This is a genomic window from Asaia lannensis NBRC 102526, assembly GCF_024054035.1.
GTDB lineage: Bacteria > Pseudomonadota > Alphaproteobacteria > Acetobacterales > Acetobacteraceae > Asaia > Asaia lannensis.
Genome location: NZ_JAMXQU010000014.1, coordinates 1 through 57281 on the forward strand (window position 1 = coordinate 1; position 57281 = coordinate 57281).

Below are 57281 nucleotides of genomic sequence, written 5' to 3' on the forward strand. Positions count from 1 at the left end.
CTTGCGGGCAATCCCGGCCATTCGGGCCCTCTGCTCTGGTGTCCACATCCAGAGCTTGAATCACATCCGCTCCAACTTTCCAAACAGGCTCCAAGGCGTATGGGATTGGACTGAGAACCATCCAGAGAATGGTGTACAAGACTGGAACATTCGACGGCGTCTAGCCTAGTCTATTGCCACGTTATATTGTTGGTCCGAATGATCCAAATATCATTAAAGCGACTCATTTGATTTTATGTAAGAATATATTCTTTTCATTGCCTCATCGAACACACAAGACTTGTAATCAATAAATATCTTATAAGTTTGATATAATCCAAGGCCCATCTCCCCATGGAGTATACAATTGTGTATTATATCCAGCTCATCTCGATTGAACGGGTCAACATACTCGTTCTTTCCGAACTCTATACGTGAATGTATCTTCTTAGCCATATCCAATATATCGTTGGCGTCGAAATACCCAATGGTTTCCATTTCTATAGCGTCAAAAAACTCGAAGACGGTCGCTATCAGAAAGCTCCGCAACGAAGCCATCTCATCATAAGAGAGTATCAACGCCTCCATTGTTGGTTCCCTTATCTCCACGGTTTCACGGTGAGGTTCCCTAACCTATCACCCAACATTCAGCCCGAGGACCCGGCCTCGCCGAGATATGTTCATTACGATGCACGAGTATAGAAGTTCTGACCAGCAAAGATAACAACCTTCCCCACCCACGTTGTCGGAAAACATTTGGGCACCTCATACACAAGCATTGTTGCATACGGAGCTTCTGAGCTTGCCTTCGTGAATGATGTGCCCCGACACGTAAACATACGTCCTTCTTAATCTTGAGAATGTAGCAAATTATACTACACTATCGTGCAACATCGCTTGAGAAGCATAGATGTTTTTCAGTGCTTTATTGGGAGAGGATACGCTTCGAACCCGTAAGAGTCCGAGTCCTGCAGATACAGTGTGACAGAGGCGTGATGTGACAGAGGGCACAGGAGCGGCCAGTTTTTCCCGATGATGGACACGCTCGTATTTCGCCTCAAATTCAGGCAGCTCCTGTTGCTGCGTCAGATCAGTCTTGAGCCGTCACTGAACCGCGCGGCACGGTCGCTCAACCTGTCGCAGCCTACGGCGTCGAAGCTGCTCCAGGATATGGAGACAGATCTGGGGGTGCAGCTTTTCGAGCGTCATGCGCATGGGTTGACCCCGACACAGGCGGGACTGGTGGCGATACGCCATGCTGGTCAGATCCTGGCCGATCTCGGCCGGCTTCGGCATGATCTGCAGGCGGTCAGCAGAGGATTGTCGGGCACGGTGAGCATCGGTGCCATAGGGGCAGCCTTGCATGACATTGTGACACCCGTTCTCGCCACGCTTGTCAGATCGCATCCCGATATCAGCGTGACACTGCAGGTCACCACAAGCGACGATCTGATGGAGATGCTCCAGTCGGGCCGGATCGATCTGGCTCTTGGCCGCCCGATGGACGGTATTGCCAGTGGTCTGCTGGATATCGAGGAGTTGTCGTCCGAGCCGCTTCTTGTCGTCGCGGGTGCGCGAAACGCGCTACACGACTCACCGGGACTGACGCTTGAGCAGCTCAGCCGGGAGCGCTGGATCGTACAGACAAGACCGAGCCCCATGCGGGTTGCACTTGAGCGCATATTCACATTGGCGCGACTTCCCGTGCCTGCTCACCCGATTGAACTGTCTTCCATTCTCGCGACGATCGACCTGCTGACCCAGTCAGACATGCTCTCCGCCCTGCCGCGCTCGATCTATCGTCTTTTCGAACCGGCAGGAATCATCAGGGAATTGCCGGTTTCTTTGCCCGATCTGATTGGTCCCTATCATCTGATGCGCATGCACGAGAGGGCGATGACCCCTGCCATCGCGTATCTTGCGAATGCGCTCAAACAGCAGGCTATCGGGTTATCCGATAACCCCATTCAGCAAGTCTGATCGACAAGCGCCCCAACGGATCCTTTTCTTGTCTGACCAACAGGTAATGAGCAGGGTGACGCGTTATCATGCATGTTCTCGTTCTAGGCGCGGCAGGGATGCTGGGCCGTAAACTGGCTGAGAGTTTTATGGGCGGACATGATGGATCGTTTCCATCCATAGCCCGCCTTACCCTTGCCGATATCGTGGCGCCCCAGGTGCCACCCGGCGCCGATGGAGCGGTCTCAGGCGTTTCGGTCGATCTTGCCATGGCCGGCGAGGCTGAACGGCTGATTGCGGAACGACCGGATATTATTTTCCATCTGGCAGCGATCGTCTCCGGGGCAGCAGAAAAGGATATGGCGCTCGGCTATCGCGTCAATCTCGATGCGACACGTGCATTGTTCGATGCCATCGCAAAAGCGCACGAGCAGGATGGCTACAAGCCAAGATTGGTGTTTGCTTCCTCTATCGGCGTCTTCGGTCGCCCGCTGCCTGACCTTATTCCCGACAGCCAGATCCCCACGCCCGAAAGCAGCTATGGCGTGCAGAAGGCGATGGTGGAGCTCCTGCTGACCGATTACGCGCGTCGGGGCATTTTCGATGGCGTGGCGCCGCGACTGCCCACGCTTTGCGTGCGTCCGGGTCGACCGAACGCAGCGGCATCCGGCTTCTTTTCCGGCATCATACGCGAACCGCTCAACGGTATGGAGGCCGTTCTGCCGGTGCCACGCAGCACGCGACACTGGCTGGCAAGCCCGCGTGCGGCGGTGCATGCCCTTCGTCATGCCGCAGTGCTCGATTACGAGAAGCTGCGCGGGCGTCCTGTTTTCACGCTGCCTGGCCTGAGTGTGACGGTTGAAGAGCAGATTGAGGCGTTGCGTGTCATTGCGGGCGATGGCGCCGTCTCCCTGATACGCGAGGAGCCCGATCCGTTCATCCAGCATTTTATTTCGAGCTGGCCCAAGGCATTCGATACGCACTGGGCCCTTTCTCTGGGTTTCGTCGCCGATCCCTCGTTCGCCGCCATGATCGAGGCCTATATCGAAGACGATCTGGATGGCCGACTGCCAGCGCATGAGGAGAGCAGGCCCGCACATGCGCAAAGCCAGCATGCGGTATTGCCGCAGACAGTCTCCCGACAGAGCCCGCCGAGATACAACGCCAGGACCTGGCCGATTGCCGCTGCCATGATCCAGTATCCGGCCATCTTGCCAGATGGACGCTCGGTGCAGGATCAACCTGCCGAGGAATGGGCCGCAACCCTGCGCGACGTCACAAGGGCCGGATTCACCGAGCTGGATCCGACAGATAGCTGGCTGCGCGTTGCCGATCTGAGCCCGGGGCGCCGTCGTGAATTCCTGTCCGTTTGCCGGGAAGCCGGACTGACGATACCAGCGATCTCGACATCACGCCGCTCGGTGATCGATCCGGACCCTGAAAAAGCCGATGCTTATCTCGCTTACATTCACCGTGTGATCGATACGGCGCCTGAATGCGGTGCCACCGAGATTGCCGTCGGTTTTGCCACGGCCCTCAATGACGCGCAGAAAAAGGCGCTCTGGTTCTGGACGGCGCAGGGCCATCGCGACCCTGATGACGCGAGCATCTGGAAAAAGGCTGTCTCCCGCATCCGGGAGCTTGCCGACCATGCGCAAAGTGTGGGCGTCACGCTCTCACTTGAAATGTATGAAGATACCTATCTCGGCACGGCTGAATCGAGCGTACGCTTCATAACGGATGTCGATCATCCTTCCTGTGGCATCAACGCGGATATAGGCAATCTCGTGCGTCTGCATCGTCCGGTCGAGCACTGGCACGGCATGATGAGCCAGCTCGCACCATTCCTGCGCTACTGGCACGTCAAGAATTACCTGCGCACGGAGGACGCCACGACAGGGATGATCGTCACTGCGCCCGCCCCGATGGAACAAGGGGTGATCAGCTATCGCGCCGCGATCAACATGGCGCTTGCCCACGGATACAACAGTCCTTTCCTCGTCGAGCATTATGGCGGTGACGGTCTGAGTGTGGCGGCCAGGAACCGGGACTATATCCGTGGAATCCTGCCGCTATGAGTCCGCTGTCATCTCCCGGGGCTCCGCAGTCTGCAGTTACCCGCCTCACCCGTCTCGACACGAAACTCGCCAGAATGCGCGAGGGAAGAGACGAACCGACCGATTTCATACTGGCCGATGCCAAGGATGCAGATATGGCGGGCGGTCTTTCGGGGCTTGGTCGCAATCGTGAAACAGGGCGCCTCAACACGCTTGGCGAATTCGATAGCGCGATCCGCGCGATAATCCGTCAGGATGTTGTCGATATCGTTCTGACATCGGTGTCGACCTTGGGGCGACTTGCGCGGCAGGGCGTTTTCGATGCGGGGGCCATACGTCAGGCGGTCAGATTCAACGACACCAGCGATCTGTGGCGTATTCGTGGGGCAGATTACGGGCGGCAAAGCTCTGTTCCATTCGCTACGGCGCGTCTTGCGCTTTCCCCCACCGATCTCGGGCTTTATTCCATGACGTTCAGCGGAGAAGCCCGCGCAGATGCCGAAGCACTTGAGCGGTATCGTGTGTTCCGTGAAGCGGCGCAGTCGCATGGGATCAGCCATTTTCTCGAGGTCTTCAATCCCGTCTCTTTGCATCTCGATCCGAGCGATTACGGATCTTTTCTCAACGATATGGTGAGCCGCGCCCTTTCCGGCATGGAAACGGGAGAGCGCCCCGTTTTTCTGAAGCTGGCTTTCAACGGGTGCGATTCATTCGAGGAATTCTGTCGTTACGATCCATCTCTTGTCGTCGGGATCATGGGGGGCAGTAGCGGCACGACACGCGACTGTATGGAGCTGCTGCATCAGGCGCAGATGAGCGGCGCACGGGCTGCACTGTTCGGCCGCAAGATACTGGATGCAGAAGACCCCCCTACCATGGTCAGGGTCATGCGCGCTGTGACGGACAGACGTCTGACGCCGAAGGAGGCCGTCTCGTTTTATCATGATCTGCTCGACGACGCCGGCGTGACGCCGGACAGACCCAGACAGGACGATCAGCAGATCACACAGGAGATTCTGAGGCAGTGACGATGCTGCCTCCCTTCTGCTGGGACACTGCCAGTTGCGCCGGTCGCGTGCTGGGAGAACCTGGCCCGCGGATCTGGAAACGAGGCTCTCCGCTCCGCTTTCCAGCCGTCCACGATACGCACAACGCTGAAACGGAATAGATGATATGGTCGATATTTGCGGCAATGAAGACGATTTCGCGACACATGGTTTGCGTGCCTTCAACCATATTTTTCAGGATATCGTGCGCCCTGTGCGCAGTGGGGCTCTAAGAGCGGATCCGGGTCCTGAAGGCAAGGTGACCGTGCTGGTGGGCGGCGGCTCGGGCCATTATCCGACCTTCTGCGGATTTGTCGGACCGGGATTTGCCGATGCTGTCGTTATGGGCGGTATCTTTGCATCGCCCTCCATACAGGCGGTGGCCGAAATAGGTCGGCTCGCCCATCGGGGGGGCGGTATTGTCATGGGCTTCGGCAACTATGCCGGTGACAATCTGAATTTCGGCATTGCGGCAGAGCGTCTGCGTGCCGAGGGGATCGATACGCGCATCGTGGTGACCACAGATGATGTCGCGAGTGCGCCCCCCGAGGACCGCGCACGCCGCCGCGGCGTTGCGGGCGATATCATCGTATTCAAGATCATGGGGGCGGCGGCCGATGCCGGCTACGATATCGACGCTGTCGAAGCCGTTTCGCGTAAGGCCAACGACCATACACGCTCTTTCGGAATCGCGTTCGACGGCTGTGCGTTGCCCGGGGAGGCCGAAAAGATCTTCAGCGTGCCGGAGGGACGCATGGCGCTCGGTCTGGGAATACACGGTGAACCGGGGATAGAAGAGCGTGCCCTAGCCACGCCTGACGCGATTGCTGCGGAGTTGTACCAGCGCGTCATGGCCGAGTGCCCGTCCCAGGCGCGACGTCTGGCCGTGCTTCTGAACGGTGCAGGAGCGACGGCGACAGAAGAACTCTTCGTGTTGTGGAACGAACTTGAGAGCCTTTTCGAGCGCGATGGGATCACCTTGATCGCTCCGCTCGTGGGCTCCTATGCGACCAGTCTCGATATGTATGGATGTTCCCTGACGATCACATGGCTCGACGACGAGCTCGAACGTTTCTGGCGCGCGCCTGTGAATGCGCCTGTGCTGTGTCGTCATGCGGTCAAAGGCGACTGGGTCCCCGCGTCACGACAGGAAATTGCGGTTCGCCCGGTCGACTATGCCCCTGCCGGGACGCCTCTCGGCGCAAAATCCGGCAAATGCATTGCCCGCGCGATGGCGCGCCTGTCACATACGATGGCAGAGAACGAGGCAATGCTTGGCCGTATCGATGCGATTGCAGGCGATGGCGACCACGGACAGGGGATGGCGCGCGGGGCCCGCGCGGCTGCAAGAGCGGCAGATCTCGCCATGGCGGCTGGTGGCGGCGCGCGAACCGTTATGGAAGCGGCCGCAGATGCATGGGGCGATCGCGCCGGGGGGACGTCGGGCGCGCTATGGGGCGAGGCACTTTTTGCGTTTGCCCGTCATCTGGATAATCACTCGGCCATCGATGCGCGTCAGGTCGTTGACGGCATTGTCGCTGCGGCGCAGCGCATCCGCGACATCGGCAAGGCCGAGCCGGGCGACAAAACGCTGGTGGACGCCTTGGTGCCCTTTGTCGCCTGTCTGCAAGACCGCACCGAGGAAGATACGCCCGGCACGAAAACGTTTGGACCGGTATGGCGAAAGGCCGTGGCCGAAGCGCATCGCGGCGCCGAGGCAACCAAGGCATTCGCTGCCAGAAAAGGTCGCGCGAAAACCCATGGCGATCACAGCATGGGCTACCCCGATCCGGGTGCGCTCTCATTCGCGCTCGCGATGGACTCACTGACCGAACTCGTCGGTGGGCTCGATTAAAGCATGCGTCGTCACGTATCGGGCAAGTGGCGACGGAGATAACGGGGGAGCAAGGGAGAAATCATGCTTCTTGAAGGAAAGATTTTCGCGATTACCGGCGGGGCATCCGGCATAGGGAAGGCTGCAGCGCTTGAGGCCGCACGACAGGGGGCGGATGTGGCAATTACCGACCTCGTGTCAGCCGAGGCCGTGCAGCAACTCCTGCGGGAAATCGGGGATCTCGGTCGCCGATCGCTCTACTACCGCGGCGATGTTGCCTTGGCGGAGACCGCATTGGGTTTCATGGCTGCCATCGAAAGCCAACTGGGCGGGCTGGATGTTTTTGTCAGCAATGCCGGAATCTGCCCGTTTCACGCCTTTCTCGACCTGCCGGCTGAAACGCTGCGTCAGACGGTGGAGGTCAATCTGCTCGGGGCCTATTTCATGGTGCAGGAAGCCGCCAGATTTATGGTGAGGCAGGGGCGCGGCGGTGCGATTATTGCGGTCTCATCCATTTCGGCGCTCGTAGGCGGCGCCTATCAGACCCATTACACGCCCACCAAGGCCGGGGTTCATTCGCTCATGCAATCCACTGCAATCGCCCTTGGCCCTCACGGCATCAGGTGCAACTCGGTATTACCCGGCACCATACGCACCCCGATCAACGCCGACGATCTTGCCGATGAAACGAAGGCGCAGGGGTTGATCGATCGTATCCCGCTCGGCAGGCTGGGAGAGCCCGAAGATCTGGCTGGCCCGATCGTGTTTCTGGGCTCTTCCCTGGCCGGTTACGTGACTGGAGCCGCGTTGCTCGTCGATGGGGGTTGCTTCGTGAATCTTCAGTAGAGCACCGGTTTTTACGCACAGGCGAATGGCTTCGACGGGATTATCTCGACGGCACGTTGTGCAACGCAACTGCGTTCAGGCAGCGTGCTGCCGGTTTTCGAACGATACTTGCCCCGTATTGCCTCTTTCAGGATACATGACGGGCAAATTGGCGTTTTTCTCCTGACCGTGGCACATGATGCGCCATGTCCGAAGGCGTCCCATTTCAGTCGAGTTCACTCTATCATCTTCTATCCGTTGCCGGTGCCGCCTGGTGGTCGAAGGGGCTTGCCGTCATCATAGGAACGTTCATCCTCGAAGATGCCACGACCATGATTGCCGCGATGGCCGTCGACGAGGGGCGCATCAGCGCTGCGCTTGCTCTGGTCTCGCTCTATATCGGCGTTGCGGTGGGTGATCTCGGGTTGTACGGGCTTGGTGCCCTTGGGGCGAGCTGGCCCCCTGCCCGGCGCTGGCTGACCCTGCCGCGACATGATCGCGGGCGTTCGTGGTTTCATCGCAATGTGGTGCGTACGGTCGTGATCAGCCGCTTCATTCCCGGTGCCAGATTGCCGCTCTATACGGCGTGCGGGTTCTTCAGGGCGCCTTTCGGGGCTTTTGCTGCGAGTGCAGTTGTCGCTACACTGATCTGGACATCGATCCTCTTCACCGTTTCGCTCCATGTCGGGGGATGGCTGTCCGTTCATATGGCAGGCTGGCGCTGGTTCGGCATTGCCGGGTTTATTCTGACCATCCTTTTCGTCGGGCGTCTCGTCGCCCGGTTCCAGAGTTTCAGTGACTGATCGCCCCATGCTCCAGAAAACGCATATCCCGTCAGATCTTGAACCCGAGGCCGTTACCGATCCTGATCACGTCATGTTACGTGCTGCGCCCTCGTCTGGCCCATCGACTGCGCCCCTCCAGGCAGCAGGACAGGAGGACGCGGCAGAAAAAACCCCTCATCCTCTCTCGCTCTTCGAATTCTGGCCCGGTTCGGTGTTCTACACACCCATCGTACTTTACTGGATTGCACTTGGGCTGCGTTACGGCGATTTCAGTGTGCCCAGCGCAGCCAACCCGCTTATCGAAACGGGCGGCCTTTGCGGCGAGAGCAAAAGCGGTATTCTAGATCTGGCCGGCCCTGTGGCGCGCAAATGGATTGCGCCTTATGTCACGCATATGCTGCGCAAGGGTCAGCGCGAGAGCGACGCCTCGATCATGATCGAGGCGATGCGTAAAAACGGGATTGGCTTTCCTGTCGTGATCAAGCCCGATATCGGCTGCAACGGGACGGGCGTCAAACTGGTGCAGACACCGCAGGCTCTGGTACCGGTGCTGAAAACCTTCCCCTCCAATGTGCGCATACTCGCTCAGGCACTGGCGACAGGACCTGTCGAGGCGGGCCTGTTCTATATTCGCGAGCCTGGCGCGCGCTCGGGAAAAATCACATCGATCACCTACAAGGAGGCACCCGTCCTTACAGGCGACGGTGTTGCGACGATCAGAGAGCTCATCGCGCGCGATGAGAGAACCAACCTCCTGCCGGATATCTATCTGCCACGCCTACGTGAGAGGCTGGACACGGTTCCCGAGGCCGGTGAGGCCGTTCAGCTCGTTTTCACCGGCAATCACTGCAAGGGGTCGATTTTCCGCGATGGGTGCGCCGATGCGACCCCCGAATTGACGCGTCGTCTGGATGAAATTATTGGTGATATCACCGAATTTCATTTCGGGCGTATCGACGTGAAGGCGGCTTCGGTCGAAGCGCTGCGTCGGGGTGAGGATTTCGAGATCATCGAACTCAACGGCGTCGGTTCGGAGGCGACCCATATCTGGGACTCTCGCACCACCCTGTGGGAGGCCTATCGCGCGCAGTTCTATCACTACCGCATGGCGTTCAGGGTGGGGGCGATGAACCGTGCGCGTGGATGGAAGACCTGTGGCGCCTATACGATGCTGCGCTACTGGCGCAAGCAGCGCCGTCTGCTGGCGCTTTATCCGCTGAACGACTGAGCGATCGGGACCGGCTTTCGATCAAGGACGCAGAGTCGGTCGTGTCACGCGTCTTCGGGCTTACTGGATGCCCGAGCCGAAAATATAGTTGCTGACCTGCTGCTCCAGAGATGTAGGGGCTTCAGTGTTGGTGATGGTTCCGTCGGTCGGCAGACGCGCTCTGGATTTGCCTGGCTCGATCGCCAGTGCATTGTCAGAGGTCATGCTCGGTGCAGCGATGGTGAGAATGCTGTCAGCGGGAAGCGAGAGATGACGATCGATGGAAAAGTCGACCTGTGCCATCTGTGTGGCAGGGTCGAGCGCGATGTGTGAGACCGTGCCCACACGTACGCCAGCAAGCACCACGGCCGCACCTGCGTTCAGTCCATTGGCCGAGACAAAACGGGCATGCAGCTTCTGCGTGTCGCCGCTGGGGCCATGCCATTGGGCGATTGCGAAGATCGTAAATCCGGCGGCCAGAGCGAGCACCATCGTGCTGGCCAGAATCGCGCCGCCCCGGTTCGTTGCTGCCATGACCACATCTACCCGACTGTTATAGGAGCGGAACTCTTCGCCCGAGACGGGATGCCGGTCAAGCGACGATGGGTGAAGAGCGCAAGGACCAGGAGCGAACGGCGGTGGAGCTATGTCAAGGGCGGGCTTGCGAAGCGGGCCGCACTCAGGCAGGAGGTAGAAACATTTATTTCATACTGAGCTGACATGACGCTGCTGCAAGCACTGGTTCTGGCAATCGTCCAGGGACTGACCGAACTTTTTCCCGTGAGCAGTCTCGGACACGCGGTTCTGCTCCCTGCCCTGCTGCACTGGAATCTCGACGAGCGCAGCGAGCTGTTTCTGCCTTTCCTGACCATGCTGCATTTCGGCACGCTGGTCGCATTGTTCTGCTTTTTCTGGCGCGACTGGCTGGCCATCTTTACCGGAGCGTTCGGATTTTACGGGCCGGCGCGGCGCGAGGAAGCGATACGTATCCTCGTTCTGCTGGTTGTCGCGACCATTCCGCTGGTGATTTTCGGCGCGGCATTCGAGCACAAGCTCAAGATCATTTTCGGCACGCCTGCTGCGGTTGCGATCTTCCTGATCCTGAATGGCGTGATCCTGCTCGTGACCGAATGGATGCGCTCCTATAAGGGTCGCATGCCACAACGCGCCATTGCTGATATGTCGGCCAAGGATGCGCTTGTGATCGGCCTGTGGCAGTGTCTTGCCCTGTTTCCGGGTATTTCGCGCTCTGGCTCGACCATCAATGCAGGTCTCGTCTGCGGGCTCAACCATGAGACGGCGGCCAGATTTTCCCTTCTCATGGCCCAACCTGCAGTGCTTGCCGCAACGGTGCACGAGGCATGGCAGCTGCGACATATGAGCGTCAGCCCCGAAATGATCCGCATTTCGGTAATCGCTGCGATCGTGTCAGGCATCACGGCCCTGATCAGCACGGCTGTTCTGCTGCGTTATTTCCGTAACCATGAACGCTGGGCTCTGTCGCCCTTCGCTTTTTATTGCATGGGCGCCGGTGTGGTATCGCTGATCGCGCTCGTTCTCTTTTGATAACGAATTAAGTTCCACTTTGACCGCCGATCCGGCATGATCGGCTTTTGACCATGGGCGATTTTCACCATTCCTGACCTGGCCGCATCTTCCTCTTCTCCTCCGCCCATCGGCAGCCGTCGCAAGACGCTTGAGCAGGTGACTACCGATTATGAAACCAACGGCCTCAAGCGGTCGCTGACAGCGACCCAGCTTGTCATGCTCGGTGTGGGGTCCACGATCGGCGCAGGCATCTATGTCATGACAGGGACAGCCGCCGCAGAATATGCCGGGCCGTCCATTCTTGTCTCGTTCGTGATTGCGGCACTTGCCTGTCTGTTCACGGCCTTTTCTTACGGCGAGTTGTCTTCCAGCCTGCCGGTATCGGGCTCTGCCTATTCCTACGCCTATGTCTCGATGGGTGAGCGGGCCGCCTGGACTGTGGGTTGGCTGCTTCTTCTTGAATACGGGATATCCTGCGCAGCCGTCGCTTCGGGCCTGTCCGGCTACGCCACAAGCCTGCTGTCCAGCTTCGGGTTTCACGTGCCGGCGGCCCTGAGTCAGGCGACGTTCCAGACAGTGCCGGGCAGCGGTGGCATGGCCATTACCTCCGGCTGGCGCTTCGACCTTGTTGCGACCCTCGCCATTGCAATCGTGACGGCCTGCCTTGTGCGGGGTGTGCAGGAATCGGCCAGGGTGAATACGGTGATCGTGTTCATCAAGGTCGGGGTGCTGTTTCTCTTCGTGGCATGTGGCCTGTTCGCGCTCCATCCGGCCTACTGGCATCCCTTCATTCCGGAATATCGCGGCGGGTTCCAGTACGGTATTCCCGGCATGTTTCGTGCCGCCTCGATCATTTTCTTTGCCTATGTCGGGTTCGAGGCCGTATCGACCGCCTCTGCCGAGGCGCGTAATCCAAGGCGCGATGTCCCCATCGGGATTATCGGCAGTCTGGTTATCTGCACGTTCGTCTATGTCTGTGTGGCGTCCATTCTGATTGGCATCGTGCCATACCAGCAGCTCAACGTGGCCGATCCGCTCGCCATTGCGGTCAAGGCCATGAAGCAGCCCTGGCTTGCCCTGTTCGTCAATCTCGGCGCGACGATCGGTCTGTGCTCTGTACTGCTCGGCCTGCTTTACGGTCAGACGCGTATTTTCTTTGCCATGAGCCGCGACGGGCTTCTGCCTCCCGTGTTTTCATACGTGCACAAGCGCTATCACACGCCCTGGACCGGTACGATCCTGCTGGGGATTATCGTGGCGCTGGCCACGGCAACGCTGCCGATCGACGTGATCAGCGATCTCGTGAGCATCGGCACCGCTGCGGCCTTCGGTATCGTCTGTTTTACGGTCATCTGGCAGCGCAACATGCACCCCGATATGCCCAGAAGCTTCAGCGTGCCGCTGGGTGGTGTGCGTATCAGAGGATGGTGGATTGGTGTAACGCCCGTGCTGGGTATTCTGTTCTGCCTTGTCATGATCGCGCCGCTCTTCGCCGATATGGCGCGCGCCCTGATGCATGGAAATCCTGTGCCGGCCCTTCTGCTTCTCGCCTATGCAGGGCTCGGTTTCGTGACTTACTGGTTCTATTCGCGTCACAATTCACGTTTTGCCCGTCCTGATAAACCCTGAGCATTCAGGGTTTCAAAACAGACGACAGGTCGAGGTTCTGGGCGCAGGCGCCCTGACCGAAGCACCTGGCCTGTCGTGGGTTACCCACAGATTTCGTGGATGCGTTCGTGGGCAATCCTGTGGATAAGCTGCGCGGGACTATGGAAAAAGGGGAGCAAACGCTCCCCTCATTTTTTCGGTGCGCGATCCCGGCATGTGCGCATCGAGCGGTCTTCAGCGCCGATGCGAAAGTTATTTGACCGATAGCGCTGAGAGCTGTTCGCCCACCACACGCGCGCACAGAGCCATGGAAATGGCCCCTGCATCCGGATGCCCCTTGCTTCTCTCGCCATGCGTTCTGGCGCGCCCCAAACGTGGCAGAAGGTCTTTTGTCGCTTCTGCGGCAAGGGTCGCGTCCTGAGCGGCGTTCGTCCAGGCTTTTGCCACACTGTCTCCCCGTCTCAATCCGCTCTCGAAGCCTGCGACGAGCGGTGAAAGCGCGTCCATGAGTGTCTTGTCGCCGGGACGGGCCTTGCCGAGTGCCGTGATCTTGTCTTTCGCGCGCGTAAGACCGAGCAGAAGTCCCTGCGCGTCCGGCCTGGCTGAATCGTCGAAAGCAGTGCTGAACGCGAAGAGCCCCGCTCCCCAGAGTGCGCCGGATGTTCCGCCTGCACGGTCGGCCCAGGCATCGGCCGCAGCGGCAAGAACGCTTGCGGGGCCAGCCCCGGCTTCCACGGCGGCAAGCGCTGCACGTGCTGCGGCAGCGGCACCACGGGCCATGCCCTGTCCGTGATCGCCATCCCCGGCATGAGCGTCGATCTGACCGAGTTCGGGTTCGGCCTTCGTAAGGGCTTCAGAGAGCTTGACCATGACATTCGCAACGCAACGTCCGCCCTGTCGGCCTGCTTCGGTCAGCGATTTCATATAGACAGCCTGAGCCTCATCCGGCACGGACAGGCTGTGGTCGACCGGGGCGTTCATAGCCCCACGGGTTATGGCCGCCGTCTCGACGGGGGCACACCAGAAGCGCTCCAGCTCCTCGTCGAGCCAGGTCAGGGTGAGAGAGCACCCTGCCATATCGAGACTGGTGATATATTCGCCAGCCAGCGGTGCCACGACCGTGTATCCGGCATTTTCGAGACAGGGGATAATTGCTTCCCACAGAACGAAAAGCTCTTCGTATTTCGTGCAGCCCAGACCGTTCAGCAGCGCGGTGATACGCGACCCGCCATTGGCTGGCGCCTCTTTCAGCAGGCGCTCGCACAGTGTCGCGGCCAGTTCTTCGGGGCGCATGAGATCGCGCTCGTCGATGCCCTGTTCGCCATGTACGCCAAGACCGAGTGCGACGCGTTGATCGGGAACATGAAAAAGCTTTTCGTGTTCTCCGGGAAGGGTGCAGCCATCGAACGCAACACCGAAGGATCGTGTGCGGTCGTTTGCACGCCTTCCTATCGCTTCGACTTCATCGAGCGTGAGCCCGGCCTCGGCAGCCGCACCGATGATCTTGAATACCGGCAGATCGCCAGCCGTGCCGCGTCGCCTCGATGCCTCATCTGCAGGGGCACTTGCGATATCGTCCGTCGTGGCGATCATGCGCGTGTCGATCCCCTCCGCGCGCAGGCGCTCAGCTGCGATGCTGAAATTGAGGACGTCCCCGGCGTAGTTTCCGTAGCCCAGAATGACGCCACCCCCGAGATGCGCCTCGCGCGCAATGCGAAGGATGGCCTGCGTCGACGGCGAGGCGAAGACATCCCCTGCCACTGAAGCATCGGCAAAGCCGGAACCGACATAGCCGTTGAACGCGGGAAAATGACCCGAGCCACCGCCAACGACCAGTGTAACCTTGCCCTGCTTACCCGGTCGGCTGCGCAAGACGCCGCCTCTCACAGGCTGGACGATATGCCGGTACAGGCTTGCAAAACCACGCAGGGCTGAGGTTGCGAAATTCTCGGCATCGCCACAGATCTTGGTCATGGATAAGGGTCCTTGGTGGTTGCTGTCGGTCCGGAAAAAAGTCCCGGAAATGGGGAGTCCGTCAGGACTCCCGGTTGAAATAGCGTCGGGCGACTGAGTCGAATGAGATCGCTGCGACGACGATTGCGCCACTGACGATGGACTGCCAGTAGGGCGATATTCCAAAGAGCACGATGACGTTCTCGATAATGCCGATGATCACCGCACCTAGCACGGCGCCAAACGGGCTGCCGAGACCGCCTGTCGTGGCGACGCCGCCGATCACTGCAGCGGCGATAGGGGCGAGCACCCAGGTATCGCCGATTGAAGGCTGCGCCGTACCAAGACGTGCGACCATGACGATACCGGCGAGAGCAGAGAGAAAGCCCGCCGTCGCAAAAGCGCAGACGCGGATGGCATCGACCCGGATGCCGAGCATACGGGCCGCCGCATTATTGCTGCCTATTGCATAGACGTAGCGTCCGAGCGGCGTGCGAAGCATGACGAACGATACGACCGCAAGACAGGCCAGAAGGATAATGAAAGGCACCGGCAGGCCCATCACCATGCCGCGCCCGAGAAAGGAAATGTCGCTCGGTATGCCTGTAATGGCCACGCCCTTTGTCAGGACGAGATTGGCCCCTCCATAAACGCCCGCCATACCGATCGTGAGCACGAGCGAGTGCAGGCGCAGACGTGTAATGAGCAGACCATTGAGAAGACCGCACCCGGTGCCGAGAGCCAGGCACAGAATGAGGGAAAGCCATGGATTGAGCCCGACCTGTACCATCAGCAGGCCCCCGGCAACGCCTGCCAGACCGCCAATGGCGCCGACGGACAGATCGAGCTCGCCCAGGATCATCAGAATGGCCTGACCGATCGTTACCAGCCCGACGAAGGCCAGAGATCGCGCGATGATCTTCATGTTGAAGGCGGTGAGGAAGTGCGAGGAGAGCGAGCACGAGAGGATGAAGATCACTGCCAGTGCCACGATTACGCCGCATAGAGGATTGGCAGCGAGCGTTTTCAGGCGCTGTGCGACACCGGGCGCGGCCAGAGCGGCCGAACCGTCGGGTTGTACGGGAGGAAGCTGGTCATGCGACATGTCTGGTCTCCGGTGAGCCGATGATCGAGGCGACCAGCGTGCTGACATCCGTCTTGTCATGATCGAAGGAGCCGTTGATGCGGCCGGAATAAAGGGTCACGATACGCGTCGCGCAGCGCTGCAACTCGTTCATCTCGGAAGAGACGAGAATTATCCCGACCCCTTCCTCGGCCAGCTGCTGCATGATCCGGTAGATCTGGAATTTGGTGCCGATATCGATGCCCTTGGTGGGCTCGTCGAAAATGAGCAGACGCGGCTTTCTGGCCATGGCCCGACCGATGATCGCCTTCTGCTGGTTGCCGCCGGAGAGAAACATGATCTTTTTGGCGGCCGAGGACGTGCGTACATCGAACTGGCGTATGATGTTCTGCACGATCTCCCGCTCTCTGGCTGTGGAGATCATTCCCGCATGGCTTATGTCTTCCGTTACCGCCAGAGCGATATTCTCGCGCACGCTGAGCAGAGGGAAAATTCCGTGATGCTTGCGCTCCTCTGACAGATAGATCATTCCGGCTTTGACAGCCTTGTCCGGCCGGTTCGGCGGAATGATTTTGCCGTCCAGCGTGACGCGGCCTTCAACGGCTTTCCTGAACCCGAACATGGCCTGCATGATTTCAGACCGCCCTGCGCCGACAAGCCCTGCAAAGCCGAGAATTTCACCCCGTTTCAGCTCGAAGGAGATGTCGTTAAATCCGGCACCGGAGAGATGCTCGACGCTGAGGATCGTCTCGCCCGTGCGTGCTGACGCTGCTGGCTGGAACTGCTCATCGAGTTTGACCGTATTGCCCGACATGAGGCGTATCAGCTCGTTCTCCGTCATGTCCTGCATGGGGAAACTCCCCACGCTGCGTCCATTGCGCAACACGGTGACCGTATCGCCCAGCGAAAAGATTTCTTCCATCTTGTGCGAGACGAAAACGATGGCCACGCCCCTGTCGCGCAAATCATGCACGATACGAAAGAGCTGCTCGGTTTCCCGTGCAGTCAGGGAGGATGTGGGTTCATCGAGAATCATGACCCCGAAATCCTCCTGCGTTGCGGCACGCGCAATCTGCAGGAGTTGCTGGTCGGGAACGCTAATCTCGGCCACCTTCTGGTCAGGCCGGGCTTGAATGCCAAAGCGGGCGATATAATCGCGTGCTTTTTGCTCCATGGCCTTTTCGGAGACCGTGATCGTGCCGAACCCGGAGCGGGCGAAGGGCATGAACATGTTCTCTGCGACGGTCAGATAGGGAAAGAGGTTGAGTTCCTGAGGCACGTACGCGACGCGGCGGAACAGCCGTTGGTCGTTCAGGGCGTCGAGGTCATCGATGACCAGCGATCCCTCATCGGGTTTGACCAGACCGGACAGGGTCTTGATCAGGGTAGATTTCCCTGCCCCGTTCTCCCCGGCAAGGATATGCACCTTGCCGGGTTCGAGGGTCAGGTCGATATGGTCGAGCGCCACGACGCCTGGATAGGTCTTTCGTATGCCCGTCGCCTTGAGAAGGACCATCGCCCTGTTCCCATCGCTTATTTCGAAAGCGTTGCTTTCGTGATGATATCGATACCCGTGTCTATATTCTTGGGCGTCTGCTGCCCCAGGGCTTTTTGCCATGCAGCAATCACTGCCCAGTAGCCCTGCATCTCAGGGCGGCTGGATGCGGAGGAATCAACCACGCCATCCTTGATGAGCTGGAGCATGTCGCTGAGGTTGTCGAGCCCGACCTCCTGAACCTTGCCGACCTTGTCGCTTTCACGAATGGCCTGACCGATACCGACCGGGCCTGCGGCATCGCAGGCGACCCATCCACCCAGGTCGGGATGCGCCTGCATGATGGCCGAGGCCTGTTTCTGTGCCGTTTCGATGCTGTCGTTATCGATGCCGGTCGCCACGACCTTCATGTCGGGATATTTGGCAAAGACCTTGAGTTCGCATCGCGCGCGCAGAGCATGATTGGGGGCTGTCGGCACACCCATCATGATAGCGACCTCACCTTTGTGGTTGAGCAGTTTCGCGAGCCTTTCGGCGGCGATGGTGCCCTGCTCGCAAAAATCAGCCCCGACCGCCGTGATATTCATTCCCTCGGGCGGGAGTGAATCGAACACCGTCATGGGGATTTTCTCGTCGACGGCTTCCTGCATGGTCGAGCGATTGCCCTTCTCGTCGAGAAGGTCGAGAATCAGCCCGTCAGGGTGCGTGGCAATAGCCCGTTCGATGATATCGTTCTGGGTCGAGACGTCAGCCGTCTGGGGCGCGCGATACTCCACCGTGATGGAGCGGCCGGTTGCCTTGCTGAGAAGCTGGGCAGCAGCCTGTGCGCCATTATTGGCCTTGTCAAACCAGGGATGAACGGCTTTCGGGATCATGACAAACCGCATGGGCCCGTTATCCGCGGCCGCATGAGCGGTCATCGGAGCCAGGAACAGGGCGGCAGTTGCGAGCAGAGCTTTTTTCATGAAGTCAGACCTTTATGGTCGTGTTGATCCATTACTTGCAGGAATTGGGCGAGTATTTGCGGTCGAGGGCGTTGATGCCGTCAACGTTCTTCGCCGAGGCGCTGGCCGGATCGAATTTCTTGGCCAGGAACGCGTCCACAATTGTCTTTGCCAGCTCGGAACCGACAACACGTGCGCCCAGCGTGATGATATGGGCGTTATTGGACAGCGCCGCGCGCTCGGCCGAATAGACGTCATGGGCCTGGGCCGCGCGGATGCCCGGGATCTTGTTGGCTGAAATGGCAACGCCAATGCCCGTGCCGCAGCAGAGGATGCCACGCTCGTACTCACCCGATAGAATTGCGTGGCCGACGCGCTCGCTCAGTTCGGAATAGAGTTCGCTCTTGGCATCGACCGGGCGCGAAAGATCGACGGCATCGACACCTTTGGCCTTGAGGTGGGCCACGATCTGCTGGGCCAGACCTTCACCGGCGCTATCGCCACCAACTGCAATTTTCATGATCTCTTCCTTTATTTTGATCAGGGATAGGGGTCAGAAAGGCGCGCGTTGCGCGGGAGGTTGCACGGTATCCAGTGTGGCTATGTGCAAATTGATCCCGGCATCGAGCATCCGGTTCTTCTGGCTGTCGGACACACCTGAATCGGTGATCACGACATCGAAGTCAGAAAGGTTGGCCAGGCGATTGAGCGCCGTGACATCGAATTTCTGACTGTCGATCATCAGGATACGACGATCGACGATCTCCATGAGTGCCATCTTGCATTTGACGATCTCCTGCTCCTGATGAAAGGCGCCGAGATCGCGCACAGCCGAGACGGACATGAACAGGGTATTGGCACGCAGCGACTTGGTGCCCTGTTCGCAGAGGATACCCAGAAACGCATCGAAGCGCGGGTGGTATTTCCCGCCGAGGCAGATCAGGCTTATGTCGCGTGCTCCGGCAATCTGCGTGGCAATGCCCATGCTGTTTGTGAGCACGGTCAGTGGCATTCCCGAAGGCAGGTTTTCCGACAGCACGCGTGACGTCGTCGAGTCATCGAGCGCGATGATATCACCTGCCTTGATGAATTCCGCAGCAACACGCGCAATCGCCTGCTTCTCACGCGAGGCGCGTCTCATGCGATGCACGACGCTCGTTTCCATGACGCCGCTGGCGAGCATGGTCACGCCACCATGGACCTTGCGCACCAGTCCCTGCTCGGAGAGTGCGTGCAGGTCGCGATGGATCGTCATGCGGCTTGTCGAGAAGCGATCGACCAGTTCCTCGATCTGCGCGCCGCCATTTTCGAGCACATAATCGAGGATCTCGCGGCGACGTGCCGAGACCGCCTTGCTCTCGACTCCGGTCGCGCCGCTCATGATGCGACCGACCGGATGATGGCTTCCAGCCCTGCCGGATTCCATGCTGAACGACCGATAAACACGCCATCGACATCGCGCAGCGCGGTATAGGCGGCAGCGTTCGCCAGAGAAACGCTGCCGCCATAAAGCAGAGGCACACGCTTTGCTGCGTCTGTCCCGACCAGTTCGGCAAGGACCGCGCGCAGTCTCGTATGGGCGATATCGACAAATTCGGGTTCTGCTGCCGTACCGTTTGAACCGATCGCCCAGACGGGCTCGTAAGCGATAAGAACCGTTGCGATTTCGGCCTCGTTCAGACCGTAAAGAGCCATTTTGGTCTGGCGTGCGAGTGTTTCATGTGTGACGCCGAACGCATATTCGTCCGCGCTGTCACCGATGCAGATGAGCGGACGCAGGCCGTAGCGGATTGCGGCGCGGACCTTCAGATTGACTGTGATATCCGTCTCGCTGAAATGCTCACGTCGTTCGGAATGCCCCAGTTCGATCAGATCGGCACCGCATTCGCGTACCATCTGCGGTGAGATTTCTCCGGTCCAGGCGCCCTCGTCCTCCCAGTGCATGTTCTGGGCGCCGACATGCCAGCGTGAGCCCTGTAACCGCGCCGCGACACTTTCCAGCGACGTGAAAGGCGGAATGATAAACGGTGTGATCGAAGCCGGAACGTCCATATCTGCAATCTGTGTGGCAGCATCGCGCGAGGCGCCCGGCCCCTTGTTCATCTTCCAGCTTGTTCCGACCCAGAGAGATTTTGAGGACATCGCTTTGTCTTTCTTCGCACTACCGGCACGTTCATCATAACGTATGAATGTTACTATAGGCGGAGAGATAACATCGAGATAGATAAAATATCATATTGTCCGTTCACATTGATATGATTGATCGGGCTATGATATTCAGAAAACTACTATATCACTGATAAACAACGATAATGTTTTTGGTGCAAGTGTTACGTTTTGTGGCGTGATAATGTGATGTCATGTTTTCCGTCCCTACAGGCGGGAAATCCGGGTTAACCGGCTTTCACTGACATGCAGCAAGCGCATGGAGCATCATGGAACACCGATGACACCGGTGATCTCAACGCAGGTTTGTATGGGCCTTTTGTTGTTTCAGCGCCGATAAGCCGCCCCTGTTGCGCTCTGCTGGCCTGATAAGCCCGCAATGTCTGGGCCCGCGCAACAGGCCTCGCGCTGTTGCGGGTTGCTCATGTCGCGCTCGCCGGGTCCGGTGTCACAATCCTTCGGGATCCTTAACGCCGTGAGTTGTTTGGGCCCGTTGCCAGCAGCGATCTACCTGTTCGCTTCGTTTGGCATCCGACCAACCCAGCATTTCGGCCATGATGAGACTGATCTCAACGATCCTTGCGCGGGTCAGTAAACCGCGCAGGGCAATGGGCGTGCGTCGGTAGACAATGTCATCAACCGTGCGAACCAGTTCTTCGTCCACGATATAGCGTATTTCGTTACGCGTATATTCGGCCAGGGTCTCAAGCGGCCGGTCGGGTGTGGCGCTGCAGGTGGCTGCAACACGTTCTGCCGTTGTGCCGTAGCGTTCGAATAACGCTTCGGCACGCGCCATATCGATGGCATTCTTTCTTGCAATCGTTTCGAGATAGGCCTTGCGCCCGCGTGTGCCGGGATAGCGCGCGCCGCCGCCAATGGGCCGCGTACGAGATGATGCGATACGTTTCCTGTGCAGCATCGCCAGGGTTTTGTCTGCCACCTCTTCCGCCAGTCCGCGAAAAGTCGTCCATTTACCGCCGACCAGCGAGAGCACAGGCGTGGTTCCCGCATAATCCGTGTGAACAATATGATCGCGGCTGATCGCTCCGGGGTCGTCCGCATTGCTTGCAGGGAGCGGTCGCACGCCGCAATAGCGATAGAGCACATGCCGATCCGCGATCGCAAAGCCTGGGAAAAGCTCGCTCAGCATGTGCAGCATGTAATTCTGCTCCTCTTCGGAACAGGTGGCGGTGTCGGGATCCTTCACGGGAATATCGGTCGAGCCGACGAGAATATGCCCGAGGAAAGGATAGGCCAGACAGATACGCCCGTCCTTCGTGCCGAAATAGACCATCTGCCCATCGAGTTCGCGCAACAGGGCCTCGTGACGGAGGACGAGATGAGAGCCCTTCGTGCCGCCGATATAGCGGGTCTGAAGGCCGAGTTCCGCATTGATGCTGTCGATCCAGGCCCCACCGGCATTGATCACGAGATCGGTCTTCACATGGATGACCGTATCGGTCAGCGCATCGCGCAATGTGAGCACACCCTCATGAAAACCCTCGACGCGTGTATAGGTTTTGACCGCGCAACCGAGATTGAGACGCAGCGCATCCTCTACGCATTCGAAACCCAGCCTTTCCGGCTGTGAGATCGCTGCATCGTAATAGCGGCCCGTCGCGATTACCTTCCGGGTCATATGAGGCCACGCCCGTCGGACGGCCTTGCCAAGGCTGAGCCTGTGGCGCGGCATCACGCGTGCCCTCCGACCGAGAAAATCATAGATCTGCATGCCGATTTCGGTGATCAGCACGCCGCGATCGGCAAGCTTGCTCCTGAATCCCAGAAAACGTCTGATCGAGGGAATAATACCGCCAAACCATGAATGGATCGGTATGACTGTCGGAAGCGGCGTTACCAGATGCGGCGCATTTCTGAGGAGCAGGTTACGCTCAAGCGTGGATTGCGCGACAAGTCTGAATTCACCCGTTTCGAGATATTTGATTCCACCATGGATAAGACGTGACGGAGCCGCAGAGGCGCCTGCGCAGATATCCTCGCGCTCGATCAGGAGCACGTTGACGCCCTGAAGCGCGAGCTCCCTGAAAAGGCCGACGCCATTGATGCCGGCGCCGATGATCGTCACATCGAAATGGGTGGAATCGAGCTGTTCGGCGGAATGGGTCATGTCAGTCTCGTGCTCATGCGTGTCATCGGACAAAGCCGAAATGGATGATGGTCAAATACAGGCGACGGGGTTTCAGGCATTCGGAAGCGAGTCGGTGAGGTAATCGTCACCCTGATCACTATGCAGGGCGGGCCAGAATGGCTCCAGTGCCTGGGCGACAGACTGATAACGCGCGTAAATTGAGTCGTAATACCGTTTCATGACAGCATCAGGTCCGAACTGACGGGGCTGAACATCGAGAGAGTCGACAGCATTTTCGAGACTCGTGGCCATGCCGCACGCCACCCCCGCAGTGAGCGCAGCGCCAAGCGCCCCGGCTTCACGTACGGGTGAAGTCATGACCGTATGTCCAAGAATATCGGCAAAAAGCTGGCCGATTTCCGGTCGCCTGCTACCTCCTCCCGATACGCCGATACGGACGACGCTCCCGGTCCGAAGCAGGTCCTCGACATGGTGGCGGTGATTGAAGATCGTTCCTTCGATCATGGCACGAAAAAGGTCGGCGCGGTCATGCCAGGACTGCACCCCAAGAAAGGAGGCTGTTGCCGGTGTTTCGAACGGCGAGCCGAACAGATAGGGATGATAGAGCGGGATCTGACGGTTCATGCGGCCCTCGCTGAATTTGCCTATCGCGGCATCGATCAGCTTTGCAGCGGAATCCGGATCTTCAGGGTCGATATAGCGGGCCATCCATTCGAGATTGCTTGCCGAGGCGGGCGAGATCGCCATGCAGTTCCACAGACCTTTGCGATATCCGGCGCGACAGGCCCATTCATTGCCTGTCACCGGACGGTCGCGGAGAACCTCATTGATCGAGAACGTGCCTGCGGTCACTGTCATATCGCCTGGCCGGATCTGTCCGAGCCCGACCGCTGCAGCGATGACGTCATGCAGCCCTGCAGAAACGGGTGTGCCTGCCATGAGACCGGTCATACGGGCGGCCTCGGGAGTTACCCTGCCCGCGCAGTCGCAGGAATCGTGCATGGGTGGCAGTGCCGGTGCGACTTCGCGCAGATCGAGGCAGTCGAGGATATCCGTGCTGTAGCATTGCCTATGCAGATCGGTGAATGCCGTACTCGCCTCGGTGAGATCGGTCGCCACCTCTCCTGTGAGGCAGTAGCGCAGCCAGTCCTTGGCAAAGAATGCCACGCCGATTGCGCTGTAGCGCTCTGGCTGGTGGCGCTTGATCCACGCGAGCAATGTGGTTGCGGAATAAGGATAGGGGCGCTGCCCGGCGAGCGGCATCATCCTGTCCAGGATGCCATCACGCTTCCACTGGTCGTGAAGACCATAGGCACGGCTGTCGAGCGACATGATTCCGTGCCCGAGCGGTCTGTTGCCCCTGTCGAGCAGGAATAAACCATCGCCATGTGCTGTCACCCCGACACCGGCAATGTCGGCACCGGTCAATCCAGCATCGGCAAGCGCATCCCGTATCGTGCCGGCCACGACAGACCAGCTTTTCTCCAGATCACGTTCCACATGGCGCGGCGTGTCCGAGATCTGCGCGATGCGCGCATGCCCTACTCCTGCAATCCGGCCGTCTGTGGCGAAAATCACAGTTTTGGCGCTGGACGATCCGCAGTCGATCCCGATCAGATATGCCGCACCCATGACTTGGCTCCATAATGACTTGAGGCCTAACCGTTCTCCCGCTGTAATATGAGCGTAAATGTTATGAAAATCACAATAAAGTGCTATATATGATACGTTGGGTGAGGTAATTTATCGCACGCTCCGGTGATCGCCGGTATCGATCAAGTTCTGTCTCTCGCGGGACACGCACAGGTTTATTTCCGGTCAGGCGCTCACCCGCTCTTGAAGGGCATGACATGTTGTTTCCCTTAAGCAGATGTATGAGACTATCCCTTGCTGGCATGAGATATTTGTGATATTTTTGTTATCAATCAATCGGTCTGCTTGGTCCACCGGAACAAAGCGAATTCTGTCAAAGGCAGTTCTTGAATATGAGTGATGACATCAGGTCAGCACCTCCCCTGGACGGTTTCTCGGGCGTGAAACGTCAGAATCTGAAGTCGCGTCAGCAGCAGATTCTCGATCTGCTGTTCGAGCAGGGTAACGCCAGCATCGAATTTCTTGCCGAGCATTTCGACGTCAGTCGCATGACGATTCACCGTGATGCCCATGCGCTTGCCAGTCAGGGGCTGATTGACAAGATCCATGGTGGCATCACGCTCAAGAACCGGGCGCGTACCGAGAAAAATGTGGCCTATCGTCAACACCGGGCGGCCAATCTCAAAAAGGCGATCATTCAGCGCGCCGTATCGATGATCGAACCGGGTCAGGTCATCATCCTCGATGATTCGACGACGGTAGCCGAAATGCTGCCGCTCCTTCCGGCACGCGCACCGCTGACAGTGATTACCAATGCTGTCGGTGTCGTGCAGGCGCTTGCGCCCTTCCCCGGTATCAAGATCATCTGTCTCGGGGGCGATTACAGCAATTCGCGCAACGCATTTTTCGGGCTTGTCTGTGAGCAGGCGGCGCGGTCTTTGCGCGGCAACATCATGTTTATGTCAACCTCGGTCATTTCTGGCGATACGGCGTTCCAGAACGATCAGGATGTGGTGAAGGTAAAACGTGCGCTGATGGCAATTGCCGATCGGTGCGTTCTGCTTGTGGACAGCACCAAGTTTCGCCAAGGCGGTTTGCATCGCCTGACGTCGCTTCAGGAATTTGACCGTATTCTGACCGATGGGCAGATCAAGCCGGCAATCCTGTCCGATCTGGAAGCTTCAGGAATCCCCGTCGAAGTCTGCTAGGCGTTTTACACGGGAGGCGCCCTTAACGGGCGCCTCCCGGATACCGTGAGAACGGTATCAGGCTGCGTGATCGAGCGTGGCCATATCGATGACAAAACGGTATTTCACGTCCGATTTGAGCATGCGCGCATAAGCATGTTCGATCTCGTCCATGGCGATCATCTCGATATCGGCCGTGATGCCGTGTTCGCCGCAGAAATCGAGCATTTCCTGTGTCTCGGCGATGCCGCCGATCAGCGAGCCCGCAAAGTTACGGCGCTTCATGATGAGGCTGAACACCGCAACGGGTAGTGGTTGTTCGGGGGCACCGACCTGAACCAGTGTGCCATCGCGCTTGAGCAGATTGAGATACGTATTGATATCGTGCTCTGCCGCAACGGCATCGAGAATGAAATCGAACCGGCCGGCTTCACGGGCCATCGCGTCTGCATCTTTCGACAGCACGACCTCATGGGCGCCGAGACGAATACCGTCCGCAACCTTGTTCTGCGATGTGGTGAAGAGCACCACTTCCGCCCCGAAAGCGCGCGCGAATTTCACGGCCATATGGCCAAGTCCACCCAGGCCGACAACACCCACGCGCTGACCCGGCCCGACCTTCCAGTGCTTGAGCGGCGAATAGGTGGTGATGCCTGCGCACAGAAGCGGCGCTACCGCGGCGAGATCGAGGTTTTCAGGCACCTTGAGAACGAAAGCCTGATCGACGACAACGGCTTTCGAATAGCCACCGAAGGTTATACCACGTCCCTGTCGATCTTCGCCGTTATAGGTGCCGACAAAGCCCTCTTCGCAATACTGCTCGAGACCTTCCTTGCAGCTCGGGCATTCGCGACAGGAATCGACCATACAGCCCACACCGACGAGATCGCCCACCTTGAAGCGGGACACCGAGGCGCCTGTTTCGCTTACGCGCCCCACGATTTCATGTCCGGGAACGCAGGGGTAAATCGTGTTGTGCCACTCGTTGCGTGCCTGATGGATGTCTGAATGGCACACGCCGCAATAGAGAATGTCGATTTTGACATCGTCCGGACCGGTATCGCGTCGTTCGAACTGGAATGGGGAAAGTTTGTCTGAAGCGCTCTGCGCGCCATATCCGACACAGGATAGCATCGTGGATCTCCGTCTTGGCTTGCGGCGTTGAAACGGCAAATGCCGCAAGACCCTGTCGGTCATTGCGGCATTTATGTCGAAGCCTGTCAAATCAACGTCGTGATGCCGGGGTGGTTTCAGTCCTGCTGTGTCGCACCGACAGGACGCCGCGCTTTCTTCTCACGCCAAGCGGAGAGGCTGATATAGAGTGTGGGAAGTACGAGCAGCGTAAGCGCGGTGCACGAGATGAGCCCCCCGATAACGACTGTGGCCAGTGGTTTTTCGACTTCGGCGCCCTCGCTCATTGAAAATGCCATGGGAAAAAAGCCGAGACAGGCGACCGTCGCTGTGGCCATGACAGGGCGAAAGCGCTCGCGTGCCGAGGTAACGGCGGCTTTGATCGCATCGAGCCCGGCCAGGCGCTTGTCTCTGATATAGGCGATCAGAACGACGCCATTGAGCGTGGCTACGCCGAACAGGGCGATGAACCCGATCCCTGCCGAAATACTGAATGGCATGCCGCGCACCCAGAGGGCGATGATCCCACCGGTTGCGGCAAAAGGCAGATTGACGAAGACGAGTGCCGCCAGCCAGACATCGCCAAGGGCGAGGATCAGCAGACAGAAGATCAGCACCAGTGTGATTGGCACGACGACCTCAAGTCGGGCCACCGCCGTCTGGAGATTGCGGAACTGCCCGCTCCATTCAATGCGATAGCCGGGCGGCAGCTTGATCTGTGTCTTGACGGCTTGCTGGGCTTCCTGAACGAACGAGCTCAGGTCGCGCCCGCGCACATTGGCCTGGACCATCATGCGCCGCTCGCCCTGATTGCGCCGGATTGCCGCAGGACCATCGCGCAGGGTGATATCCGCGACCTGATCGAGACGTACCGTGTGATCGTCACGCGTGAGTACGGGAAGCAGTTTGATATCCGCCAGATCGTCCCGTGCCTCTGCCATGATGCGCACTTCGGTAGGGATGAGCGCGTCCTGCAACGAGACGGGCGGTCCGACATGGCCTCCAATGGACTCCACAACGTCCAGCACTTCAGACGTATCGACGTTCAGACGGGCGGCAGCCGTACGATCCACATCGATGTGAAGATAGGGGATCGTCCCGACATCCTGCGGCGCCACGTCTGCTGCACCGGGCACGCTATCGACCACACGTGCGGCATCTGCAGCAAGGCGCATGAGCGTGTCGATGTCCGGCCCGTAGATGCCAATCGCAATCTGCGAGCGCACGCCGGATTGCAGATCGTCCATACGCATCTGGATGGGCTGGCTCCACGAGTAGAGCGATCCGGGGTTGTTCTTGCGCAGTGCCGCGTCGAACGCCCTGATCAGCCCCTCCTGCGATGTAGCGGTTTTCCATTCCGAGCGCGGCTTGAGCAGAACATAGGTATCCGATTGCTCGCCGCCCTGGGGATCGGTGGGAATGGCTGACGTACCGCTGTTGCTGACCAGCATTCTGATATCGGGAAACTGCCTGAGTGTTTTCTCGATCTGCTGGATGGACCGTAGCGAGGCATCGAGCGAAATGCCCGGCAGACGGGTGGAGGTCACGATGAGATCGCCCTCCTGAAGCTGGGGAATGAATTCGCCACCGAGGTGCGTGGTCAGGCCCAGAGAAACGACAAGAATAACAAGGGCGATAGCGATCACCTTGCGCGTGTTGTCCATGCACCAGCGTGAAGCCGGAGCGAAGCCGCGCCTGAGAAACCTGATAAAGAACGTATCGTGTTCGGTGCCGGAAAGCGCGTTGTCCTGACCATGCTCGTCAGCACTCTGTTCTGCACCCTGCCCATCGATCTTATTGCCTGCTGCCTCGCGCGCCGGTCCGTGCGCAACATGAGGTTTGATCTTCATGATCAGTGCCGAGAACGCCGGTACTGCAACCAGCGCATAGATCAGCGATGCGACGAGAGCGAGAATGACCGTCTGCGCCATGGGCCTGAACATGCGCCCTTCAACGCCCTCAAGCGTCAGTACCGGCAGATAGACCATGATGATAATGAGAATGGCGAAAATGACCGGGCGCGCGACAGAGGCGACGGTATCGGCGATACGACGCGTCAGCGGCACATTGGCTGCTGCCTGACTGGACAGAACGCTTTCGACAATCACGAGGGCGCTATCGACCACCATGCCGAAATCGATTGCACCGAGGCTCAGCAGATTGGCTGAAATCCCGAGATGACGCATGCCAACCATGGCCGCAACCAGAGAAAACGGAATGACGGAGATAATGACCAGTGAGGCACGCCAGTCGCCTATTACGACCAGCAGAACGATCAAGACCAGCAGAGCGCCAAGAAGCAGGTTTTCCTTGACGGTGTGAATGGTGACATCGGTTAGTGTGGCGCGGCTGTAATAGGGTTCGAGGCTCACGCCTGCTGGCAGGGTCGAGACGATCTGAGGCAGGGCCTTCTCGATGCGCGCGAGCGTGGCTTTGGCATTGGCCCCCTGCTGAAGCAGGATCACGGCATTGACGATTTCGCCCTCGCCATCACGCGTGACGCCGCCCAGACGGGGCAGTCGTCCTTCGCGCACGGTGCCGACATCGCGCACATGCACGACACCGCCATTGGGCATGCTGCGCACCTGAACCTCGCCCAGCTCGTGCAGGCTGTCTATGAGCGAGCGGCCGACGATGATCTGCTGTTCGTCATTATGCTCGATCCATGCGCCACCCGCAGCCTCGTTGTCACGATCGACAGCGTTGAAGACATCCGAGACCGAGACCTGGAACTGCCTGAGCGCCATGGGGTTGAGGGCAACCTGATAGGTCTGCGACGCACCACCATTGATATTGACGTCGATCACCCCCGGAATGAGGCGCAGCTTCGGCACCACGTTCCATGTCATGATACGATTGAGCGACGCCAGAGACTGACCCTTGCCATGGATCTGGATCTGCATGATCTCGCCCATGCCGGTTGCCATGGGGCCCATGCTGATGGCAATATTGCGTACCGATACAGCCGCCCGCGCCTGATCGAGACGCTGCGCCACCAGCTCGCGTGCCCTGTAGATGTCTGTTCCGTCGTCGAACTGGAGATAAAGCACTGAAACGCCCGTGCGCGACACCGAGCGCATGGAATCGACACCCACTATACCGGACATGACGGTTTCGATGGGGAAGGTCACCAGTCGCTCGACCTCTTCGGTCGGCAGACCGGGAGCCCGGACGCTGATAAGCACCTGACGCGGCGATATATCCGGTACCGGTTCGACCGACAACGAGCGCAGGTCCGCAATCCCGGCGATCATGAGGAGCACGACCGCACCGAGTATGGCGGCGCGCCCCTTGAGAAGGGCGAGCATGAAACGCATGATTACTGGCCGCCCTCACCGTGATTGGGTTCGGGTGCGAGAAGTGCCTGGGATTTCAGCACGAAACTGCCATCTGTCACGACAGTCTCCCCGGGTTTGAGCCCTTTGGTGACGATGATGGTCCCGTCGAGTTCCGGGCCAGTCGAGACCTTTCTGGCCTCGTAATGCGTATCGTCGATACGAACGAAAACGCAGGGCTGGCTGCCGATTGTCTGGATTGCCGTCGCAGGCAGGCTCGTTCCGTGAACCAGTTCCGATGAAAAGAGCCTCGTCTTGACCAGCATGTCAGGCCTGAGCTGACGTTTTGCGTTCTCTACAAGGCTGCGCACCAGAACATGGCGCGTCATCGGGTCCACGCTGCCCTCGATCAGATCGATACGCGATGCGATCGGCTGGGCATCGGGCGCGGGCCATGTCAGCTGTCGGCCGCCCCGACTCAAATGGGTCGCCTGTTGCTCACCGACCTGCGAAACCACCCAGACATGGGAAAGATCGTCAATTTCAACGGCAGGGGCAGCACGTCCCGATACTTCCTCCCCCACGCCTACCGTTATCCTGTTTACGATCCCGTCGATGGGGGAAATAACGGAGGAATGAAGCCCCTCGGTTTTCTCTGACGATGAGGAAAAACGGGCGAGGCGCTCACGCTCGTTCTGGACAATCGCCTGGCTGCGTTTGACCGTGCCCTCGGCATCCTGCAATCGCGAACGCCGTCGCTGTGCTTCGCCCTGTGACACCGCGCCCCCCTGGAGGGAGCGCGCCCTGTCATAGGAGAGGCGTGCATCGTCACGCAGGGCCTTGGCCTGTTGCAGGGCGGCCTCGGCCGAGAGCAGGCGCTGATGCGCATCGCTGAGACTGAAATCGTCATAGGTGAACAACACCTGACCCTTGCTCACAACCTCACCCGGCGTGACCAGAACAGTCTGAACACGTCCCTGCCCTACCGGATGAATGCGTGCACTGCGTCTGTCATCCTGATCGATATAGGCTGGAACATCGACATGGGGTGGCAGTGCGCCAGCTTTGGTGATGGCCGTGTGGATATTCTCATGCGAGAGCGCCTCGCGCGAAATCACGATGGGCGCTTTCGGCCAGCTGCCGCCCATCTGGGCAAAAGCGGGACCAGGGAGAAAAACGCTTGAGGAGAGAACCGCACAGGCAAGCAGGGTTGCGATGTGTGCGGGCCGAGGCCTGAGGACAGAGCGATATATCATGGGTAGTTCCCGGCCATCAGGCTCATTCTTATCATTGCCGCGTGCCAAATGACGTCAGCTTCGGCGCTTCTCTGTCCGGCTTCGAGAGCCGCGCGCCGCGCACGCAGATATTCGATGACCGGTGTCTCGCCCACACTCCAGGCGTGTTCGAGGTCATGGGCGCGTGAATCGAGAGCGTGGCGGGCGGAGGACGCGCTACGGAGCATGGTCAGGGCGGAACTGAGACTGGCGCGTGTCTGACGATATTCGGTTTTGACCTTGCGCTGGGCGAGAATGGCGTCGCGCTCTGCGGCGCCCATGGCCTTGACCTCTTTCATGACGATAGGCGTGTTTCTGGCCTCGCTAGGGAGCGCCATGGAGAACTGCACACCGACCTGCGTGTCCCACGGACTGCCGTACTGCCCCTGTTTGACAACCTGCACACCGAGTTGGGGATTGGGCATGTAGGAATGGCGGGCGAGCGTATAGGCCGCCTTGGCACTGCGCGATACGGCAGCAGCCATTTCGATACGTGGATCGCGCGCCGGGTCGAGGCTCAGGTTCTGTGTTCGCAGCATGCGTCCGTCGAGTGAGAGGATATCCGGAATTTCATCCGTGCCCGTCAGGGCTTCCAGTTCGGCGCGGGCATTCTCGAGCGCCTGTTCGGACTGCGCGATCTGGGCATCGAAATCCGCTTTTTCGCCGACAACTGCATCGAAATCGGCTGCCGCGATTTCCCCGGCGCGCAGGCCCTGATGCGAGCTTTGAACAACGCGTTCGAGCAGATCGCTTGTCGCCCGCAGATTGCCGATTTTTTTTTGCAAAAGCGTGGCGCTGCTGGCCAGATCGAGCAGGCGTACGGCGCTGAGAAGGTGCTGGACCTTGATGCGGGCTTTTGCCACTTCCTCGTCAGCGAGGGCATTCTTTACCGTCGCGGTACCCTGTCCCGGCAGCCACAGGGGCAGACTGATGCTGCCCTGATAGGTCGTGTAGCCAAGATTGGTGCCGATGAAATGATCGTCGAGATACTGTCCGGCGATGATCGGGCCTTCGGGGAACCACGACTGGGCGGCCCGCGCATTTTTGTGTGAGGCCGTGGCATCGATGGAGTAGGATGTGTTGGCCGGATCGCGATCCCAGGCAAGCTGGATCGCCTCATGAAAACTCTCCGCGTGACCGGTCGGCATGAAACCGATTGTCGCGAGGAAGAGGAAAGCGCCTCGCCACAGGGGTATGGACCGGGTCGGACCATAAGGGGGCTTGCGGAGCGTTCGTGCCGCGATGGACCTGAGAATCTCTGACATGGTGCGCAATATTAGGCGCTTAACACGCGCAGTCCGCGACAAAACTTGGCTGGACAATAAATTAAATAATAAACCCGACATCGAACGGAAAGCCTGCATTCGAAGGCTTCCTGCTCCATGACGGGTTACTGGTCCGTTCAGTCGTCCAGCGGCTGAACGTGCGAGACCTTGCCGTAGCGATCGTAATAGATGATCGCATTGCCACGACGCTGTGCGTAGCCATCCGGCGTGCCGTCCGGGCGCTTGAACAGAATGCGGTTGGCATCCGGCTGTTCGGTTACCTTGTCGCCAGCAGGACGATATTTGAACATCGAGAAATCGGCTTCGGCCTTCGGCAGGGCCGATGAGCGGGCAAGCTGATGCATATCCGGCTTCTTCTTGCCGTCATCATCATCCTGCGCAGCTGCGAGTACCGGGGTCATGACGACCCCGATCCCGAGAGCGCAGAACATGGAGCGGTATAGTATGGACTGTCTCATCCGGTGGTTTCCTGTGTCAGCCTTTTCCTGGGGTTGAAGGCAGAGCTGCACTTGCGGCGACATCCGACGCGCTCCAGCCGCCTCCAAGGGCCCGATAGAGCGTTACCAGATTCTGGTAACGCGCCAATTGCACGACGATCAGGCTTTGTTGAGCGTCATAGAGGCTGCGCTGCTGGGTAAGCGTCGTGAGATAGGGATCGATACCCGTATTGTAGCGCATCATGGCAAGGTCATAGGCCTGCTTCGACGACTGCACCAGACCCTTCATATGTGCATCCTGCGCGAGATAGGTCTCACGCGCCGTCAGGGCATCCGACACTTCCTTGAACGCGGTCTGAACCGTTTTCTCATAAGTGGCGATTTGCGCCAGACGCCGTGCCTTGCTGACCTTGAGGTTCCCCTCATTCTGGCCCCAGGTGAAAATAGGCAGCTCGATATTGGGCGAAACCGACCATGTCTGCGCACCCGGCGTGAACAGATGCCTGAACTGGAGCGAGCTGACGCCTTCCTGCGCTGTGAGCGTTACCTTGGGGAAGAAAGCAGCGCGTGCGGCACCGATATTGGCATTGGCCCCCATCAGCTTATGCTCTTCGGTTTGGATATCCGGCCTTTGCGCAATCAGGTCCGACGGCAGACCAGCCGGCAGATCGCTCAGCAATGTCTGTGCGCCGAAGGGCTGCGGTGGAGGCAGGGTGTCGGGCAGAGGGACGCCGACCAGAAGCTGGAGCTGATGCTCGTCCTGCGCCATCTGGCGTTCGTACTGCGCCTTGTTGCTTGCTGCCTGTTCGACCTGGGTCTGGGTCTGGGCCAGCGTCAGGGCATCGGCCTCGCCGTGATCGTATTTCATCTGTGTCAGTCTGAGCGTATCGCTCTGCGACGTCAGGGTCTGATTGGTCACGCGAACGAGTTCACGGTCGGCCAGCCATTGCAGATAGGTATTGGCAACCTGCGAGACCGTACTGATCAGAACGGATTGCGCATTCATACGCGACCCAAGCAGTTCTTCGGCCTGCTGGCGGGACAGATTGCGAATGCGGCCGAAGAGATCGACCTCATACGACGAGAACCCGATCCCTAAGCCATAGTATCGCAGCATCGAGGTGCTTCGACCGAGACCCGGTGCGAAGGAGAAGCCGGCGGTTTCGGACGGAGCGAGAAACTGTCCCTGCCCCGATACGCCGATAGGCGGAAACAGCGAGGCATGCTGCACATCGTAGCTGCCCTGCGCTTCCATGATCGCTGCAGCCTGACTGCGCAGATCGCGGTTGTTCTTCAGTGCAAGCTCGATCAGCGCACGCAGACGCGCGTCGGTGAAGAAATGCTTCCACCCTATATCCGCCGCGGCCTGACCCTTGAGGGGCTGCGTACGACCTGAATCTGCCGGATAGCTGTTCTGCACCGGCTGGGTGGGGCGCTCGTATTTCGGTGCAAGATTGCACGAGGCGAGCATGGTGAACGCCATGAGGGCGCTCACCGATCTGGACTTGGTCATGAGGCTCATGCGCCCTCTCCCCGAGCGGCTTCATTGCGGTGTTCGTAGGGGTCAACGCGATCCTTCATGCGGGTTACCTTGAAGAGACGCAGGATCACAACAAAGAATACCGGGACGAAATACACGGCAAGCACGGTTGCCGAGAGCATGCCGCCAACCACGCAGGTACCGATCGCCACGCGTGCCGCCGATCCCGCGCCGGTCGCGATTGCCAGCGGGAACACGCCGCAGACGAAAGCGATGGACGTCATCAGGATCGGGCGCAGACGCTCACGACCTGCCTTGAGCACGGCGTCTTCGAGTGAATCGCCCTGTTCAAAGAACTCCTTGGCGAATTCCACGATCAGAATGGCGTTCTTGACCGACAGACCCACCGTGGTGAGCAGTCCGACCTGGAAATACACGTCGTTATCGAGCCCGCGCCATAGCGTGGCGCCGATTGCACCGAGCACGCCGAGCGGAAGGACCATCAGCACCGAGAACGGAATTGCCCAGCTTTCATACAGTGCCGCAAGGCAAAGCAGGATCACGATGGATGCGAGGGCGTAGAGAGGACCCGTCGAGCCGCTGGATGCGACCTGCTCATAGGAAATACCGGTCCATTCGTAACCGATCCCCTTGGGCAGATGGGACAGGATCTTCTCCATTTCCTGCATGGCCGCACCGGAGCTGGTGCCCGGAGCGCCCTGACCCTGAAGCTCGAAGGAGTTCAGACCGTTATAGTCTTCCACCTTCTGCGGTCCGACAATCCAGTTACCGGTGGCGAAGGCGTTGAATGGCACCATGTCTCCAGCGGTATTGCGGACGTACCATTTATTGAGGTCTTCGGGCGTCATGCGCGCCCAGGCCTCGCCTTCGATATAGACCTGCTTCACACGGTCGCTACGCATGAACTGGTTGACGTAGATCGAGCCGAACGCCCCCTGGATGGTGGTGTTGATTTCGGCATTTGTCACGCCCTGCGCATTGGCGCGCTCGCGATCAATATCGAGATGGAACTGCGGCTGATCTTCCAGACCCATGGGGCGAACCGCCATAAGACGTGGGTTTTTCGCGGCTTCGCCCAGAACCTGATTACGGGCGTTCAGCAGGGCCTGATGGCCCAGATGGCCGTTATCCTCAAGCTCAAGATCGAAACCGGCCGCATTGCCGAGTTCCATCACGGCTGGCGGGTTGATGGCGAAGATCATCGCTTCCGGATCCATCCAGAAATGCTTCATGATCGCGCCAGCAACGGACATGGTGGTATTCTTGTAGCCCGGACGCTCATCCCATGGCTTCAGACGGATGAAGAAGGCGCCTGCGCTCTGGCCCTGACCGGCGAAGTTGAAGCCGTTCATGGCAAAGACGGACTGCGCGATGTCACCGTACTGATGCATCACATAATCGGTGATCTTGCGATTGACCGCGGCTGTCTGGGCATTATTTGCGCCCGGACGCATGGTCACCTGACCGAAGATGATTCCCTGATCTTCCTCAGGCAGGAAGCCTCCTGGCACGCGCAGGAACAGGAAGACCGCGCCGATAGCGAACACGGCGAAGATGAGCATGCTGACAAGACGGCTGCGGATGAGGAGCTTGACGCCGCGCAGATAGCCATTGGTCATACGATCGAAATTGCGGTTGAACCACGCAATCGGGCCCGTCTTGTGCTCCTTGTGCGTCGGCTTGAGCATGGAGCCGCAGAGTGCGGGCGTCATGACCGTTGCGACGAGGACCGACAGCCACATGGCGGCGACAATCGTGATGGAGAACTGGCGATAGATCACACCGGTCGAGCCGCTGAACGCCGCCATAGGCAGGAACACGGCGGTCAGGACCAGCACGATGCCAACCAGAGCGCCCGTGATTTCATCCATGGACTGGCGGGACGCCTCTTTGGGAGAAAGCCCCTTCTCGCTCATCACGCGTTCGACGTTTTCCACCACGACGATGGCATCATCGACGAGCAGACCGACGGCAAGCACCATGGCCAGCATGGTAAGCGTGTTGATCGAGAAACCGAGGGCCGCAAGCACGCCGAACGTACCCAGAAGCACAACGGGAACGGCAATCGTCGGAATGAGCGTTGCACGGAAATTCTGCAGGAAGATGAGCATGACCACGAAGACGAGCGCGATAGCCTCGACCAGTGTGATCACCACTTCCTTGATCGACAGGGTAATGAAAGGCTCGGTATCCAGCGGATAAACCGTCTTCAGGCCCTGCGGATAGAACTTCTCCAGCTCGGCAATCTTTGCACGAACGGCCGTTTCGGTCGTCAGCTGGTTGGCGCCCGGCGCGAGCTTGAGCGCCATACCGACTGTCGGCAGATTGTTGTAGAACGACGTCAGATTGTAGTTCTGCGCACCGAGTTCGACGCGCGCCACATCGCTCAGATGAACCTGCGAGCCATCCTGCTGGACCTTGAGCACGATCTTCTTGAACTGCTCGGGCTCGCTCAGGCGGGTCGGGCCGATGATGGTGGCGTCGAAGCCGATTTCCTTGGTCGCCGGCAGACCGCCAAGCTCACCGGAAGACACCTGGATATTCTGCTGCTGGATGGCAGTTTGCACATCGCTCACATTGAGCGCGTATTTGTACAGTTTATTGGGGTCCATCCAGATACGCATGGCGTATTCGGAACCGAACAGCGTGTGATCGCCCACGCCGGACACGCGCGACAGCGGATCGGACACGTTCGATGCCACATAATCGGCGATATCCTGACCGGACATGCTGCTATCGGTCGAGATGAAGGCGATCACGAGCATGAAGTTCTTCACGGCCTTCGTCACGCTCAGACCCTGATTGACGACTTCCGTCGGCAGGCGGGGCTGGGCGAGCTGAAGTTTGTTCTGCACCTGAACCTGCGCAATGTCAGGGTTCGTGCCCTGTGCGAAGGTCAGGTCGATTTCCATATGGCCGCTGCCATAGGAAGACGCCGAAAGATATTCGAGATGATCGAGGCCGAACATCTGCTGCAGGATCGGGCGGACAGTCGTGTTATTGACCGTTTCAGCCGACGCACCGGGGTAGTCGACCGTGATCGCGATCTGCGGCGGTGCAATCGACGGGTATTGTGCAATCGGCATGCTGAAGATGGACACGCCACCCACAAGCATGATGATCAGCCCGATGACCCAGGCAAAGATCGGTCTGTCGATGAAAAAACGGGACATGAAGAGCTCTTATCCTGCGTGCGCGGGCTGGGCGTTATCTGACTTGCCGTCGGACGTTTTCTCGACAGGCTTCACGACGGCACCCGGGTGCGCTTTTTGCAGCCCTTCGACGATGATCCTGTCACCGTTGTTCAGGCCACCCATAACGACCCAGTCGCCATCGAGCGCGCGATCGAGCTGCACGAAGCGCATCGTAACCTTGTTGTCGCCATCGAGTGCGTAGACGAAAGGATCGCCCTTGGAATCGCGCTGCAAGGCAGGCTGCGGAATTGTGATGGCGTTGGGGTCGATCCCTTCAGCCACCTCGGCATGGACATACATGCCCGGCATGAGCAGACGGTCCGGATTGGGGAACTCGGCACGAACGACCATCGTCCCCGTGGCGGGGTCGACTGTGACTTCTGTCAGGCGAAGCTGACCGGATTTATCGTAATGGCTACCGTCTTCGAGTGTCAGCTCGACCGCAGCCGCGTTGCCAGAGACCTTTTCGAGCTTGCCGCTGGCAAACTCGCGACGCAGCCGCAACATGTCCGATGTGGCGAGATTAACGTCGACATAAATCGGGTCCATACGCGTCACGGTTGCAATCGCGTTGGTCTGACCGGCGGTCACGAGCGTACCGGGCGTGACGAGCATACGGCCGATGCGCCCGTCGATGGGCGAGCGAACCTGCGTCCAGTCCAGATTGACGGCAGCGCTGTCAACATTCGCCTTGGCCTGGGCAATGTCGGCTTCCGCCTGACGGGCGGATGAAAGCGTATTGTCGTAGTCCTGTTTGCTGACAGCATGAGCCGCAGCAAGCGGGCGATAACGCTCCAGCTGGGCGCGGATGCTCAACGCAGCGGCCTGGGCATGCAGAAGCTGCGCCTTTGCCTGGTCGTAGGTTGCCTTGAACGGCGCCGGGTTGATCACGTACAGCAGCTGACCCGCCTTGACGTCCGTTCCCTGCTCGAAGGTGCGTTTGAGGATGACGCCACCGACCTGCGGGCGGACCTGTGCCTGCTCGAATGCCTCGACACGACCGGGGAGCGATGTGCTCGTCTTCAGCGGGTGAGGATGGACCGTATAGATGCCCACGGTCTGCGGCGGAGGCGTAGGCGCGGCACCCTTGTGCTTACAGCCTGACAGGTCGAGTGTCAGGAGAGCCAAAGGGATAAGGCGCAGGGAAAGGCTCGTCGTTGCCTTGAGGCTCCAAGGCGAACGGAACGAGTAGAACGAAGATGCTCGCATGCTGGCGCTATCCAAAATTACCGATGTGCAAGAAGGGTAACCGGAAACCTTGCGCTCGCGCCAAAAAAGGTTTCGGAAACCCTTGAGTTTCTCATGCATAGGGAACTATACGGTTTCCGAACCCTGGTCAACGGACCTGAAGCAGCCCCGGAGCGGTTTTTCGCAACACGATGTCAACAACACCCCCACCCCTCAGATCGTCTGTTTCTGACCGTGAACCTGCTCTGATGCGCAAGCATTGCGGGCGTCCACCCGTGCTGTGCGAGACCGAACGACGAGAAAGAATTTTCGACGCAGCAGAAATTGTTCTGCAGCAATATGGTTATTCGGGCGCTTCGATGGACCGTATCGCGCAATGCTCGAACATGTCGAAGAAGACGCTCTACCACATGTTTGCATCGAAACAGGAAATGGTCGAGCTTCTGCTTCGTGACAGATTATTGCTGTCGGGGATGCGCGATCTCGAACTTCTGGGTGACACGGTCGAGGACCGTCTGGTTTACGGGCTCGAAGCCCTGTCGGTCGCCATGATGGCGGAAAAACGTCTGAGCCTCATACGGGTGGTGATTGCCGAGGTCTCGCGTAATCCCGAAGTCAGCCGCTTCGTACGCGAATTCTTTTCAAGTGCGGCCGGTCCGTTTCCCTTGCGCGTCTGGCTGGAACGCCTCGTTGAGGATGGCAGTCTTGTCATTGGCGATGTGGAGGAAGCATCGGACATGCTGTTTGGCAGCGCTCTGGCGACATCCGTGCTTTGCGAGCTGAGCCATTGCCGCACCAAGCAATACTGGGAAGGTCAGACGGAATATCTCCGCAAGGTCGTACGCATGTTTCTTGCGGGGCTGGAACGTGAAAACGGGGCCTGAGAGGCCCCGTTTTCCTATCAGGCGACCAGTCGCCCTTCTTTATCGACCAGCTCGATCGGGTAATCACCGGTAAAGCAGGCATCGCAATAGCGGCCCTGCGCACCTGTCCGGTCGTCGTGGCCAAGCGCACGGTACAGACCGTCGAACGAGATGAAAGCCAGGCTGTCCACGCCGATGGCTTCAGCCATTTCCTCGAGGCTGTGCGTTGCGGCAAGGAGCTGGCTCTCCTCGGGCGTGTCGATCCCGTAAAAACAGGGATGCTTCGTCGGTGGGCTGCTGATGCGCATATGCACCTCCGTCGCACCGGCTGCACGCACCATGTCGACGATCTTGCGCGAAGTTGTGCCGCGCACGATCGAGTCATCGACCAGAACGACGCGTTTGCCTTCCAGCACCGGTCTATTGGCCGAATGCTTCATACGTACGCCAAGATTGCGGATCTGGTCTGTCGGCTCGATGAATGTACGGCCGACATAATGATTGCGGATAATCCCCATTTCGAAAGGAATACCGCTCTCGACCGCAAAGCCCATTGCCGACGGCACGCCTGAATCGGGGACCGGCACGACCACGTCGGCTTCGACGCCGCTTTCGCGTGCGAGCTCGACACCGATCTGCTTGCGCGCTTCGTAGACGGAGTGATCCTCAAGGATCGAGTCAGGCCGGGCGAAGTAGATATACTCGAAAACGCAGAAGCGGGGCCTTGTCTGAGCGAAGGGACGCATGGAGCGTACGCCGTCATTATCGATGATGACCAGCTCGCCCGGCTCGACATTACGCACGAACTCTGCCCCGACGATATCGAGTGCACAGGTCTCGCTGGCGAGCATCCATCCGCCATCGGCCAGGCGGCCAAGAATGAGCGGCCTGACCCCCAGCGGGTCGCGCAATCCGACCAGAAAGTCCGGTGTCAGGGCCACAACCGAATAGGCGCCCTTCACCTGCTTGGCCGCATCGACCAGACGTTCGAGAACTGTGGCGTATAGCGAAATGGCGATGAGGTGAACGAAGACCTCTGTATCGGTGGTCGACTGGAAAAGACAGCCGCGCTTGACCAGAGCCTGTCTGAGTGTGGCGGCATTCGTGAGGTTGCCGTTATGTGCCACGGCCAGGCCGCCGAATTCGAAATCGGCATAGAGGGGCTGGACATTGCGAAGAAGCGTGCCGCCGGTGGTGGCATAACGGTTATGCCCGATGGCTCCGCTGCCCTTGAGCGTGTTCATGACCCGCGCATCACTGAAGACATCGCCCACAAGGCCCAAGCCCTTGTGCTGACAGAAACGTTCGCCGTCATGACTGACGATACCTGCGGCTTCCTGACCGCGATGCTGCAGTGCATGAAGGCCCAGTGCGGCAAGTGCGGCTGCGTCGGGAGCGCCCCAGATACCCACCACGCCGCATTCCTCGTAAGGGCGGTTCAAGGTGTCGAGTGTTTCGGGGTGCATCATCGGGCAGCGCTCCTCGGCGGGGTCACACATGGACATTCGGTGTGGGACATTCGGTATGGGGCATTCGGAATAAGGCGTTCGAGGCGGGTCGATCAGAAGGCAGCCTCATGGCCTGTTGCGGGCGGCATGGCAAGATGAAGTTGCGGGAAATATGGCATAAGTTCCTGCACCATGTGCACGCCTGTCAGGATGTAGGGACCCGAACGGCTCCCTGCAATGAGCGATTGTGCAATTGTTGCGCCAGCAAGCGACATACAGACGAGATAAAGCACAACAACCAGGATGTATCCGCGCGCGATGCCGAAGCAGCAACCAAGTATCCTGTCAGTACCTCCAACAAGAAGCGTGCGCAGTGTGGCAGCGAAGCGCTGCGCAACTGTCGAGAGCAGCAGGACCAGCACGATGAACGCGAGGATATAGGCGAGCGCCGAGGCGGCAAGCGGATCGGTAACCTTCTGCGCAAGCCAGGGCAGGATCAGCGGGGCGATGCGTGCGGCCAGTACGAAGCTGCCGATCCAGGCCGCAAGACTGAAAACCTCTTTGGCGAAGCCTCGCGTGGCACCCCATAGCGCCGAGAGGAAAAGGACGAACAGGACGGCAATATCGGCTGAGTTTTCCATGATGTATCGTTGGATAAGTCCTGTTATGCCAAAATTCTGGCAAAGAGCATGCCGGTGCGCGAGCTAACGGTCAGGGCAGCTTGGTAGAGGATGGACGCCAATATTTGCGCGTCGTCTCAGCTTCGATCGGCGTATGGCGATTAAGGCGGTTCAGCAGATTGCCAAGTTGCACCCGATGATCGATCTCGCGCCATACAGCCTCCGGATCGATACCGCGCGCTGCCCATAACCTGCCGAGCGCATCGAGAAATGCAGCACTCTGTTCGATCAGATCTTCGGGCATGTCGAGCATATAGAAGCTCGTACATCGCACCATGGCACGCGCGAGATCTTTTTTCAGGAGCGCTTCCAGATGAGGTTCGCTTACGAGTGGGGCTGCCTGGGTCGCTTTCTTCGCACGCTTTTTCGTTTTGATGGCCACAGGTGGCAGCGTTCCGGCGTTCTCCGCGCGATATTTGGACGCGTCTGCGCGATGTCTTGATGTGAGCGTATCGAGGATATGGGGTTCGACCATGGGCGCCTTCATTGCTCTGGCATAAGAACCTGCCATGGCAATCGTCAATTAAATGCGTGGAAACGTCGTTAAATTCACGCCGTTTAACCGTTAATGCATGACTGAGCGCGAAAACACGTTCACGATCACCACACCGACGATGATCAGGGCAAGCCCGATCAGAGCGGGAAGATCGAGTGCCTGCTTGAACTTGACCCAGCTTATTGCTGAAATCAGGACGATCCCCACGCCGGACCAGATGGCATAGGCGATGCCCGTCGGCATGACGCGCAGCGTAAATGACAGGGCATAAAACGAGATGCAGTAACCCAGAACGCTCAGCATTCCGGGAACGGGCCGCGTAAAACTGTCCGACATCTTGAGCATGGTCGTTGCGAAGACTTCGGAGCAGATGGCGATCATTAGGTAAAGATAGGTCATGACAATCCGGATGCGTGATCGGCGCATCCGTCTATCGTAGCACCGGCACCTTGTCACGATCACGCATCCGTGCGGCGCACGGCTGTTATCAAGTAGTCAGGTAAGAGCGGGCGAAGTGCCGGCCCCTCTCCCCGCCGCAGGAAGAGGGACCGGCGGACAGTGCCAGATCAGGCGGGTTCGACTTCGCCCGGTGCAAGGTAGAGCTTGCTGCCATGCGCCTTGAAGCTCTCTTTCATCTGCTCCATGCCCTGCTCACGCTCGGCATTGCGCCTGATATCGTGACTGATCTTCATCGAGCAGAATTTCGGCCCGCACATGGAGCAGAAATGCGCCGTCTTGTGCGCCTCTTTCGGAAGAGTCTCATCGTGATAACAGCGCGCCGTGTCGGGATCGAGCGCCAGATTGAACTGATCCTGCCAGCGGAACTCGAATCGTGCGCGTGAAATGGCATCGTCGCGTATCTGCGCCGCGGGATGCCCCTTGGCGAGATCGGCCGCATGGGCGGCAATCTTGTAGGTGATCACACCGACTTTGACGTCGGAACGATCAGGCAGACCCAGATGCTCCTTGGGTGTGACGTAGCAGAGCATGGCACAACCGTACCATCCGATCATCGCCGCCCCGATGCCCGAGGTGATGTGATCGTAACCGGGGGCGATATCAGTCGTGAGCGGACCGAGCGTGTAAAAAGGTGCCTCGCCGCACTCGCGCAGCTGTTTGGTCATGTTGATCTTGATCTTGTGCATGGGCACATGACCCGGCCCTTCGATCATGACCTGGCATCCCTTGGCCCAGGCAATGCGGGCCAGCTCCCCCAGCGTTTCCAGCTCAGCGAATTGTGCGGCGTCGTTTGCATCGGCAATCGATCCGGGGCGCAGGCCGTCACCGAGCGAGAACGAGATATCGTAGCGACGCATGATGTCGCAAATCTCGTCGAAATGCTCGTACAGGAAATTCTCGCGATGATGGGCAAGGCACCACGCCGCCATGATCGACCCGCCTCTGGAGACGATCCCGGTGGTACGACCCGCCGTCAGGGGCACGTGGGCAATGCGCACGCCGGCATGAATGGTGAAATAATCGACGCCTTGCTCAGCCTGTTCGATCAGCGTGTCGCGATAGACTTCCCATGTCAGCTCTTCGGCAATACCGCCCACCTTCTCCAGCGCCTGGTAAAGCGGTACCGTGCCGATCGGAACGGGGGAGTTGCGCAGGATCCAGTCGCGGATGTTGTGGATGTTGCGCCCTGTGGAGAGATCCATGACCGTGTCCGCACCCCAGCGGATCGACCAGACAAGCTTCTCGACTTCCTCTGCTGCCGAAGAGGTTACCGCCGAGTTGCCGATATTGGCGTTGATCTTGACGAGAAAATTGCGCCCGATGATCATGGGCTCAAGCTCGGGGTGATTGATGTTGGCCGGAATGATCGCCCTGCCCGCGGCAATTTCCGACCGGACAAATTCCGGGGTGATGAAGGCGGGTATTTCCGCGCCGAAATCCTCGCCATCGGCGCGTCGTGCCTCCGCGCCCTCAACCATTGCGGCGCGACCGAGATTTTCACGATGCGCCACGAAAATCATTTCTTCGGTGACGATACCGGCGCGTGCGAATTCGTATTGTGTGACATGGGGCGCTGCATCGCCACAGAGCACGTCGTGCGATGCCGGACATTGAGGCACGGCATGATCGCCTTTGGCAAAGCCGTTATCCTCGGGCTTGATCGCCCTTGTTTGCGTGACCGGTGTCAGCCCTCTTCTGGCGAGCCAGGATTTTCTGAGATGGGGCAGACCCAGTGACACGTCCGCATGATAGCCCGGCGCCGTATAGGGGCCGGATGTGTCATAGACGCGCACCGGAGGCTCGTTTGCGCTCGGTTCGAGATCGATTTCGCGGAAAGGCACCGTAATGTCCGGCCGGTCGGCTGGACTGGATACGACCTTGCGTGAGCCCGAGATGGGGCCGGTCGTCACCTTGCCGTGGGCTGGAGCGCTGTCGCGCCCGGACCGCACCGGGCTGTTTTGACCCAGGGTGCCTTGTTCTGAAGTGTCATGTTCGGTGGTGTTGAGCGTTGAGTCGTCCATCATGTCTCCCCTTGCGGCGTGGAGTTATGTCCGACAGCGCAAGAGCAGAGTGAATGGACGTCACGAAAGGAGATCGGTCCGCTCACACCAATCCCTACGCCGGTACGAACCGGATCAGGTTCTTCGCCCACATGCCGGGGCGAAAGGGTCGCTGCGCTGCGGTTATCCCGCGATCAGCCTCTCAGCCTCTTGTCGAGGCCCCCCCTGGTATGGGCGTGAGTGTTGCGTCCTTGTAAGGTTTCTGTCAACCGAATTAGCGCGTGGTTTGAGCCGGTCTTTCCTGGGGTTGTGTGGCAGACCGGCCATCACGCGTCTGACGATCATGCGTCTTACGCGGGCAGTTCCCGGCGCATTCCATGAATTGAAGCCAAGATGGCAGAGGGATCAGAAACGGATGTGCGAGGCACGCCCTGACATGGGCTTGAGCTGTCCGATTTCCTGATCGTGTCGGCTCATCCCGGCGGGGGTTATGTGAAAGCGCCCGTCATCGCCTACGAACACGAACCCCATGGCCTGCAGGCGCTCCAGGCAGGGTTGGTCGCGCAGCCCTTGAGGCCGGCCTATGCCTTCGCAGAGCAGGACCCTGTGGAGCGTCGAACGACAGCAGGTCTCCAGATAGGGCTCGTCCCACATGATGCTGTCTCCACTCTATGCGATTGCGCCGGGCAGGTCCGCAGCGTGCGTCCCCTCATTCCATGTTTACGGGTTGGTGAGCAACAGCGCCCGACGGGAATTCGTGTTGAAAGGGCGAGCTGTGTTGCTCTTTCCGGATCCGGGCCCGCACCACTCGCTGCACGCGATCGTGCCGGCACGCGCAGGCAAGCTGCGTGGCGATGCGATGGCCGCAAGAGGGGTCGACCCGAGCAGGCAGAGCGTTATAGAGAGGCGCATCGATCTTCTGTGCAGGATGTTTCATGGCCCATTCATTCCTCTCGACCCTGGGCACAAAGCTGTTCCATGGTCTCGATCCCGAGACTGCCCATGAGGCCGCTATCGAGGCGCTCTCCCTCGGTTTGGGGCCTAGCGCGCCGAAAGACGTGCCTGCTCTGAGCACGCGATGCATGGGGCTCAGATTTCCCAATCCTGTCGGGCTGGCCGCTGGCTTCGACAAGAATGCGAAGGCCCCGCTCGCGCTTGCGCGCATGGGGTTCGGTCACGTCGAATGCGGCACGGTTACGCCAAGACCCCAGGAGGGTAACCCCAAGCCGCGCCTGTTCCGCTTGACGGAAGATCGGGCGATCATCAATCGCATGGGGTTCAACGGCGACGGAATTGAGGCTTTCACGCGGCGTCTCGACCGGTTTCGCACCCTTCAGGCGGGGCGCAATGCATCGATCAGAGCCGTACCCGTTGGAGCCAATCTCGGTATCAACAAGATCGGTGCGAAACCGCTCGAGGATTACCCCGCTCTCGCCGCACGTGTGGCGCCGCTGGCAGACTACATCACGATCAATCTGTCGTCGCCCAATACGCCGGGATTGCGGGATCTGCAGAGCGCCAGCAGTCTGCTCGATATTCTGCAGGCCGTCACCCGACAGAATGACTCCCTGCCACCCCTGGTTGTAAAGCTCGCGCCCGACCTCGATCCGGACGCCCTGCCCGACATCGTCGAGGCTGCCATCGAAGGTGGCGCGTCGGGGATTATCGTCAATAATACGACGATCAGCCGCCCCTATTCGCTTCGCTCCCCTCTGGCCAGCGAGGCGGGTGGCCTCTCGGGACGTCCTCTGGCTCAGCTTGCCGTTCACATGCTCGGTCGTATCGTCCCGCTGGTGCGCAAGCGCATTGCCGTAATTTCCTGCGGTGGTATCGAAAGCGGCTTCGATGTGTTCGAACGTCTCAAATCGGGCGCGGACATGGTCCAGATCTATTCCGCCCTGATCTATCACGGGCCGGGCCTGGTTCAGCGCATCAAGAAAGAGCTGCTGAGCGAGCTTTATCGCGAGGGATATGAGTCCATCGGGGATCTCAAATCGAGGTCGATCTGAACCGGCGCGGAAGGCGCGGAACGAACGCAAGGCGTTTTACGCCGTTCCTAACGACACGATACGATTATTAACGGGAGGCAATCATCGATAGCTCAGCCATGACGAGGCGGCCCGCCTTGAAACTTCTCCATGGGCTTTTCCTCATCCTTGCCCTGTCGATGTCGCCAGTTCCGGCCGTGGCGGCGCAAGGGAATGCCCAGCCCTCTGCAGCGCCGCCTGCCGCGCCTCTGGCACCCTCGGCAGCCGACGGTTATGGCTGGACCACCGTCTCTGCCACACTGAACAAGCAGATCAGCTCGGCTCAGGGGCGGCTCAAGTATATCTACGGGCAACTGAACCGCACGGATATCGTGCTGGGTAGCGAAACGCTGTCGGATCTTTCGGATCAGGTGGACTCCGTGGCCTCGGTAGCGCAGTCCATCCAGACCCAGGCTGCGTCTTATCAGACCGTCTATCAGAGCTATCTGGAGATTATCGGGGACAAGGCCGAGGGCGAAAGCCCGGCGATTGTCGCACAGCGCACGCATCTGCAATCCGTGTTGCAGGATATCAAGTCGACCGTCACGCAGGGCAAGCTCCTCGGCCTTCAGGCCAAGCAGGTTCAGCTTGAAGTGCAGCGCCGCGGTGCGGTGAGTCAGCAGGCGCTTCTTTCCGAACGGATCGCCTCACCTCTCACGCTGGGGTTCTGGCGCGACCTGATCCAGGAAGGGCCAGAACTCAGGCTGACCTTCGCTCCGCCCGTCAATAACGGTTACGCCGGGGTGCTTTACAACTGGCCGGTCATGCTCGGCGCGCTTATCGGCGTCTTTGCATTGACTATCCTTGTTGCACGCCCGGTATATCGCATGTTCCGCGTTGCCGAGAGCAATATCGCGCAGCGTTTTACCGGCGAACCATTACCTGAGACGCACCAGTCCTTCATCCCCGTGGCGCTTTGCGGCCTTGCCTGCGGCGTTCTCATGCTCATTTTCTGGGAAATCGTCTCGGGAGTTCTCTCTCTGAGTGTCGGGCGCAGCCCTCTCATCATGGAGGGCATTGCAGGCATCATGCCTCTTTGCGGCTTTATTCTGGGTGCCGGTCTGCCGGCCCTGAGTCGCGCAACCGCAGTTGACGGTGTGACCCAGAATGTGACGCGTGCCCTTTGGGGTGTGGACTGGATCGTGGCTGTCTTCGTCCTGCTGCAGACGCTGTTCGTGATCGTCGGTCAGGAGAACGCGTTTCCGGTGACATCGAGGCGTCTTGTCGAAGCGGTCTTTACCATTGCCGTTTCCCTCCTTTTCGTCGGGCTCTGTCGTCGTCTTACAGGGCGAACCGATGCACGCATGGCCCCGGCATTTTACGGGCTTGCATGGCTGGTTCTGGTCATCAGCTGGTTCGCTATTGCCATCGGGTATCTCGCCTTCGCTTTTGCCGTGGCTGTCTGGGCGGTCACGCTGACCGTCAGCCTCTCCACCCTGCTTCTGCTTTCCATCGCGATGAAGGAATTCACCGCGCGTACGTTCTCGGTCGGCTCGGTTATTTCCCGCCGCCTGTCACGGCTTGGCGTTCATTCCAATCGCGTGGCCCAGTTCGGCGTGGTGCTCTCGGGGGTCTTCAACGTTGGTCTGATTATTGTTTTCGTTGCGATCTGCCTCTCTGGCGGAAAGCTCGATATTCCCGTTGTGGCCGATGCCGTGCGGGGACTCTTCGTCGGACAAACGATCAACGGCGTTCAGTTTTCGCTCAATACCGCGGTTCTGTGCATCGTTATACTGATCGTCGCCTATTATGCGATCGGGGCGTTCACGCAGTGGCTGCAAACGCGTCTTTTCCCGACGACCAATCTCGATATCGGTGCGCGTACCTCGATCCTCAACATTTTCAAATATGTTGCGTGGATCGCCGTGTTCCTCATGGTGCTGTCAGAGGCTGGCGTTACGGTCAAGAACCTGACCTGGGTGGTCAGTGCGCTCTCTGTCGGTATCGGTTTCGGACTTCAGGCGATCGTCCAGAATTTCGTATCGGGTATCATTCTTCTGGCTGAGCGGCCGATACGTGTGGGCGATCTGATCGAGCTCGGTTCGATCAAGGGGGATGTGAAGCGTATCAGTGTGCGCTCGACGGAAATCGGGCTTGGAGACGGCTCGACCATGATCGTGCCCAACTCGCAGTTCATTACCTCAGCCGTGCGCAATGCCACACTCGGTACATCGCTCAGTGCAGCTTCGGCAACCGTGACGATTTCACCGCGTGCCGATGCGATGAAGGCGCAGGAAGTCCTGCTGGCGATGATGAAAAGCCGCACGGACATCCTTCAGGATCCGGCGCCGGGCGTAGCGATTTCGGCTATTACCGATACGGGCGTAACGCTGGCCCTGTCGGCCAAGGTATCGTCGGTACGTGACGTTGGTGCAGTGACCAATGCCATCATGCTCGATGCCTATCGCGCGTTGCAGGATGCCGGGCTGGAGCTGGGAAAACCCGCCTGATTTGAGGCGCTGAACACAGAAAAGGCGGGCGAGAGAAATCATCTCTCACCCGCCTTTTTTGTTGGTTCGGTACCGTCTCAAAGACCCCACGCGGACAGGATCACCTATCGGGCATTCATCCAGCCTTGCGACGATCCATCAGGAATCCGGTTACGGCAGATTTGAGCGGTGTCAGTCGCTGTGCGACCGCAAGTCCTGCACGGCGCAGGGTCAGGCTTGGCAAGGCGTCATGCGTGTAGAGCGTGGCGATGCCGTTTGTCGCTGCAAAAAGTGGCGCGGTTGCGCGCCTGTGACGTCGCTCGAAACGCCGCAGTACCGCCGGGGCACCCGGATCGCCATCTCCCTGCGCGATTTCCTCATTCAGTATCGATTGCCCGGTCAGCCCCAGATTGAATCCATGGGCGGTGATAGGATGCATGCCCACGGCTGCATCGCCAATCAAAGCCAGTCTGGTCGTCTGGAATCGATGAGCGAACACGGTTTTAAGCGGATAGGTGCAGCGCCCGCTCTCAACACTCATCGGTCCGAGACGGCCCTGCGTGCGACGGGTGATCTCGGCGTCGAAGGCTGTCTTGTCCAGGCCGCGCAGACGGGCAATTTCATCCGGATCGAGCGTCAATACGAGAGACGAAAGATGGCCGGGTTGCTCATCGTCGGCGACCGGGAGGAGCGCGATCGTCTGCCCCTTGTCGAACCACTGCAGGGCTACGCCATCATGCGGCTGGGGATGGCGCATACGACACACCATGATTTCCTTGCCGAAATCATGCACGATTGCGCCAATCCCCCTCGCCTGACGGATGCGGGAGAACCGCCCATCGGCGGCAATCAGAAGTGCGCTCTCGATCAGCGTGCCGTCTTCCAGCAGCACCATGGCCCTGTCGGCATTGCCGGAACTCCGGCTTACCTTCCTGCCTGCAAGAATCGTCACGCGTCCCTGCTCGCGTACCGCATGATGGAGTGCGGACCGGATCAGGTGGTTTGCGACAAGATAGCCCAGCGCGTCAGCAGAGCCAGGTGGCGCCTGAAATAGGAGCGCTCCGGAAGGATGATCGGGAGCTTCCTGTCCTGACTCGATGCGGGCAGTACGCAACGGCGAGACGATGTGCGCGGGGATAAGTTTCCATACACCATTCGTTTCCAGCCAGTCGCGCGAATGATGGGTCAGGGCGATTTCGCGCCCGTCAAAGGAAGGTGCCGCGAGCACGGCTTCCGGTGTGGGATCGATGACGGCAACGCGCCATCCCTGTTCGGCAAGCGACAGGGCGCAGGCGAGACCCGCCGGCCCTGCCCCGGCGATCGTGATATCGTACGATAGAGAAGACGCTCTTGTGCTCACTTGTCCGCCCCGAACGAAACAGGCTCACCTTTCCAGACGGCCATATAATCAGCGATATCGGGACGTTTCGCGCCATGAACGGGCTTGTCGGGTGTGCCGACGAAAAGGAAACCCGCGAGGCTCTGCGTGCCTGTCAGTCCGAGTGCCTCGCGAAAGCAGGGCTGGTCTGCAAAATCGCTCGAAACCCAGAAACCACCGAAGCCCTCGGCATGGAGGGCATTGAGCACATTCATCGTGGCGGCGCCGACCGAAAGCTCCTGTTCGAGCACGGGAATCTTTCCGTCTGGTTCAAGCGCCATCACCAGTGCCACGATCATGGGCATTTCAGAGAAGCGCTGTCTGCGCTTTTCGATCTTTTTCTGCGGCACGTCCGGATCGAGCGCGACCATGGCCTTGACGACCTGTTCGGCAAATTCGGCGCGGTGCTTGCCCTTGATCACAATATAGCGCCAAGGCCTGATTTTCCCGTGATCGGGCGCACGTAGCCCCGCGGAAAGAATGCGGGCGATCTGCTCCTTGTCCGGGGCGGGCGCGCTCAGATGATCGGTAGATGCCCTCGATAGCAGGACATCTAAAGCGGGGGATGATGCGGGTGCACTGCTCATGCACGATAGATGGCAAGTTCCCGCAGGCTCGCCAAGAGGCCATCGCCTATTCGCGACGAATAGTTTATGCTTGGCATCATGACAGACGCCAGACAGTCCCGCATTATCCGCAAGACGGGTGAGACCGATATCTCCGTTGCGATCAACCTCGACGGAAGCGGTCAAGCCGACCTCAATAGCGGCATAGGTTTTTTCGACCATATGCTGACGGCACTCGCGAAGCATGGTGGCTTCGACCTTGAGGTGCGCTGTCATGGCGATCTGCACGTCGACGGTCATCATACGGTCGAGGATATCGGGATTGCGCTGGGCAAGGCTTTCGCGCAGGCGCTAGGCGACAAGAAGGGGATTACCCGCTTCGGCCATGCCCTCGTGCCGCTCGATGAGGCTCTGACCGAGGTTGTGGTCGATATTTCCGGCAGGCCTTATCTGGCATGGAATGTCAGTTTCGTTCGCGAACGTATTGGCGAGATGGATACGGATCTGTTCGAGGAATTCTACCGCGCTTTTGCCATGGCATCCTCGATCGCGCTTCATGTAACCTGCAAAGCGGGGCGCAATGCCCATCATATCGCGGAAAGCGGGTTCAAGGCGTTCGCGCGTGCTCTGCGTATGGCAGTGGCACCCGATCCGCGCGCTGCCGGCGTTATCCCGTCGACGAAGGGGGTTTTGTGAAGAGCTATCTCGCTTACCGAACCGGTTCGCAGCCTGAGCCGGTGATGATCAAGCAGGGCTTCCACTGGAGGCTCTGGTTCTTCGGTGCTCTGGGCTTTCTTGCATCGCGCTGCTGGATCTGTTTCTGCCTTGCCGCTTGCGCATCCCTGCTGATCCTGCGCGCCGCGGGGGCATATGGCTTGCCGCTTCTCGTGCTGATCAATTTAAGTCTTGCGTGTTTCGGGGCTGAGCTTTCCGGTTGGGAAGCGCGTCTGAAGGGCGGGGTTGTGGACGGTATCTGGCTTGGGCGCAACGCAGCCGATGCCAGACTGCGTTTCTTCGATCGCGAGGTCGTCGCGTCATGAGGCGGGTGGTGGTGATCGATTACGACGGCGGCAATCTGGCTTCGGCAGCACAGACCGCACGCCACGTAGTGAACGAGAACGGCCTTGATGCCGAGGTTGTCATTTCAGGCGATCCTGAGACGGTTCTTGCCGCCGACCACATCATCCTGCCCGGTCAGGGGGCGTTTGCCCATTGCGCTTCGGGACTGGACGGAGGGTTGCGCGAGGCCCTTATCGAGGCGACCGACAGGGGTACGCCTTTCCTCGGAATCTGCGTCGGGATGCAGCTGATGGCCGAATGGGGGCTGGAGCATGGCCGTACTGCTGGCCTCGGCTGGATCAGGGGCAGTATTGCCAAGATGACCCACGCACTCGATGCCGGGCTGCGCCTGCCCCATATGGGATGGAATGTTCTGGAATTCGAACCCGGAGCGCACAGACTGACAGACGGCCTGTCTCCTGGCGATCATGGTTATTTCGTGCATTCCTATGCCCTGACGGACTGGGATCCGGCGGATATCGTGGCAACGGCTGCCTATGGTGATGCGGTCCCGGCAATCGTTGCACGTGACAACAGATGCGGTACGCAGTTTCATGTGGAGAAAAGCCAGAAGACCGGGCTTACGATCATGGGTAATTTTCTGAGCTGGAAGCCGTGATCCGCTCTGCCGAACGCCTGACGCGCATTGACGAAAGCGATATGGCTGCGTTGTGCGAGATCACGACGGCGGCGATACTCGATGGCGGTGGTCTGGGGTGGTTGACCCCACCGGGAAGGGCCGTCCTCGAGCGCTATTTCAATGGCCTGCTCCTGGTTCCCGAGACGCGCTTTTTTGTCGTGCGCGACGAGACCGGCCAGATACAGGGATGCGCGCAGCTTGTCCGACCCTCGCGCAATAACGAAGCTCAGGCTCAGACCGCGCAGATACGCGGTTATTTTGTTGCACCTTATATTCGTGGTCAGGGCTATGGCTATGTGCTGGCTGAAGCAGTCATCCGCGCCGCCCGTGCCCTGGGGTGTCGTGTCCTGAATTGTGAGGTGCCGGAAACCCAGGCATCGGCCCTTTCCATGTTTCTCTCCTTCGGGTTCGAGCCCTGGGGGACGCATCCTTTCTACGCCCGCAATCATGACGGCGTCGTGCGCGGCGTTCATATGACCATGCGTCTCGACCCCGAGGCGAACCGCTCTTCCTCCAGACATACATCCCGAAAGGATCACTCCGTGGCCAGTACGGACGGCACCCTGCACCGCTCCCTCACCCTTTATCCGGCGATCGACCTCAAGGATGGAGCCTGTGTGCGGCTGAGACGCGGTGAGATGGACGATGCAACCGTTTACTCGGATAATCCTGCCGCACAGGCGCGGGAGTTTGCGCATGCCGGATGCTCGCACCTCCATGTTGTCGATCTGAATGGAGCGTTTGCCGGACGCTCGGCAAACGGTGCTGCTGTAGAGGCCATTATTGGCGCTACAGACCTGCCGGTTCAGCTTGGCGGCGGCATTCGCGACATGGCCGGTATCGCGCGCTGGCTCGATGCCGGACTGAGCCGCGTCATTCTGGGCTCAGTGGCGGTCAAGGATCCCGAACTTGTGCGCGAAGCCTGCAAGGCCTTCCCGGGAAGGATCGTTGCCGGGATCGATGCGCGTCAGGGGCGTGTGGCGACTGAAGGGTGGGCCGAGGTATCGGAGCTCAACGCACGGGACCTCGCTCTTCGCATGCAGGACGCGGGCGTGGCTGCTGTGATTTTCACTGAAATCACGCGGGATGGCATGCTCGAAGGGTTGGACCTCGATCAGACTGCCGATCTTGCACGTGCGCTCTCCATTCCCGTTATCGCGAGCGGCGGTGTCGGTTCAGCGCAGCATCTGCGCGATTTCAGACAGATTGCGCAGGAGGTGCCGGGGCTTGAAGGCGTAATCGTGGGGCGTGCGCTCTATGACGGCCGTATTTCCCTCAAGGAAGCGCTTGAGATTGTCGAGGGGGCTGCATGCTCAAGCTGAGAGTTATTCCGTGTCTCGACGTAAAGGATGGCCGTGTGGTGAAAGGCGTCAATTTCGTCTCACTGCGCGACGCAGGCGACCCTGTCGAGCAGGCGATCGTTTATGACGCAGCGGGTGCCGATGAGCTGACCTTTCTCGACATTACCGCGAGTGTCGAAAACCGTGAGACGATTTACGACGTGGTGCGTCGCACAGCGGAGCGCGTTTTTCTTCCGCTGACCGTTGGTGGTGGCGTGAAGGCGCCGGAAGACATGCGCAAACTCCTGCTTGCAGGCGCTGACAAATGCGCGGTGAACTCGGCTGCTGTCTATAATCCAGACCTTATTAACCAGTCGGCCAATCGGTTTGGCAGCCAGTGCGTTGTTGTGGCGATCGATGCCCGCTCCGATGGGAATGGCGGTTGGGAGGTCTATACCAAAGGCGGCCGCGAGCCGACAGGGATCGATGCCGTGGCCTGGGCACAGGAGGCACAGGCGCGCGGTGCCGGTGAGATCCTTCTGACCAGCATGGATCGGGATGGCACCGGCAAGGGGTTCGATCTCGATCTGCTGCGTACGGTGTGCGGCAAGATCACGATCCCTGTTGTCGCATCGGGGGGCGTCGGGTCGTTGCAGCATTTTGTGGAGGGTGCGCAGGCGGGGGCGAGTGGTCTTCTTGCAGCAAGTGTCTTTCATTTCGGCACATTCGGCATTGCAGGCGTCAAGGCTGCCCTCGAAACTGCGGGTCTTCCTGTGAGACCCGCAAACTGACAATTCGATTTTCTTTCTGACTATAGACGGATCTGCATCATGGCGCTTGCCACCAAACGTACCACACGCAAAACCGAAGGAAGCGCTGGCAAGAAGGGCGATAAGGCTGCCGGCCCGAAAGGAGCATCGGTAAAAAAACCGCGTGGCAAGAAAAACAGCCCGAAGCCCGTCGTGGAAGATATGTCGCCTGTCGATGCTCAGGTGCTCGACCGCCTGTTCGAAACCGTGCAGTCGAGACGCGGTACCGATCCGGCATTGAGTCATTCAGCAAGGCTGATGGCACGCGGACGTAAGAAGATTGCCCAGAAATTCGGTGAGGAAGCTGTGGAATGCCTTATCGAAGCCGTTGCGGGCAAGACATCCGAGCTTGTGAGTGAGAGCGCTGACGTTCTCTACCATCTGATCGTCATGTGGGTGGATGCTGGCGTAACGCCAGATGCAGTCTGGCACGAGCTCCGCCGACGCGAGGCGATGAGCGGCGTTGAGGAAAAAGCTTCCCGCCCGCGTGAAGGAAAGGAATGAGTCATGGCTGTCGATCTTGCCCTCCCCTACGATCCAGCGAACGTCTTTGCAAAAATCCTCCGCAGGGAGATCCCGGTCGCGGTTTTCTACGAAGACGACCACGCTCTTGCCTTTCCTGACATATCGCCCCAAGCGCCAATCCATATGCTCATCATTCCAAAGGGAGCCTATGTTTCCTCGGCTGATTTCGCCTTGAAAGCGTCTGACGCGGAGATTGCTGGATTTGCCCGTGCAGTTGCACAGGTTGCCGAGAAGCTCGGCCTTACGACCCTGGGCTATCGTCTGATCAGCAATACGGGCCCCGATGCTGGGCAAGAAGTCCCGCATTATCACGTGCACTTACTGGCTGGAGAAAAGCTGAGCGCAAAATTAATCAAGGAAAATACAAAATAACCCCTTGGCAGGTTCGTTCTTATCGCATAGAACGCACCTCGCCTCGTCCCATTCGTCTAGAGGCCTAGGACACCGCCCTCTCACGGCGGCAACAGGGGTTCGAATCCCCTATGGGACGCCATTTCTTCCTGAAAACCGCAGTAATCCGCCATTTTTGAGCGAAGTTTTACAGTTTTCCGGACTCATTTTACAATTTGATCCTTTCGCTCGCCGAGCGGGCCAGTTTTTCCTGATCTACAGCGCGCGTGTATCGCTCGACTTCTGCGAGAGTCGCATGGCCCGTGATGGTCGCTATTTGGTCAGTTGTGCAGCCCATCTCCGCCAGCCTTCTGGCGGCCTTTCGCAGTCCGTGTAGGTGCAGGCCATCTGCGCTATTCCTATCGCACCTAACTACACCGATATGATTGTCGGGGTGCAAGACTTCCGGTGTGGTATGACCGGTCAGTAAAAACGAACCTCATCATAGATTTCGTATAATTTATATGACGAAAAATATGATGTATACATTCTCTTTCTAAAACTTATGTCATTGCCTATAAATTACGTACGATAATTTTCTACGATTTCATGAGAATTTCTGTTTCATTTAGTTTGTATCTTCGTCAGAAATATATACTTCATGAATGACAGGTCTTTATCTTTCCGAAGAACTTCCTCTAATTCCTTTGAGCTACTCGATTCCAGCTTGACTATCAAATTTGGGAAATATGACCATTTTATAAACCCATTTTTCAGGATAAAAGAGACTTTCTCCTCATCGCCAATTTTATAATCTATAGCGTATAGTGCGTCTTTTGGCACAACTACACCGTTATGCTTAAACACAAACTTACCGCCAGCCTCTATGGCTTTTCGTTCGAAATGATTGAGTTCTGAGTTTTGATAGTCGGGATAAGAACGATAAATTTTTTTGCTGGTTTTCAGATATATGCCAATGCTCTCATCTCCATTATTTGCCAAATAATAACTCATGTTAAATGGCTTATTATTCCTCGTATAATATGTGACGTCATCTGGATAGACTGTACATGAACCGTTTGCGGGCAACACTATAGGCGTTTCGAGCGTAGCGTAGGTAAAGTATGTGTTGTTTATTGTAAAATATATTGCATACAATACCTCTGTCTTGTCTTTCTTGTTGATTAAAATCATCTCCGATATTTTCGGACTTTCTCCTTTCGAGCATGATATTGTCAGTTTATGCGATATCTTCGTACCTAGCTTCTGCCAATAAAAATAATAAGATAGGAGCGCTGCAGGTGTAGTCAGAAGAAGAAACTTCAGTGTGGCTACAGGATCTATTTCTATTTGGAGAGACACTAAGCAATATCCTTCATGGAAAATCCATTCACACGTCGAGCATTTCAGTGAACATCGCTCCTCAAACGCCTCTACGGAACCAGTCGACTATATCTTTCTATAATTAGGTTCTCTGAAAAAACCGTATCAATCTTGTATTTTCGAGCGAAGTTTTACAGTTTTCCGGACTCATTTTAGAGCCTGTTTGGAAAGTTGGAGCGGATGTGATTCAAGCTCTGGATGTGGACACCAGAGCAGAGGGCCCGAATGGCCGGGATTGCCCGC

Annotated in this window: 48 protein-coding genes and 1 tRNA gene; 21 read left to right on the plus strand and 28 right to left on the minus strand. The window is 58.7% G+C overall.

The genetic code is table 11. The features are described 5' to 3' along the window. Positions 1–1011 precede the first annotated feature (1011 nt). The 7 genes from NF685_RS13540 to NF685_RS13570 all read left to right on the plus strand — a co-directional run bounded on the left by NF685_RS13540 (position 1012) and on the right by NF685_RS13570 (position 9713). On the plus strand, positions 1012–1959 hold the full coding sequence (locus tag NF685_RS13540; protein WP_252850039.1) for a LysR substrate-binding domain-containing protein: 948 nt from the start codon (positions 1012–1014) through the stop codon (positions 1957–1959). Positions 1960–2027: 68 nt separating this feature from the next. After that, positions 2028–4016 (plus strand): D-erythronate dehydrogenase, encoded by a 1989-nt coding sequence (denD, locus tag NF685_RS13545; RefSeq protein ID WP_252850040.1) that lies wholly within the window; start codon positions 2028–2030, stop codon positions 4014–4016. Then, on the plus strand, positions 4013–5023 hold the full coding sequence (locus NF685_RS13550; protein ID WP_252850041.1) for a beta/alpha barrel domain-containing protein: 1011 nt from the start codon (positions 4013–4015) through the stop codon (positions 5021–5023). Before denD ends, NF685_RS13550 begins: the two co-directional genes overlap by 4 nt. 145 nt (positions 5024–5168) lie before the next feature. Further along, positions 5169–6896: a dihydroxyacetone kinase family protein gene (locus NF685_RS13555; RefSeq protein WP_252850042.1), complete on the plus strand. Its 1728-nt coding sequence runs from the start codon at positions 5169–5171 to the stop codon at positions 6894–6896. A 63-nt stretch (positions 6897–6959) separates the two neighbouring features. Then, positions 6960–7721: an SDR family NAD(P)-dependent oxidoreductase gene (locus tag NF685_RS13560; RefSeq protein WP_252850043.1), complete on the plus strand. Its 762-nt coding sequence runs from the start codon at positions 6960–6962 to the stop codon at positions 7719–7721. 185 nt (positions 7722–7906) lie between these two features. Then, a complete protein-coding gene (locus NF685_RS13565; RefSeq protein ID WP_222547344.1) occupies positions 7907–8503 on the plus strand; it encodes a DedA family protein in 597 nt (198 codons plus the stop codon). Positions 8504–8576: 73 nt separating this feature from the next. Further along, on the plus strand, positions 8577–9713 hold the full coding sequence (locus NF685_RS13570) for an ATP-grasp domain-containing protein (RefSeq protein WP_373317779.1): 1137 nt from the start codon (positions 8577–8579) through the stop codon (positions 9711–9713). A 60-nt stretch (positions 9714–9773) separates the two neighbouring features. Here the strand turns inward: NF685_RS13570 and NF685_RS13575 are convergent, their stop codons facing one another. Next, on the minus strand, positions 9774–10226 hold the full coding sequence (locus NF685_RS13575) for an MlaD family protein (RefSeq protein WP_252850045.1): 453 nt from the start codon (positions 10224–10226) through the stop codon (positions 9774–9776). A 186-nt stretch (positions 10227–10412) separates the two neighbouring features. Between NF685_RS13575 and NF685_RS13580 the strand changes: the two genes are divergently transcribed. Further along, entirely contained in the window at positions 10413–11258 is an 846-nt protein-coding gene (locus NF685_RS13580; protein WP_222547346.1) for an undecaprenyl-diphosphate phosphatase, read from the plus strand. A 198-nt stretch (positions 11259–11456) separates the two neighbouring features. After that, entirely contained in the window at positions 11457–12869 is a 1413-nt protein-coding gene (locus tag NF685_RS13585) for an amino acid permease (protein WP_222548462.1), read from the plus strand. Positions 12870–13100: 231 nt separating this feature from the next. Here the strand turns inward: NF685_RS13585 and NF685_RS13590 are convergent, their stop codons facing one another. The 9 genes from NF685_RS13590 to NF685_RS13630 form a co-directional block, all read right to left on the minus strand. After that, positions 13101–14822, minus strand: coding sequence for a dihydroxyacetone kinase family protein (locus NF685_RS13590; protein ID WP_252850046.1), 1722 nt, complete (start codon positions 14820–14822; stop codon positions 13101–13103). 61 nt (positions 14823–14883) lie between these two features. Beyond that, entirely contained in the window at positions 14884–15906 is a 1023-nt protein-coding gene (locus NF685_RS13595; RefSeq protein ID WP_252850047.1) for an ABC transporter permease, read from the minus strand. After that, complete coding sequence (locus NF685_RS13600; protein ID WP_252850048.1) at positions 15896–17401, minus strand: sugar ABC transporter ATP-binding protein; 1506 nt, start codon at positions 17399–17401, stop codon at positions 15896–15898. Before NF685_RS13600 ends, NF685_RS13595 begins: the two co-directional genes overlap by 11 nt. A gap of 17 nt (positions 17402–17418) precedes the next feature. Then, entirely contained in the window at positions 17419–18345 is a 927-nt protein-coding gene (locus NF685_RS13605; RefSeq protein ID WP_222547350.1) for a substrate-binding domain-containing protein, read from the minus strand. Positions 18346–18376: 31 nt separating this feature from the next. Next, entirely contained in the window at positions 18377–18844 is a 468-nt protein-coding gene (locus NF685_RS13610; RefSeq protein ID WP_222547351.1) for an RpiB/LacA/LacB family sugar-phosphate isomerase, read from the minus strand. A 33-nt stretch (positions 18845–18877) separates the two neighbouring features. Continuing rightward, positions 18878–19705: a DeoR/GlpR family DNA-binding transcription regulator gene (locus NF685_RS13615; protein ID WP_252850049.1), complete on the minus strand. Its 828-nt coding sequence runs from the start codon at positions 19703–19705 to the stop codon at positions 18878–18880. Beyond that, positions 19702–20466 carry a triose-phosphate isomerase gene (locus NF685_RS13620; RefSeq protein ID WP_252850050.1) on the minus strand — a complete coding sequence of 255 codons (765 nt, stop codon included), beginning with the start codon at positions 20464–20466 and terminating at the stop codon, positions 19702–19704. Before NF685_RS13620 ends, NF685_RS13615 begins: the two co-directional genes overlap by 4 nt. 472 nt (positions 20467–20938) lie before the next feature. After that, on the minus strand, positions 20939–22618 hold the full coding sequence (locus NF685_RS13625) for a glycerol-3-phosphate dehydrogenase/oxidase (protein WP_252850051.1): 1680 nt from the start codon (positions 22616–22618) through the stop codon (positions 20939–20941). A 72-nt stretch (positions 22619–22690) separates the two neighbouring features. Further along, a complete protein-coding gene (locus tag NF685_RS13630) occupies positions 22691–24232 on the minus strand; it encodes an FGGY-family carbohydrate kinase (RefSeq protein ID WP_252850052.1) in 1542 nt (513 codons plus the stop codon). Between the two features lie 401 nt (positions 24233–24633). On the opposite strand from NF685_RS13630, the gene NF685_RS13635 reads away from it, so the two are divergent. Next, positions 24634–25401: a DeoR/GlpR family DNA-binding transcription regulator gene (locus NF685_RS13635; protein WP_252850053.1), complete on the plus strand. Its 768-nt coding sequence runs from the start codon at positions 24634–24636 to the stop codon at positions 25399–25401. 57 nt (positions 25402–25458) lie between these two features. On the opposite strand, the gene NF685_RS13640 is transcribed toward NF685_RS13635, so the two are convergent. From NF685_RS13640 to NF685_RS13675, 8 genes are all read right to left on the minus strand, one after another. Next, the gene (locus NF685_RS13640; RefSeq protein WP_252850054.1) at positions 25459–26514 is read right to left on the minus strand and encodes an NAD(P)-dependent alcohol dehydrogenase; all 1056 of its coding nucleotides are present in this window, start codon (positions 26512–26514) and stop codon (positions 25459–25461) included. A gap of 116 nt (positions 26515–26630) precedes the next feature. Continuing rightward, positions 26631–29828, minus strand: a complete 3198-nt coding sequence (locus tag NF685_RS13645; protein ID WP_252850055.1) for an efflux RND transporter permease subunit — start codon at positions 29826–29828, stop codon at positions 26631–26633. Between the two features lie 2 nt (positions 29829–29830). Beyond that, complete coding sequence (locus tag NF685_RS13650; protein WP_222547359.1) at positions 29831–31042, minus strand: efflux RND transporter periplasmic adaptor subunit; 1212 nt, start codon at positions 31040–31042, stop codon at positions 29831–29833. After that, positions 31039–32208, minus strand: a complete 1170-nt coding sequence (locus NF685_RS13655) for a TolC family protein (protein WP_252850056.1) — start codon at positions 32206–32208, stop codon at positions 31039–31041. Before NF685_RS13655 ends, NF685_RS13650 begins: the two co-directional genes overlap by 4 nt. A 254-nt stretch (positions 32209–32462) precedes the next feature. Beyond that, positions 32463–32777: a hypothetical protein gene (locus tag NF685_RS13660; protein WP_252850072.1), complete on the minus strand. Its 315-nt coding sequence runs from the start codon at positions 32775–32777 to the stop codon at positions 32463–32465. Between the two features lie 43 nt (positions 32778–32820). Continuing rightward, on the minus strand, positions 32821–34305 hold the full coding sequence (locus NF685_RS13665) for an efflux transporter outer membrane subunit (RefSeq protein WP_252850057.1): 1485 nt from the start codon (positions 34303–34305) through the stop codon (positions 32821–32823). Further along, on the minus strand, positions 34302–37457 hold the full coding sequence (locus tag NF685_RS13670; RefSeq protein ID WP_222547362.1) for an efflux RND transporter permease subunit: 3156 nt from the start codon (positions 37455–37457) through the stop codon (positions 34302–34304). The genes NF685_RS13665 and NF685_RS13670 overlap by 4 nt, the downstream gene beginning before the upstream one ends. 9 nt (positions 37458–37466) lie before the next feature. After that, complete coding sequence (locus NF685_RS13675) at positions 37467–38687, minus strand: efflux RND transporter periplasmic adaptor subunit (protein WP_252850058.1); 1221 nt, start codon at positions 38685–38687, stop codon at positions 37467–37469. Positions 38688–38914: 227 nt separating this feature from the next. Between NF685_RS13675 and NF685_RS13680 the strand changes: the two genes are divergently transcribed. Beyond that, entirely contained in the window at positions 38915–39550 is a 636-nt protein-coding gene (locus NF685_RS13680) for a TetR/AcrR family transcriptional regulator (RefSeq protein WP_252850059.1), read from the plus strand. Between the two features lie 17 nt (positions 39551–39567). On the opposite strand, the gene purF is transcribed toward NF685_RS13680, so the two are convergent. The 6 genes from purF to NF685_RS13710 form a co-directional block, all read right to left on the minus strand. Then, a complete protein-coding gene (gene purF, locus NF685_RS13685; protein ID WP_252850060.1) occupies positions 39568–40998 on the minus strand; it encodes an amidophosphoribosyltransferase in 1431 nt (476 codons plus the stop codon). 92 nt (positions 40999–41090) lie between these two features. Then, entirely contained in the window at positions 41091–41618 is a 528-nt protein-coding gene (locus NF685_RS13690) for a CvpA family protein (RefSeq protein WP_222547366.1), read from the minus strand. 70 nt (positions 41619–41688) lie between these two features. Then, entirely contained in the window at positions 41689–42168 is a 480-nt protein-coding gene (locus NF685_RS13695) for a hypothetical protein (protein WP_252850061.1), read from the minus strand. Between the two features lie 54 nt (positions 42169–42222). Next, the gene (locus NF685_RS13700) at positions 42223–42552 is read right to left on the minus strand and encodes a DMT family transporter (protein ID WP_252850073.1); all 330 of its coding nucleotides are present in this window, start codon (positions 42550–42552) and stop codon (positions 42223–42225) included. Between the two features lie 167 nt (positions 42553–42719). Continuing rightward, positions 42720–44636, minus strand: coding sequence for a phosphomethylpyrimidine synthase ThiC (thiC, locus tag NF685_RS13705; RefSeq protein WP_252850062.1), 1917 nt, complete (start codon positions 44634–44636; stop codon positions 42720–42722). A gap of 381 nt (positions 44637–45017) precedes the next feature. Then, positions 45018–45266, minus strand: coding sequence for a hypothetical protein (locus NF685_RS13710; RefSeq protein WP_222547368.1), 249 nt, complete (start codon positions 45264–45266; stop codon positions 45018–45020). Between the two features lie 281 nt (positions 45267–45547). Between NF685_RS13710 and NF685_RS13715 the strand changes: the two genes are divergently transcribed. Both NF685_RS13715 and NF685_RS13720 read left to right on the plus strand, forming a co-directional pair. Further along, positions 45548–46621 (plus strand): quinone-dependent dihydroorotate dehydrogenase, encoded by a 1074-nt coding sequence (locus NF685_RS13715; protein ID WP_252850063.1) that lies wholly within the window; start codon positions 45548–45550, stop codon positions 46619–46621. 116 nt (positions 46622–46737) lie between these two features. Beyond that, the gene (locus NF685_RS13720; RefSeq protein ID WP_252850064.1) at positions 46738–49089 is read left to right on the plus strand and encodes a mechanosensitive ion channel domain-containing protein; all 2352 of its coding nucleotides are present in this window, start codon (positions 46738–46740) and stop codon (positions 49087–49089) included. Between the two features lie 115 nt (positions 49090–49204). On the opposite strand, the gene ubiM is transcribed toward NF685_RS13720, so the two are convergent. Together ubiM and NF685_RS13730 are read right to left on the minus strand one after the other, a co-directional pair. Then, the gene (gene ubiM, locus NF685_RS13725) at positions 49205–50428 is read right to left on the minus strand and encodes a 5-demethoxyubiquinol-8 5-hydroxylase UbiM (protein WP_252850065.1); all 1224 of its coding nucleotides are present in this window, start codon (positions 50426–50428) and stop codon (positions 49205–49207) included. Further along, positions 50425–51033, minus strand: coding sequence for a nitroreductase family protein (locus tag NF685_RS13730; protein ID WP_252850066.1), 609 nt, complete (start codon positions 51031–51033; stop codon positions 50425–50427). The genes ubiM and NF685_RS13730 overlap by 4 nt, the downstream gene beginning before the upstream one ends. A gap of 78 nt (positions 51034–51111) precedes the next feature. Here NF685_RS13730 and hisB point away from each other — a divergent pair, with 78 nt between their 5' ends. The 8 genes from hisB to NF685_RS13770 all read left to right on the plus strand — a co-directional run bounded on the left by hisB (position 51112) and on the right by NF685_RS13770 (position 55818). Beyond that, positions 51112–51708, plus strand: a complete 597-nt coding sequence (gene hisB / locus NF685_RS13735) for an imidazoleglycerol-phosphate dehydratase HisB (protein WP_252850067.1) — start codon at positions 51112–51114, stop codon at positions 51706–51708. Continuing rightward, complete coding sequence (locus tag NF685_RS13740; RefSeq protein ID WP_252850068.1) at positions 51705–52052, plus strand: hypothetical protein; 348 nt, start codon at positions 51705–51707, stop codon at positions 52050–52052. Before hisB ends, NF685_RS13740 begins: the two co-directional genes overlap by 4 nt. After that, positions 52049–52690, plus strand: coding sequence for an imidazole glycerol phosphate synthase subunit HisH (hisH, locus tag NF685_RS13745; RefSeq protein WP_222547375.1), 642 nt, complete (start codon positions 52049–52051; stop codon positions 52688–52690). Before NF685_RS13740 ends, hisH begins: the two co-directional genes overlap by 4 nt. Positions 52691–52731: 41 nt before the next feature. Further along, positions 52732–54033 (plus strand): 1-(5-phosphoribosyl)-5-[(5-phosphoribosylamino)methylideneamino]imidazole-4-carboxamide isomerase, encoded by a 1302-nt coding sequence (gene hisA, locus NF685_RS13750; RefSeq protein ID WP_252850074.1) that lies wholly within the window; start codon positions 52732–52734, stop codon positions 54031–54033. Then, a complete protein-coding gene (hisF, locus tag NF685_RS13755; RefSeq protein WP_222547376.1) occupies positions 54021–54782 on the plus strand; it encodes an imidazole glycerol phosphate synthase subunit HisF in 762 nt (253 codons plus the stop codon). The genes hisA and hisF overlap by 13 nt, the downstream gene beginning before the upstream one ends. Before the next feature lie 180 nt (positions 54783–54962). Further along, a complete protein-coding gene (locus tag NF685_RS13760; protein WP_306414231.1) occupies positions 54963–55304 on the plus strand; it encodes a phosphoribosyl-ATP diphosphatase in 342 nt (113 codons plus the stop codon). 3 nt (positions 55305–55307) lie between these two features. Continuing rightward, positions 55308–55697, plus strand: a complete 390-nt coding sequence (locus tag NF685_RS13765) for a histidine triad nucleotide-binding protein (protein WP_252850070.1) — start codon at positions 55308–55310, stop codon at positions 55695–55697. Between the two features lie 45 nt (positions 55698–55742). Then, a tRNA-Glu gene (locus tag NF685_RS13770) sits at positions 55743–55818 on the plus strand. Between the two features lie 66 nt (positions 55819–55884). Here the strand turns inward: NF685_RS13770 and NF685_RS14385 are convergent. Next, positions 55885–56115, minus strand: coding sequence for a tyrosine-type recombinase/integrase (locus tag NF685_RS14385; protein ID WP_353936385.1), 231 nt, complete (start codon positions 56113–56115; stop codon positions 55885–55887). A 164-nt stretch (positions 56116–56279) separates the two neighbouring features. Next, on the minus strand, positions 56280–56657 hold the full coding sequence (locus NF685_RS13775) for a hypothetical protein (RefSeq protein WP_252850071.1): 378 nt from the start codon (positions 56655–56657) through the stop codon (positions 56280–56282). Between the last annotated feature and the right edge of the window lie 624 nt (positions 56658–57281).

Bases quoted from the DNA above. Each gene is read 5' to 3' on its own strand.
- NF685_RS13540 (WP_252850039.1), top strand. From the start codon at position 1,012: ATGATGGACACGCTCGTATTTCGCCTCAAATTCAGGCAGCTCCTGTTG.
- denD (WP_252850040.1), top strand. From the start codon at position 2,028: ATGCATGTTCTCGTTCTAGGCGCGGCAGGGATGCTGGGCCGTAAACTG.
- NF685_RS13550 (WP_252850041.1), top strand. From the start codon at position 4,013: ATGAGTCCGCTGTCATCTCCCGGGGCTCCGCAGTCTGCAGTTACCCGC.
- NF685_RS13555 (WP_252850042.1), top strand. From the start codon at position 5,169: ATGGTCGATATTTGCGGCAATGAAGACGATTTCGCGACACATGGTTTG.
- NF685_RS13560 (WP_252850043.1), top strand. From the start codon at position 6,960: ATGCTTCTTGAAGGAAAGATTTTCGCGATTACCGGCGGGGCATCCGGC.
- NF685_RS13565 (WP_222547344.1), top strand. From the start codon at position 7,907: ATGTCCGAAGGCGTCCCATTTCAGTCGAGTTCACTCTATCATCTTCTA.
- NF685_RS13570 (WP_373317779.1), top strand. From the start codon at position 8,577: ATGTTACGTGCTGCGCCCTCGTCTGGCCCATCGACTGCGCCCCTCCAG.
- NF685_RS13575 (WP_252850045.1), bottom strand. From the start codon at position 10,226: ATGGCAGCAACGAACCGGGGCGGCGCGATTCTGGCCAGCACGATGGTG.
- NF685_RS13580 (WP_222547346.1), top strand. From the start codon at position 10,413: ATGACGCTGCTGCAAGCACTGGTTCTGGCAATCGTCCAGGGACTGACC.
- NF685_RS13585 (WP_222548462.1), top strand. From the start codon at position 11,457: ATGCTCGGTGTGGGGTCCACGATCGGCGCAGGCATCTATGTCATGACA.
- NF685_RS13590 (WP_252850046.1), bottom strand. From the start codon at position 14,822: ATGACCAAGATCTGTGGCGATGCCGAGAATTTCGCAACCTCAGCCCTG.
- NF685_RS13595 (WP_252850047.1), bottom strand. From the start codon at position 15,906: ATGTCGCATGACCAGCTTCCTCCCGTACAACCCGACGGTTCGGCCGCT.
- NF685_RS13600 (WP_252850048.1), bottom strand. From the start codon at position 17,401: ATGGTCCTTCTCAAGGCGACGGGCATACGAAAGACCTATCCAGGCGTC.
- NF685_RS13605 (WP_222547350.1), bottom strand. From the start codon at position 18,345: ATGAAAAAAGCTCTGCTCGCAACTGCCGCCCTGTTCCTGGCTCCGATG.
- NF685_RS13610 (WP_222547351.1), bottom strand. From the start codon at position 18,844: ATGAAAATTGCAGTTGGTGGCGATAGCGCCGGTGAAGGTCTGGCCCAG.
- NF685_RS13615 (WP_252850049.1), bottom strand. From the start codon at position 19,705: ATGAGCGGCGCGACCGGAGTCGAGAGCAAGGCGGTCTCGGCACGTCGC.
- NF685_RS13620 (WP_252850050.1), bottom strand. From the start codon at position 20,466: ATGTCCTCAAAATCTCTCTGGGTCGGAACAAGCTGGAAGATGAACAAG.
- NF685_RS13625 (WP_252850051.1), bottom strand. From the start codon at position 22,618: ATGACCCATTCCGCCGAACAGCTCGATTCCACCCATTTCGATGTGACG.
- NF685_RS13630 (WP_252850052.1), bottom strand. From the start codon at position 24,232: ATGGGTGCGGCATATCTGATCGGGATCGACTGCGGATCGTCCAGCGCC.
- NF685_RS13640 (WP_252850054.1), bottom strand. From the start codon at position 26,514: ATGCTATCCTGTGTCGGATATGGCGCGCAGAGCGCTTCAGACAAACTT.
- NF685_RS13645 (WP_252850055.1), bottom strand. From the start codon at position 29,828: ATGCGTTTCATGCTCGCCCTTCTCAAGGGGCGCGCCGCCATACTCGGT.
- NF685_RS13650 (WP_222547359.1), bottom strand. From the start codon at position 31,042: ATGATATATCGCTCTGTCCTCAGGCCTCGGCCCGCACACATCGCAACC.
- NF685_RS13655 (WP_252850056.1), bottom strand. From the start codon at position 32,208: ATGCCGACCGGTCACGCGGAGAGTTTTCATGAGGCGATCCAGCTTGCC.
- NF685_RS13660 (WP_252850072.1), bottom strand. From the start codon at position 32,777: ATGTTCTGCGCTCTCGGGATCGGGGTCGTCATGACCCCGGTACTCGCA.
- NF685_RS13665 (WP_252850057.1), bottom strand. From the start codon at position 34,305: ATGAGCCTCATGACCAAGTCCAGATCGGTGAGCGCCCTCATGGCGTTC.
- NF685_RS13670 (WP_222547362.1), bottom strand. From the start codon at position 37,457: ATGTCCCGTTTTTTCATCGACAGACCGATCTTTGCCTGGGTCATCGGG.
- NF685_RS13675 (WP_252850058.1), bottom strand. From the start codon at position 38,687: ATGCGAGCATCTTCGTTCTACTCGTTCCGTTCGCCTTGGAGCCTCAAG.
- NF685_RS13680 (WP_252850059.1), top strand. From the start codon at position 38,915: ATGCGCAAGCATTGCGGGCGTCCACCCGTGCTGTGCGAGACCGAACGA.
- purF (WP_252850060.1), bottom strand. From the start codon at position 40,998: ATGATGCACCCCGAAACACTCGACACCTTGAACCGCCCTTACGAGGAA.
- NF685_RS13690 (WP_222547366.1), bottom strand. From the start codon at position 41,618: ATGGAAAACTCAGCCGATATTGCCGTCCTGTTCGTCCTTTTCCTCTCG.
- NF685_RS13695 (WP_252850061.1), bottom strand. From the start codon at position 42,168: ATGGCAGGTTCTTATGCCAGAGCAATGAAGGCGCCCATGGTCGAACCC.
- NF685_RS13700 (WP_252850073.1), bottom strand. From the start codon at position 42,552: ATGACCTATCTTTACCTAATGATCGCCATCTGCTCCGAAGTCTTCGCA.
- thiC (WP_252850062.1), bottom strand. From the start codon at position 44,636: ATGATGGACGACTCAACGCTCAACACCACCGAACATGACACTTCAGAA.
- NF685_RS13710 (WP_222547368.1), bottom strand. From the start codon at position 45,266: ATGTGGGACGAGCCCTATCTGGAGACCTGCTGTCGTTCGACGCTCCAC.
- NF685_RS13715 (WP_252850063.1), top strand. From the start codon at position 45,548: ATGGCCCATTCATTCCTCTCGACCCTGGGCACAAAGCTGTTCCATGGT.
- NF685_RS13730 (WP_252850066.1), bottom strand. From the start codon at position 51,033: ATGAGCAGTGCACCCGCATCATCCCCCGCTTTAGATGTCCTGCTATCG.
- hisB (WP_252850067.1), top strand. From the start codon at position 51,112: ATGACAGACGCCAGACAGTCCCGCATTATCCGCAAGACGGGTGAGACC.
- hisH (WP_222547375.1), top strand. From the start codon at position 52,049: ATGAGGCGGGTGGTGGTGATCGATTACGACGGCGGCAATCTGGCTTCG.
- hisA (WP_252850074.1), top strand. From the start codon at position 52,732: ATGGCTGCGTTGTGCGAGATCACGACGGCGGCGATACTCGATGGCGGT.
- hisF (WP_222547376.1), top strand. From the start codon at position 54,021: ATGCTCAAGCTGAGAGTTATTCCGTGTCTCGACGTAAAGGATGGCCGT.
- NF685_RS13760 (WP_306414231.1), top strand. From the start codon at position 54,963: ATGTCGCCTGTCGATGCTCAGGTGCTCGACCGCCTGTTCGAAACCGTG.
- NF685_RS13765 (WP_252850070.1), top strand. From the start codon at position 55,308: ATGGCTGTCGATCTTGCCCTCCCCTACGATCCAGCGAACGTCTTTGCA.